The sequence below is a fragment of the Sulfuricella denitrificans skB26 genome (assembly GCF_000297055.2).
Lineage (GTDB): Bacteria > Pseudomonadota > Gammaproteobacteria > Burkholderiales > Sulfuricellaceae > Sulfuricella > Sulfuricella denitrificans.
In genome coordinates this window covers 1546759-1603871 of sequence record NC_022357.1, presented here as the reverse complement: position 1 = coordinate 1603871, position 57113 = coordinate 1546759, and the positions used below count along the sequence as shown (strand labels likewise).

54 protein-coding genes, 1 tRNA gene and 1 pseudogene (2 of these 56 only partly in view) are annotated in these 57113 nt (G+C 54.2%); 32 read left to right on the top strand and 24 right to left on the bottom strand.

Going from position 1 to position 57113, the window contains the following annotated elements:
• On the bottom strand, nucleotides 1-1112 hold the 5' portion of the coding sequence (gene lplT, locus SCD_RS07870; RefSeq protein WP_023506893.1) for a lysophospholipid transporter LplT. 151 nt of this gene lie to the left of the window's left edge; the window shows 1112 of its 1263 coding nt (coding positions 1-1112); it begins with the start codon at nucleotides 1110-1112; the stop codon falls past the left edge of the window.
• 171 nt (nucleotides 1113-1283) lie between these two features.
• Here lplT and SCD_RS07865 point away from each other — a divergent pair, with 171 nt between their 5' ends.
• Both SCD_RS07865 and SCD_RS07860 read left to right on the top strand, forming a co-directional pair.
• Nucleotides 1284-2174, top strand: coding sequence for a LysR family transcriptional regulator (locus tag SCD_RS07865; protein ID WP_009205633.1), 891 nt, complete (start codon nucleotides 1284-1286; stop codon nucleotides 2172-2174).
• A gap of 7 nt (nucleotides 2175-2181) precedes the next feature.
• Nucleotides 2182-2526: a hypothetical protein gene (locus SCD_RS07860; protein WP_009205634.1), complete on the top strand. Its 345-nt coding sequence runs from the start codon at nucleotides 2182-2184 to the stop codon at nucleotides 2524-2526.
• A 57-nt stretch (nucleotides 2527-2583) separates the two neighbouring features.
• Here the strand turns inward: SCD_RS07860 and SCD_RS07855 are convergent, their stop codons facing one another.
• The 3 genes from SCD_RS07855 to SCD_RS07845 all read right to left on the bottom strand — a co-directional run bounded on the left by SCD_RS07855 (nucleotide 2584) and on the right by SCD_RS07845 (nucleotide 6127).
• A complete protein-coding gene (locus tag SCD_RS07855) occupies nucleotides 2584-3981 on the bottom strand; it encodes a PhoH family protein (RefSeq protein ID WP_009205635.1) in 1398 nt (465 codons plus the stop codon).
• A gap of 10 nt (nucleotides 3982-3991) precedes the next feature.
• Nucleotides 3992-4450, bottom strand: a complete 459-nt coding sequence (locus SCD_RS07850) for a peroxiredoxin (RefSeq protein ID WP_023506892.1) — start codon at nucleotides 4448-4450, stop codon at nucleotides 3992-3994.
• 99 nt (nucleotides 4451-4549) lie between these two features.
• Nucleotides 4550-6127 carry a B12-binding domain-containing radical SAM protein gene (locus SCD_RS07845; RefSeq protein ID WP_009205637.1) on the bottom strand — a complete coding sequence of 526 codons (1578 nt, stop codon included), beginning with the start codon at nucleotides 6125-6127 and terminating at the stop codon, nucleotides 4550-4552.
• A 403-nt stretch (nucleotides 6128-6530) separates the two neighbouring features.
• On the opposite strand from SCD_RS07845, the gene thpR reads away from it, so the two are divergent.
• Together thpR and SCD_RS07835 are read left to right on the top strand one after the other, a co-directional pair.
• Nucleotides 6531-7151 (top strand): RNA 2',3'-cyclic phosphodiesterase, encoded by a 621-nt coding sequence (gene thpR, locus SCD_RS07840; protein ID WP_084607477.1) that lies wholly within the window; start codon nucleotides 6531-6533, stop codon nucleotides 7149-7151.
• A gap of 159 nt (nucleotides 7152-7310) precedes the next feature.
• Complete coding sequence (locus SCD_RS07835) at nucleotides 7311-7925, top strand: outer membrane beta-barrel protein (RefSeq protein ID WP_009205639.1); 615 nt, start codon at nucleotides 7311-7313, stop codon at nucleotides 7923-7925.
• A gap of 132 nt (nucleotides 7926-8057) precedes the next feature.
• Here the strand turns inward: SCD_RS07835 and SCD_RS07830 are convergent, their stop codons facing one another.
• Nucleotides 8058-8498, bottom strand: a complete 441-nt coding sequence (locus tag SCD_RS07830; RefSeq protein ID WP_009205640.1) for a host attachment protein — start codon at nucleotides 8496-8498, stop codon at nucleotides 8058-8060.
• A gap of 81 nt (nucleotides 8499-8579) precedes the next feature.
• Nucleotides 8580-9662: a tRNA 2-selenouridine(34) synthase MnmH gene (mnmH, locus tag SCD_RS07825; RefSeq protein WP_009205641.1), complete on the bottom strand. Its 1083-nt coding sequence runs from the start codon at nucleotides 9660-9662 to the stop codon at nucleotides 8580-8582.
• Between the two features lie 39 nt (nucleotides 9663-9701).
• On the opposite strand from mnmH, the gene selD reads away from it, so the two are divergent.
• From selD to SCD_RS07810, 3 genes are all read left to right on the top strand, one after another.
• Complete coding sequence (gene selD, locus SCD_RS07820; RefSeq protein WP_009205642.1) at nucleotides 9702-10739, top strand: selenide, water dikinase SelD; 1038 nt, start codon at nucleotides 9702-9704, stop codon at nucleotides 10737-10739.
• A 63-nt stretch (nucleotides 10740-10802) separates the two neighbouring features.
• Complete coding sequence (locus tag SCD_RS07815) at nucleotides 10803-11489, top strand: response regulator transcription factor (RefSeq protein ID WP_009205643.1); 687 nt, start codon at nucleotides 10803-10805, stop codon at nucleotides 11487-11489.
• Nucleotides 11490-12317, top strand: coding sequence for a sensor histidine kinase (locus SCD_RS07810; RefSeq protein ID WP_084607475.1), 828 nt, complete (start codon nucleotides 11490-11492; stop codon nucleotides 12315-12317).
• On the opposite strand, the gene SCD_RS07805 is transcribed toward SCD_RS07810, so the two are convergent.
• The gene (locus SCD_RS07805; protein ID WP_009205645.1) at nucleotides 12265-12891 is read right to left on the bottom strand and encodes an arylesterase; all 627 of its coding nucleotides are present in this window, start codon (nucleotides 12889-12891) and stop codon (nucleotides 12265-12267) included. The genes SCD_RS07810 and SCD_RS07805 overlap by 53 nt on opposite strands.
• Between SCD_RS07805 and SCD_RS07800 the strand changes: the two genes are divergently transcribed.
• The 5 genes from SCD_RS07800 (at nucleotide 12890) to SCD_RS07780 (ending at nucleotide 18112) form a co-directional block, all read left to right on the top strand.
• Entirely contained in the window at nucleotides 12890-13582 is a 693-nt protein-coding gene (locus SCD_RS07800) for an ABC transporter ATP-binding protein (RefSeq protein WP_009205646.1), read from the top strand. The genes SCD_RS07805 and SCD_RS07800 overlap by 2 nt on opposite strands.
• Entirely contained in the window at nucleotides 13579-16071 is a 2493-nt protein-coding gene (locus tag SCD_RS07795) for an ABC transporter permease (RefSeq protein WP_009205647.1), read from the top strand. The genes SCD_RS07800 and SCD_RS07795 overlap by 4 nt, the downstream gene beginning before the upstream one ends.
• Before the next feature lie 42 nt (nucleotides 16072-16113).
• Entirely contained in the window at nucleotides 16114-17313 is a 1200-nt protein-coding gene (gene purT, locus SCD_RS07790; RefSeq protein ID WP_009205648.1) for a formate-dependent phosphoribosylglycinamide formyltransferase, read from the top strand.
• A 2-nt stretch (nucleotides 17314-17315) separates the two neighbouring features.
• Nucleotides 17316-17696, top strand: coding sequence for a group II truncated hemoglobin (locus SCD_RS07785; RefSeq protein WP_009205649.1), 381 nt, complete (start codon nucleotides 17316-17318; stop codon nucleotides 17694-17696).
• 86 nt (nucleotides 17697-17782) lie between these two features.
• Nucleotides 17783-18112 carry a hypothetical protein gene (locus SCD_RS07780; protein WP_070099570.1) on the top strand — a complete coding sequence of 110 codons (330 nt, stop codon included), beginning with the start codon at nucleotides 17783-17785 and terminating at the stop codon, nucleotides 18110-18112.
• Nucleotides 18113-18181: 69 nt separating this feature from the next.
• Here SCD_RS07780 and SCD_RS07775 read toward each other — a convergent pair.
• Nucleotides 18182-19491, bottom strand: a pseudogene (locus SCD_RS07775) (DEAD/DEAH box helicase).
• 285 nt (nucleotides 19492-19776) lie between these two features.
• Here SCD_RS07775 and typA point away from each other — a divergent pair.
• From typA to SCD_RS07760, 3 genes are all read left to right on the top strand, one after another.
• Entirely contained in the window at nucleotides 19777-21585 is a 1809-nt protein-coding gene (gene typA, locus SCD_RS07770; RefSeq protein WP_009205653.1) for a translational GTPase TypA, read from the top strand.
• Between the two features lie 152 nt (nucleotides 21586-21737).
• The gene (locus SCD_RS07765) at nucleotides 21738-23078 is read left to right on the top strand and encodes a DNA recombination protein RmuC (RefSeq protein WP_009205654.1); all 1341 of its coding nucleotides are present in this window, start codon (nucleotides 21738-21740) and stop codon (nucleotides 23076-23078) included.
• Between the two features lie 2 nt (nucleotides 23079-23080).
• Nucleotides 23081-25417: an EAL domain-containing protein gene (locus SCD_RS07760; RefSeq protein WP_009205655.1), complete on the top strand. Its 2337-nt coding sequence runs from the start codon at nucleotides 23081-23083 to the stop codon at nucleotides 25415-25417.
• A gap of 61 nt (nucleotides 25418-25478) precedes the next feature.
• On the opposite strand, the gene SCD_RS07755 is transcribed toward SCD_RS07760, so the two are convergent.
• Entirely contained in the window at nucleotides 25479-25949 is a 471-nt protein-coding gene (locus tag SCD_RS07755) for an ankyrin repeat domain-containing protein (protein ID WP_009205656.1), read from the bottom strand.
• Between the two features lie 91 nt (nucleotides 25950-26040).
• Between SCD_RS07755 and SCD_RS07750 the strand changes: the two genes are divergently transcribed.
• Both SCD_RS07750 and SCD_RS07745 read left to right on the top strand, forming a co-directional pair.
• Nucleotides 26041-26442, top strand: coding sequence for a surface-adhesin E family protein (locus SCD_RS07750; protein WP_009205657.1), 402 nt, complete (start codon nucleotides 26041-26043; stop codon nucleotides 26440-26442).
• Between the two features lie 132 nt (nucleotides 26443-26574).
• On the top strand, nucleotides 26575-28017 hold the full coding sequence (locus SCD_RS07745; protein WP_009205658.1) for an EAL and HDOD domain-containing protein: 1443 nt from the start codon (nucleotides 26575-26577) through the stop codon (nucleotides 28015-28017).
• A 58-nt stretch (nucleotides 28018-28075) separates the two neighbouring features.
• Here SCD_RS07745 and SCD_RS07740 read toward each other — a convergent pair whose 3' ends face one another.
• From SCD_RS07740 to SCD_RS07730, 3 genes are all read right to left on the bottom strand, one after another.
• Complete coding sequence (locus SCD_RS07740; RefSeq protein WP_009205659.1) at nucleotides 28076-28738, bottom strand: thiol:disulfide interchange protein DsbA/DsbL; 663 nt, start codon at nucleotides 28736-28738, stop codon at nucleotides 28076-28078.
• A gap of 96 nt (nucleotides 28739-28834) precedes the next feature.
• Nucleotides 28835-29227 carry a hypothetical protein gene (locus tag SCD_RS07735; protein ID WP_009205660.1) on the bottom strand — a complete coding sequence of 131 codons (393 nt, stop codon included), beginning with the start codon at nucleotides 29225-29227 and terminating at the stop codon, nucleotides 28835-28837.
• A 225-nt stretch (nucleotides 29228-29452) separates the two neighbouring features.
• Complete coding sequence (locus tag SCD_RS07730; protein WP_009205661.1) at nucleotides 29453-32917, bottom strand: hypothetical protein; 3465 nt, start codon at nucleotides 32915-32917, stop codon at nucleotides 29453-29455.
• Between the two features lie 381 nt (nucleotides 32918-33298).
• On the opposite strand from SCD_RS07730, the gene SCD_RS07725 reads away from it, so the two are divergent.
• The gene (locus tag SCD_RS07725; protein ID WP_009205662.1) at nucleotides 33299-33901 is read left to right on the top strand and encodes a YecA/YgfB family protein; all 603 of its coding nucleotides are present in this window, start codon (nucleotides 33299-33301) and stop codon (nucleotides 33899-33901) included.
• Nucleotides 33902-34492: 591 nt separating this feature from the next.
• On the opposite strand, the gene SCD_RS07720 is transcribed toward SCD_RS07725, so the two are convergent.
• Nucleotides 34493-34942 carry a hypothetical protein gene (locus SCD_RS07720; RefSeq protein ID WP_009205663.1) on the bottom strand — a complete coding sequence of 150 codons (450 nt, stop codon included), beginning with the start codon at nucleotides 34940-34942 and terminating at the stop codon, nucleotides 34493-34495.
• Between the two features lie 127 nt (nucleotides 34943-35069).
• Here SCD_RS07720 and SCD_RS07715 point away from each other — a divergent pair, with 127 nt between their 5' ends.
• Together SCD_RS07715 and SCD_RS07710 are read left to right on the top strand one after the other, a co-directional pair.
• Nucleotides 35070-35309 carry a winged helix-turn-helix transcriptional regulator gene (locus tag SCD_RS07715; protein ID WP_009205664.1) on the top strand — a complete coding sequence of 80 codons (240 nt, stop codon included), beginning with the start codon at nucleotides 35070-35072 and terminating at the stop codon, nucleotides 35307-35309.
• 58 nt (nucleotides 35310-35367) lie between these two features.
• Nucleotides 35368-35655, top strand: coding sequence for a VanZ family protein (locus SCD_RS07710; RefSeq protein WP_009205665.1), 288 nt, complete (start codon nucleotides 35368-35370; stop codon nucleotides 35653-35655).
• Nucleotides 35656-35759: 104 nt separating this feature from the next.
• On the opposite strand, the gene SCD_RS07705 is transcribed toward SCD_RS07710, so the two are convergent.
• From SCD_RS07705 to SCD_RS07690, 4 genes are all read right to left on the bottom strand, one after another.
• Nucleotides 35760-36098, bottom strand: coding sequence for a zinc ribbon domain-containing protein YjdM (locus SCD_RS07705; protein ID WP_023506887.1), 339 nt, complete (start codon nucleotides 36096-36098; stop codon nucleotides 35760-35762).
• A 65-nt stretch (nucleotides 36099-36163) separates the two neighbouring features.
• Nucleotides 36164-36391: a hypothetical protein gene (locus SCD_RS07700; protein ID WP_009205667.1), complete on the bottom strand. Its 228-nt coding sequence runs from the start codon at nucleotides 36389-36391 to the stop codon at nucleotides 36164-36166.
• Between the two features lie 90 nt (nucleotides 36392-36481).
• Nucleotides 36482-36871 (bottom strand): flagellar basal body-associated FliL family protein, encoded by a 390-nt coding sequence (locus tag SCD_RS07695; protein ID WP_009205668.1) that lies wholly within the window; start codon nucleotides 36869-36871, stop codon nucleotides 36482-36484.
• A gap of 131 nt (nucleotides 36872-37002) precedes the next feature.
• Nucleotides 37003-37078, bottom strand: a tRNA-Asn gene (locus SCD_RS07690).
• Nucleotides 37079-37172: 94 nt separating this feature from the next.
• On the opposite strand from SCD_RS07690, the gene SCD_RS07685 reads away from it, so the two are divergent.
• Nucleotides 37173-38498, top strand: a complete 1326-nt coding sequence (locus SCD_RS07685) for an AsmA family protein (protein WP_009205669.1) — start codon at nucleotides 37173-37175, stop codon at nucleotides 38496-38498.
• A 53-nt stretch (nucleotides 38499-38551) separates the two neighbouring features.
• Here SCD_RS07685 and SCD_RS07680 read toward each other — a convergent pair whose 3' ends face one another.
• Nucleotides 38552-39745, bottom strand: coding sequence for a pyridoxal phosphate-dependent aminotransferase (locus SCD_RS07680; RefSeq protein ID WP_009205670.1), 1194 nt, complete (start codon nucleotides 39743-39745; stop codon nucleotides 38552-38554).
• Nucleotides 39746-39826: 81 nt separating this feature from the next.
• Between SCD_RS07680 and uvrB the strand changes: the two genes are divergently transcribed.
• Nucleotides 39827-41842, top strand: a complete 2016-nt coding sequence (gene uvrB, locus SCD_RS07675) for an excinuclease ABC subunit UvrB (RefSeq protein WP_009205671.1) — start codon at nucleotides 39827-39829, stop codon at nucleotides 41840-41842.
• 33 nt (nucleotides 41843-41875) lie between these two features.
• Here the strand turns inward: uvrB and SCD_RS07670 are convergent, their stop codons facing one another.
• Nucleotides 41876-42445: an ankyrin repeat domain-containing protein gene (locus SCD_RS07670; protein WP_023506886.1), complete on the bottom strand. Its 570-nt coding sequence runs from the start codon at nucleotides 42443-42445 to the stop codon at nucleotides 41876-41878.
• A gap of 189 nt (nucleotides 42446-42634) precedes the next feature.
• Between SCD_RS07670 and SCD_RS07665 the strand changes: the two genes are divergently transcribed.
• A complete protein-coding gene (locus SCD_RS07665) occupies nucleotides 42635-43123 on the top strand; it encodes a low molecular weight protein-tyrosine-phosphatase (protein WP_009205673.1) in 489 nt (162 codons plus the stop codon).
• A gap of 63 nt (nucleotides 43124-43186) precedes the next feature.
• Here SCD_RS07665 and SCD_RS07660 read toward each other — a convergent pair whose 3' ends face one another.
• Nucleotides 43187-45763, bottom strand: a complete 2577-nt coding sequence (locus SCD_RS07660) for an Rne/Rng family ribonuclease (protein WP_009205674.1) — start codon at nucleotides 45761-45763, stop codon at nucleotides 43187-43189.
• A gap of 366 nt (nucleotides 45764-46129) precedes the next feature.
• Between SCD_RS07660 and SCD_RS07655 the strand changes: the two genes are divergently transcribed.
• The 4 genes from SCD_RS07655 to SCD_RS16655 all read left to right on the top strand — a co-directional run bounded on the left by SCD_RS07655 (nucleotide 46130) and on the right by SCD_RS16655 (nucleotide 48977).
• Nucleotides 46130-47083, top strand: a complete 954-nt coding sequence (locus SCD_RS07655) for an RluA family pseudouridine synthase (RefSeq protein ID WP_009205675.1) — start codon at nucleotides 46130-46132, stop codon at nucleotides 47081-47083.
• Nucleotides 47084-47091: 8 nt separating this feature from the next.
• Entirely contained in the window at nucleotides 47092-47748 is a 657-nt protein-coding gene (locus SCD_RS07650; RefSeq protein ID WP_009205676.1) for an HAD-IA family hydrolase, read from the top strand.
• A 43-nt stretch (nucleotides 47749-47791) separates the two neighbouring features.
• Entirely contained in the window at nucleotides 47792-48733 is a 942-nt protein-coding gene (locus SCD_RS07645) for a S49 family peptidase (RefSeq protein ID WP_009205677.1), read from the top strand.
• Nucleotides 48734-48812: 79 nt separating this feature from the next.
• Nucleotides 48813-48977: a hypothetical protein gene (locus SCD_RS16655; protein WP_189799628.1), complete on the top strand. Its 165-nt coding sequence runs from the start codon at nucleotides 48813-48815 to the stop codon at nucleotides 48975-48977.
• Here SCD_RS16655 and SCD_RS07635 read toward each other — a convergent pair.
• The 4 genes from SCD_RS07635 to SCD_RS07620 form a co-directional block, all read right to left on the bottom strand.
• A complete protein-coding gene (locus tag SCD_RS07635) occupies nucleotides 48969-49688 on the bottom strand; it encodes an SAM-dependent methyltransferase (RefSeq protein WP_009205679.1) in 720 nt (239 codons plus the stop codon). The genes SCD_RS16655 and SCD_RS07635 overlap by 9 nt on opposite strands.
• A complete protein-coding gene (locus tag SCD_RS07630) occupies nucleotides 49689-50264 on the bottom strand; it encodes a Maf family nucleotide pyrophosphatase (RefSeq protein ID WP_009205680.1) in 576 nt (191 codons plus the stop codon).
• A 74-nt stretch (nucleotides 50265-50338) separates the two neighbouring features.
• Nucleotides 50339-52201: a sodium-extruding oxaloacetate decarboxylase subunit alpha gene (gene oadA, locus SCD_RS07625; protein WP_009205681.1), complete on the bottom strand. Its 1863-nt coding sequence runs from the start codon at nucleotides 52199-52201 to the stop codon at nucleotides 50339-50341.
• Between the two features lie 34 nt (nucleotides 52202-52235).
• On the bottom strand, nucleotides 52236-53654 hold the full coding sequence (locus SCD_RS07620; RefSeq protein ID WP_009205682.1) for an acetyl-CoA carboxylase biotin carboxylase subunit: 1419 nt from the start codon (nucleotides 53652-53654) through the stop codon (nucleotides 52236-52238).
• A gap of 112 nt (nucleotides 53655-53766) precedes the next feature.
• Here SCD_RS07620 and SCD_RS07615 point away from each other — a divergent pair, with 112 nt between their 5' ends.
• The 5 genes in view from SCD_RS07615 to fabD are tightly spaced (at most 33 nt apart) and all read left to right on the top strand, a layout consistent with a single transcriptional unit that may run on beyond the window.
• Nucleotides 53767-54282, top strand: a complete 516-nt coding sequence (locus tag SCD_RS07615; protein WP_009205683.1) for a YceD family protein — start codon at nucleotides 53767-53769, stop codon at nucleotides 54280-54282.
• Nucleotides 54283-54290: 8 nt separating this feature from the next.
• Nucleotides 54291-54470 (top strand): 50S ribosomal protein L32, encoded by a 180-nt coding sequence (gene rpmF / locus SCD_RS07610; protein ID WP_009205684.1) that lies wholly within the window; start codon nucleotides 54291-54293, stop codon nucleotides 54468-54470.
• Between the two features lie 33 nt (nucleotides 54471-54503).
• Nucleotides 54504-55520, top strand: a complete 1017-nt coding sequence (gene plsX / locus SCD_RS07605) for a phosphate acyltransferase PlsX (protein ID WP_009205685.1) — start codon at nucleotides 54504-54506, stop codon at nucleotides 55518-55520.
• On the top strand, nucleotides 55520-56479 hold the full coding sequence (locus SCD_RS07600; protein WP_009205686.1) for a beta-ketoacyl-ACP synthase III: 960 nt from the start codon (nucleotides 55520-55522) through the stop codon (nucleotides 56477-56479). Before plsX ends, SCD_RS07600 begins: the two co-directional genes overlap by 1 nt.
• 13 nt (nucleotides 56480-56492) lie before the next feature.
• Nucleotides 56493-57113, top strand: the 5' portion of a protein-coding gene (fabD, locus tag SCD_RS07595) for an ACP S-malonyltransferase (RefSeq protein WP_009205687.1). 309 nt of this gene lie beyond the right edge of the window; the window shows 621 of its 930 coding nt (coding positions 1-621); its start codon is at nucleotides 56493-56495; its stop codon lies beyond the right edge, outside the window.

Below are 57113 nucleotides of genomic sequence, written 5' to 3'. Positions count from 1 at the left end.
GCATAGAGGCCGGTCATGGCGAGGATCGACAGGTTTTCGTTGAAATTCTGCACCGCAATCGAATGGCCTGCGCCCATCAGGATGTGGCCGCGATGTTGCAACAGTGCATTCATCGGCACCACGAAAAAACCCGACAGAGCGCCGATGAGAACCAGGAGCGGCACGGCAATCCACAGGTCGTGTACGAAATTCATGCCGAGAACGATCAGTCCCATGGCGATTCCAAGCGGAATGACTTTCACCGATTTGCGCATCGTAACCATTTTTGCTGCCAACACCGCACCAATTGCGACACCTACCGCCACCACCCCCTGCAGCATACTGGCTTTGGACAGGTCCATATTCAGCGCCACCTCTGCCCACTTCAGGACGATGAATTGCAGGGTAGCGCCTGCTCCCCAGAACAGGGTGGTGACACCAAGCGACACCTGGCCCAGCTTGTCGCGCCACAGCAACTTTAGGCAGTGGTTGAAATCGTGTAACAGAAAGAGCGGGTTTTTTTTCAGGATCCGGTGGTCCACTCCGGTATCTGGGATGTACAGGTTGAAAGCTGCGGCAATCAGGTAAATGCATCCGATGATGCCTATGCTCATTTCCGGGATCGTGTCGATGCCGGTGTCGATCATCGGGAAATCGAAGTTCAACAGGGTTAGAGCGATGTCAGTTTTGACCAGCAGACCCCCTACCACGGTGCCGAGTATGATAGCCATCACTGTCAGCCCTTCGATCCAGCCGTTGGCGACCACCAGCAGGCGATGCGGCAGCAGTTCAGTGAGGATGCCGTACTTGGCGGGGGAGTAAGCGGCGGCGCCCAAGCCGACGACCGCGTAGGCGGCCAGCGGGTGCACGCCGGAGAACATCATCAGGCAGCCAATGATTTTGACGCCGTTGCTGATCAGCATCACCCGGCCTTTGGGCATCGAGTCGGCGAAAGCGCCGACAAACGCAGCGAGCAAGACGTAGGAAACGGTAAAAAACAGCTTGAGCAGGGGTTCGTATTCCTGCGGGGCATGCATGTCGCGCAGGGCGAAGATGGCGACAATCAGCAGAGCGTTATCGGCCAATGCGGAAAAAAACTGTGCCGACAGAATAGTATAAAAGCCGCGCTTCATCTGTTTTTTGGTGAGTTTCCGTTCATTTTTCAGGTACAGAAAGTAAGCCCCAGCTTTATACCATGAAACCATGCGGGGTGCCATGTGGCCAATCAAAGTTAGGGTTTGCCCTATCTTTGCGATTCAATTTGTGCTTGAATATGCGTCCATTAAATTCCTTTATGAGCACCTATGGCAGACCGACGACTTCAGGTGTTTTACACCGTTGCTAAACAACTGAGTTTCACCAAAGCGGCCGAGATATTGTTCATGACTCAGCCTGCGGTTACGTTTCAGGTCAAACAGTTGGAAGAGCATTTCAATACCCGTTTGTTCGAGCGTAGTCACAGCAAGATTACTCTGACGCCGGCAGGGCGACTGGCGATGGAATACGCCGAGCGCATCCTGAACCTGACTGCGGAAATGGAAACCCGTTTGACGGAAATGACGGGGGAGGTCGGTGGCACGCTGATGATCGGTGCCAGCACGACCATCGCGGAATATATGCTGCCGCGCATGCTGGGGGATTTCAAGGCGCGTTACCCACAAGTCCAGGCACGGCTCACGGTCGCAAACTCGGAAACAGTCGAATCAAAGGTCGCAGACCACACGCTCGACATTGGCCTGATTGAGGCACCTTCCCATCATCCCAGCCTGAAATCGGAAGTGTGCTGTGAAGATGAGCTGGTGATGATCTGTTCGGCGCAACATGAGTTGTCAAAGCTTTCCTTTGCATCGGCCGAGAAACTTGCCGTTCAGCCTTACATCAGCCGCGAAGCCGGTTCAGGCACACGCGAAGTGGTGGACGATTTCTTCAGGCGAGCCGGCTTCTCACCGGAGGACTTGAATATTGCAATGGAGCTAGGGAGTCCGGAAGCGATCAAAGGGGCGGTTGAGGCGGGGCTGGGTATTGCCATCGTTTCGCGAGCTACCATTCTCAAGGAAGTCAAACTTGGTGATCTGGTCGCCGTTCCATTGGAGCCGCGCTTGATCAGGCCGTTGTCGGTAGTTTATGCTACGGAAAAATTCCGCTCCAAATTGTTGCAGTCTTTCCTGGATTTTACGACCGACGCGCTGAAGTAAATTATCCATGAAACCCGAAGAAAAGAAACTGCTGCGCCTGTTAGAAACGCTTCCAGCAGAGCAGCAGAATACCGTATTTGCCTTTGTCGAATTTCTTGCCGCCCGTAATCCGGCTGTAGACATTTCTGTTTCTCAGGAACCCCTGGCTATTCCCCGTCCTGCTGAAGAGTCTGTGGTCAAGGCGATCAAGCGGCTAAGGGAAACCTATCCGATGCTGAATACTGATAAGTTGCTGCACGAAGCTTCAGGTTTCATGATGAAGCATGTCATGCACGGCAAGCCAGCCGTCGAGGCGATCGACGAGCTGGAAGCCTTGTTTGCCCGGTATTATGAAATGCACAAAGACAGCTAGACTGGATTGAAGCAGGGTGCATATGGCGCACCCTGTTCAACCCCTGAAATCTCCGGGTTAAAGTACCTCTGCCGCATAATCCGCCAGTCTTGAACGCTCGCCGCGCATCAGCGTGACGTGGCCGGAGTGTTCCCACCCCTTGAAGCGGTCTACTACGTAAGTCAGGCCCGAGCTGCCTTCGGTCAGGTAGGGGGTGTCGATCTGCGCGATATTGCCTAGACAGACCACCTTGGTGCCGGGGCCAGCGCGGGTAACCAAGGTTTTCATCTGCTTCGGTGTCAGGTTCTGTGCCTCGTCGATGATCAGGAATTTATTCAGGAAGGTACGGCCACGCATGAAGTTGAGCGACTTGATTTTGACCCGCGAGCGAATCAGGTCCTGGGTCGCGGCACGTCCCCAGTCGCCGGCATTCTCGTCGGTCTTGTTGAGCACGTCCAGGTCGTCTTCCAGCGCACCCATCCACGGCGCCATTTTTTCTTCCTCGGTGCCGGGCAGAAAACCGATATCCTCCCCGACCGGAACGGTGACACGGGTCATGATGATTTCGCTGTAAAGCTTGTGGTCCAGCGTCTGCGTCAGGGCGGAGGCCAGGGTGAGCAGTGTCTTGCCGGTACCGGCCTGGCCGAGCAGGGTGATAAAATCCACCTCCGGGTTCATCAGCAGGTTGAGGGCGAAATTCTGTTCACGGTTGCGCGCGGTGATGCCCCAGACGCTGTGTTTGAGATGAGTAAAATCCTTGACAGTTTCCAGCACGGCAGTGTTGCCGTTTAATTCCCTGACGATGGCGTGGAACGGGTTGTCGTATTCGAAATAGACAAATTCGTTGATCATCAGGCTGGAACAAAGCGGCCCCTTGATGCGGTAAAAGGTATGCCCGGCTTCCTGCCAGGATTCCATGCCCTTGCCGTGATGTTCCCAGAAATCCTGCGGCAGCGCCTTGAGTCCGGTATAAAGCAGATCGGTGTCTTCCAGCACCTTGTCGTTGAAGTAATCCTCCGCGGCATAGCCCAGGGCGCGGGCTTTGATGCGCATGTTGATGTCCTTCGACACCAGGATAACCTCACGCTTGGGATATTGCTGCTGCAGGTGCATCACCACGCTGATGATCTGGTTGTCAGCTTTGCTGGTCGGCATGCCAGCGGGTAGTTCGCCGTTCATCTGTTTGGTTTGCAGGAACAGGCGCCCGCTACAATTGCGATCGTTGATGGAGAGAGGAAAGCCATCTTCCATCGCGGTCTGGGCGCCGGTGACGATTTCGTCCAGGAAGCGGCTGGCCTGGCGCGCATTGCGCGCGACCTCGGTCATGCCTTTCTTGTTGTTATCCAGCTCTTCCAGGGTGATCATCGGCAGGAAAATGTCGTGTTCATCGAAATGGAACAGGCTAGACGGATCGTGCATCAGCACGTTGGTATCGAGAACAAATATCTTGGAATGGATGTGTGACTTTCGTGCCATTGGGAACCCCTTATTTAAGCGCCTCGATGAAATCAATCACTTCCTGGGCATGGCCGGCGACCTTTACGCCGCGCCACTCGCGCCGCAACACGCCTTCGCCATCGATGACGAAGGTGCTGCGTTCGATGCCCCTGACCTGTTTACCATACATACTTTTCATTTTGATGACGCCGAACAGATTGCAGGCGGCTTCTTCCTTGTCGCTGAGCAGTTCGAACGGCAGATTCTGTTTCGACTTGAAATTTTCGTGGGACTTCAGACTGTCGCGCGAGATGCCATAAATTTGACAGCCGAGGGCTTGGAGTTCCGAATAAAGATCGCGGAACTGTTGCGCTTCGGTAGTGCAGCCGGGAGTGGCGTCTTTGGGATAGAAGTACAGTACTACGGGGTTTCCTTTGACCGTGGATAAGCGGAATGGCTTGTCTCCGGTCGAGGGAAGTTCAAAATCTGAAACGGGTCGGTCGAGCATGGAAGTTACCGTGTTGAGCATGGCACTATTGTTGACAAAAATCGGCACCAGCGCAACAGGCAACACAGCGTTTTTTTCAGAGGCGATATGCGCGCATATTTATGCCTTGCATGAACATGAAGCAAGCTCATCGGCGGGTTGGCGCGAAGAATCACCCCCGCAAGCGGCCACCACCTCCGGCTTGGACAACTCCCGTTCGATGATATCCATCGTGGCACGGCCAATATACTCGCTGTTCGGATCGGATGTTTCGATTGCTTCGAGGTAGGCGCGACCTATCAGGCGGCCGAGCGGTTGCGGATTGTATAGCAGCTTTTTGATGAGAAATGGATTGAAAGTGAGCGGGTTGTAGCCCGGCTTGAGATAGCCCTCGCTGATCAGCAGACGTTCCACCGGTGTACCGGGTTGAACGCCGATGAAAAAAATGAATGGCAGCACGTTGTCGCGACCGAACATCTCATACAGTTCCTTGATCTTCTCGACGGTCTTCAGCAGGGTTTGGACGGTTTCCCCGGGGGCGTTCAAGGGCATGTAAAGTTTGATCTTTTGATCGGTGTGCCCGTTCGACTGGAACATGCGGAAGGCCTCCATCTGTTGCTCCAGCGAATAGCCCAGGGTCAGTTTGTCGATGATCTCCTGGGATCCGGCGAAAGACAGGTCAACGCTGCTCATTCCCGTTGCCAGCATTTTCCGCGCGATTTCGGGCGTCAGATGGTTCAGCCGCAGATACCCCGACCAGTTGATATCGATTTTTCTTGCCAGCAATTCGTCCAGGATAAGTTCGACATGCTGGGTGCTCCTTTTCGTCGAACAGAACTGCGCATCAGTGAACCAGATTCGCTTGACGCCGTATCGCCTGTGCAGTGCTTCCACCTCATTGGCGATCTCGGCCGGCTCGCGGTAGCGTTGCATGGCGCCCTCGATTTTGTTGTACAGGCAGAAGTGACATTGAAGAGGGCATCCCCGCTTGGTATGCACGCCGATGTCATCGCCGATATAACGGTGGAAGTCAGGAAAAATCGATTCGACGTAAGCGAAATCGACTGCCGTAAGCTTGCGCAAATCGAAGGTTTCCGTGCGGGCGCGATGATCGACCTGGCCTGAGCGGTTCTTGTAGAAGTACTCGCCGACCGGCTGGGTGAAACCATCGACAATCGATAGCATGGTGTCCTCGCCTTCACCGATGACGATCACCGTATCGGGCGGGCATTTCTCGGCGACATATTTACCGAATATCGACACTGCCGTCCCTCCGACCACGACACGTGTGTCAGGCAGCATCTGCTTGACCAGCTTCATGTAGCCGAAGTTGCGCAGCCGGCTGGCCACATAGTCATAGATGATGGTCAGCGAATCTTTGGCCGCTTTCAGTCTTCGATACAACTTCGGCGAATGGTCGAAGTTCATGACGACGCCGAGTGCATCGTCTTCAGGGTGGGGACCGAAGGACTGCATATTGCGCCATGAAAAAGCCACAACGTCCGGGCGCAGTGTGCGCAGATGTTCCTTTAAAACGCGCTTGCGGTCGGATGGCTCAATCAAAGCCAGGTCAAGAAGGTGTTGGTGGATGTCCGGGCGCTGCTTGTGAATATAATCGGCGACATAAATGACGCCACCAGGATAGATTTTCCAGCAGGGCAGGCGGATATAAAGAACGGATTTGACTTTAGGCGACATTGTGCCTCCATAATATTTTGAGTGGTTATTGGCTATTCAAGGAGGCCTTCGCACGCGGCAGAGTCCAAGTGCCTGACACTTGGACTGATGGGTGGAGTCTACTATCCAATCATTGTTGCTGAGGTCTATTTTTACATGCTTGGATCTGTGAAAGCCAGTGCATTTTAAAAGCATTATTTAATATAATATTAGCATCTTTTAATATGCCTAATGATATTGTTTTCAGTGGTGATGTTGTGGGAGATCGGCTACGATATCCGTACAATGTAGGACTGAATGTAAGCACGATCCACTCGCTCTCAAATGGTGGCGTAAGGAATGATGCCCATTGATAGCCTTAATTAAAGAATCATGAAGATAAAACAATATAAGTTTATACAGCCATGCCGAGCCGCCGTCCCTGATGATGAATCATCAATTCACCGCGATTGTTTGTGCCCCTCCTGACTCTATTTCGAAGGGAAAGCGGGACGAGCCCTCGACTCGCAAGTCTCATATAAAGCCCACTTCGGCGCGTTTGTTTTTCGCCCTCTGGCCCAGTGCGGCAGCCTCTGCAGAGTTGGTCATGGCAGGGCAGTGTTTGTACGGAATTTGTGGCGGACGGCTTACACGTATGGAAACGATCCACCTTACCTTGGCGTTTCTTGGCGAGGTCGGGCCTGAGCGGATTGGCGATCTGCTCGAATTGGCCGGGGAGATCAGGGTCCCCGAGTTCAATATCGGCTTAACACGCTTTGGCTGGTGGCCTCATAATCGGATCGTCTGGGCCGCACCCGGTGAGACACCTGTGGAATTGGTGCGGCTGATCGACTCTTTGCGGGAAAAGTTACTTGGCGCGGGGTTCCGTTTCGACACCAAGTCCTTTGTGCCACACATCACTCTGCTGCGTAAGGCCGATTGCAGGAAAAATCCGCTCCTGGCCGGGGCAATTGAATGGCGCGCTAGGGATTTTGTCCTCGTCAGATCAGTGTCGGGCGAGAGCGGGTCATCTTACGAAGTGGTGGGCCGCTGGAAGTTGTTATAGGTGGATAATTATTCCAGGATTGGGACTGGGATTAATTCTTCTTGACAGGCAGGCTTTTTCCGATAGCATTACTCATTCTGCGCTCAGGTTTCATCGCAAATCGATCGTAGCAAAAAAATTAATAAAATTGCTTTAAATTTAAACCACTTGGAGGATGTTATGAAGATCAAGGGCCTAGCCATCGCAGCGCTTGCTACCAGTCTGACTGCCGGAGCAGTCACTACCGCAGTAGCCCAGGATACACCTAACTGGATTGGTGTTTCTGTTGGCAATACCCAGTTCAGCAACGATAACAATCTGAGCGGAATTACGCCCACTTCAACGGACAAATCCGACAATGCCTGGAAAATCTTTCTGGGTATTCCATTCAACAAAAACCTTGGTCTGGAACTTGGTTATGCAAAGCTAGGCGATCAAACTATCAGCGGAACATTTAATGCCGCTAACGCATCCTCCAGGGCGACCAGCACGGCTTACCTGATTGATCTGGTTGGCAACTACGATTTCAATGAAAGTTTTTCTCTGCTAGGCAAGTTGGGTATGCATCGTTGGGGCGTGAATGACGATACGACCAAAAATGGTGTAAATGCTAGCAATGGCGCTGATGGCTTTAATTCTACTTATGGTCTGGGCGTACAGTACAACGTGAACAAAGATGTTGGCCTGCGCATGGAGTGGGAACGTATTAATAACATGGGTCACGAAACTACCACCGGGAAAATCGATGCCAACCTCATCACTATCGGTGTCGTGTACAGGTTCAAGATTCTGTAGGACTATGAAGCAGTTTCAAAAAAAGTGGGCGGATATTTCGCCCACTTTTTTTTGGTTGGCGCTTCCTTGCGCTGGCAAGCCTGTGTGGTAACGGGGCGCGGGGCAGTCTACTAGTTAGCGGGCCGCTGGCACTTATAGGTAGATGAGTTTTTCCAGGTGGACTGCCAGTTCTTTTTGGGTGGCCTTGGTGTAGTCCTTGTCCAGGCTTTCACTGATCAGGCTGTGTACCTGGGTGCTGAACGTGTTGTTGAGCAGACCGCGGAAGTGGGGCTCTGCGGCCACGATGAGGCGCTGATACTGGTTGCCGGTGCGGCCTTGCTCGATATGGTGCGCGATTTCACGGGCGAAAATTTCGTGCTCGTGCTGCTTCGGGTAGGTGGTTGGCTGGTGGGCACCATGGCCGTTTCCTGCGCTTTGCATGTGTCCGGATCGGTCGGTTACCAGGTCCGAGTTCTTTTTTCTGCTATCGGGATGGTCGAAGGCGGCGACCTTCTCCAGCCCCTTGCTGATTCCCGTGTTGGCGTAGAGTTGTGCTTCACTGGCATTTGCGACAAGAATCCAAGTGGTAGTCATATTGCCCTCTTTTAGAGTGGATGAACAAGACCAGTTTTAAGCGTACCACCTTATCCCATTGAGTCAAGGTATGGCTTGATCTTACTCAAGCATTGCTTTCTTGGCAGCTTCGAGGAAGGCTTCCATGCTGATGTCTGCAGGGCGGAGAATGAGGGCCTCGTCGAACTGAGTATAATGTTTTGCAGTGGATTTATTGTAGGCGGGGTCGTAGTGTTTTCCCAGTAGTTCCCCGACCAGTTCATCCCAGGCCAGTCCGGTGGAAAGCGCCTGCCATTTTTGTATTACACCCTTGCCGTGTATTCCGGTCAGGTGGTCCAGTTTGTTGCAAAGCGCTTCCGGATCCTCGAGGAAATGAACGTATTCCTCCTTGAGCAGTGCGATGCGTTGTTCCTGTGCCATTTCGACACGGACGCACTGACCACGTTGCCACATTTCTTCCAGCAAGGCGTCTGGCACCCGAATATTGCCGATTTTTTTGCTTTCTGCTTCCACATAAACTGGATGGTCAGGGGCGAATTTCTGTAGCGCTTCCCAGAGTCGGCTTTCAAACAGCTTTTGCGGCGGTTGATCAGCATTTGGCAGGTTACCCAGGATCGAGCCGCGGTGGGCGGCGAGTCCTTCCAGATCCAGTACCTGTGCACCCAATTCATCCAGCGCGGCCAGCAGGCGGCTTTTTCCGGAACCGGTAGGCCCGCAGATGACCCGGTAGCTGTAACGGCCGGGCAGGGTTTGCAATGTTGCCAGCACCATGGTGCGGTAGGCTTTGTAACCGCCTTTCAACTGCTGGGCGCGCCAGCCGATCTGGTTCAGAATATGCGTCATCGCACCACTACGGCTACCACCGCGCCAGCAATAGACTAGAGGCTGCCAGTTTTTTGGCTTGTCGGAAAATTGCCGTTCCACATGGTCGGCGATGTTGCGCGCAACCAGCGCCGCGCCGATTTTTTTGGCATCGAAGGCTGAAGTCTGTTTGTAAATGGTGCCGACCCGTGCGCGCTCCTCGTCATTCAGCACCGGAAAATTTACGGCTCCCGGGATATGGTCCTCTCGGAATTCGGAAGGTGAACGTACATCGATGATGTCGTCAAACTGGGCCAACTGTGCTAGGGTTAAGCCCTCGGCTGCAAGGATGTTATGCCCGCGATCATTGCTTGTGAAATTCATTAGGTTTCAAGAGAAATTTAAAGGTCTAAAAATTATAATATGGATATCAAGTTAACAGAGTTCTCGTCTGGTGGGGGCTGCGGCTGCAAAATTTCTCCGGCGGTTTTGAGCGAAATCCTTTCCACTATGCCAGCGCGCGCGATTTTCCCAGACTTGCTGGTCGGGATCGAATCCAGCGACGATGCTGCAGTTTACCGCTTGAATGCGGCGCAGGCGATTGTTGCGACAACCGATTTTTTTATGCCGATCGTGGACGATCCGTTCGATTTTGGACGCATTGCTGCCACTAATGCGATTTCCGATATCTACGCCATGGGAGCCCAGCCGATCATGGCGCTCGCCATCGTCGGCATGCCGGTCGGCAAACTGCCGGTCGAGGTAATCCGTGAAATCCTCAAAGGCGGTGAATCGGTGTGCGCGGAGGCGGGCATTCCGATCGGCGGCGGCCATTCGATCGATTCTACTGAGCCAATATATGGGCTGGTAGCGCTGGGTATTGTCCATCCCGACCGGGTCAAGCGCAACGACAGGGGCCAGGCGGGCGATGCGCTGATTCTTGGGAAAGGCCTCGGCATCGGCATTATGAGCGCGGCACTGAAGAAAAACGAGCTGTCTGAGGAGGGTTATCAGCAGATGATAGCCAGCGCCACTCAGCTCAACACGCCAGGGTCGGTGCTGGCTGCCATGCCGGGCGTGCATGGGTTGACCGACGTTACCGGTTTTGGATTACTGGGTCACCTGCTGGAAATCTGCCACGGTTCCAAACTGGCTGCCGAGGTCGAATTCGATCGTTTGCCCTTGCTCCCTGTAGCGCTGAACTTGGCAAAACAGGGTTATGCGCCGGGTGCGGCTGCACGCAACTGGGCGAGTTATGGGCACGAGGTGACTTTGCCCGCAACCATGCTGGAATGGCAGAAAAATATGCTGTGCGATCCACAAACCAGCGGTGGGTTGCTGGTGGCTTGCGCCCAGGAAGAGGTTGAAAGCGTGCTGGAGATATTCAACCAGCAGGGTTTCGACTATGCAGGTGTGATCGGTTCGCTGTGTGCCGGAAAGCCTGGAATATCTGTAAAGTGATTATTAAACAAAATAATACAAACAAATATTAATGTTGATTATAGATAATCAAACGGGTGGATCATGGTTAAGTTGCTGATTATTGAGGACGATGAGGCTGCTGCGGGTTCTTTGAAACGTGGGCTGGTGGAAGCTGGCTACGCCGTCGAGCTGGCCCATGACGGCGAGCGTGGCTTGCAGCAGGCTCAGGCCGGGGATCACGACCTGTGGGTGATTGATATCATGTTGCCCGGACGCGATGGGCTATCGGTTCTGAAGACGCTGCGGGATCAGGGTAGACGTACCCCAGCTCTGATCCTGAGCGCACTCGGCAAGGTGGACGACCGGGTGGAAGGCTTGCGTGTCGGTGGCGATGATTATGTGGTCAAGCCTTACTCTTTTGACGAATTGCTGGCGCGGATCGAGGCGCTGCTGCGACGTGTGCGGAGCTTTGGCAGCGGTCCGGAAACCATGCTGGAACTTGCTGATCTTAAAATGGACTTGCTCAGTCGCAATGTGACCCGAGGCGGCCAGGAAATCGATCTCCAGCCGCGCGAATTTCGCCTGCTGGAATACCTGATGCGTCACGCCGGTCAGGTGGTGACGCGCACCATGCTGCTGGAAAATGTCTGGGAATATTTCTTCGACCCTCAGACCAATGTCGTGGATGTCCACATCAGCCGACTACGTCAGAAAATCGACAAATCCTTTGCCACTCCCCTGCTGCACACAGTGCGGGGACGCGGCTATATCTTGCGTCCGGAAGCGTAAGTGTTCGGGGTGTGGCTTTCATTGGTTCTTCTGCTGTGCCTGCTTGGTGGGGTTGCCGGCTTTTGGTGGCTACAACGACGGCGGCAGCAACAGAAAGAGGCATTGTTGCGTCGCCAACTGGTTTCGGTGACTCAAAGCTCCCGACAGACCGGTGACAATATCGCTCACGATTTAAGAACGCCGTTGACGCGCTTGCGAGCTGATGTTGAAGATGCATTGCGACATGACGATAGTGAGATGCATCGTGCCACTCTTGAAAGAGTGCTCGACGAAATCCAGAACATGCAGAATATTGTCAATGCCTTGCTTGCTCTCAGCCAAGCCGAGGCGGGTGTCATGCGGGTGAGAAAAAAGACCGTGGACCTGTCCGGGCTGCTGGAAGAACTCATTGAACTATACATACCCTCTGCCGAAGAACGGCAGCTCACCCTTCAAGGCAGGATTGCCCCAAATCTTAACATCGAAGCCGATCGCCAGTTATTGGCACGGATTTTCGCCAACCTTTTCGACAATGAACTCAAGTACGTGCCAGCCGGCGGTACCATTCTGCTAACAGCCCTCACCAGTGGACCCCATGTGGAAATCCGAGTGGAGGATGATGGCCCGGGTATTCCGGTAGAAATGCGTGACAAGATCTTCGAGCGCTTTGCCCGTCTTGATCCAAGTCGAACACTGTCTGGTGGGTCCGGGCTGGGACTCTCCCTGGTCAAGGCTTTCGCGCAGCTGCTTCAAGGCGAAGTGCGCGTAGTGGAAAGCAGTTTGGGTGGGGCGGCATTTATCCTGACTTTGCCAGCATCGGCAGCAGATGTTTCCAAACTCTCTCCATGATCAGCGGTTGCGCAGCTGTAGTGGGATGCAGTCCATCAGCCTGAAATAGTTCCGGATTGTCGGCAAAACCTTCAAGCAGGAAGGGAAGCAGTGGGATCTTGTGACGCTGCGCTGCCTGTTGGTAGATAGACTGGAACTTGGCGGAATAGGTGCTGCCATAATTGGGAGGAAGGCGCATCCCGATCAGTAACACACGGGTTTTATAGTTGCGGCAGGCAGCAATGATGGCATTAAGGTTGGATGCGGCGGCATCAAGCGGCTGTCCGCGTAATCCGTCGTTCGCTCCCAGTTCCAGGATTACCAACGCTGGCCGGTGCTCGGCCAAAACCTGTTCGATTCTGTAACGGCCGCCGCTCGTGGTTTCACCGCTGATGCTGGCGTTGATCACCCGGTAGCCGGGCCGTTTCTGGTGTATCCGCTGCTCGAGGAGGGACACCCAGCCGCTGTCGGCAGGAATGCCGTGGGAAGCTGAAAGACTGTCCCCGAACACCAGGATGATTGGCGCGGATTGGGTGGCTTGGGCCGCGACGCCCCAGAGCAGGAAACAGACGATCAAAAGCAGGCGCATAACCATGAATGCATCCCATCAAAATTTTATTGTGCAGGCAATTGCGCTAACCAAGCAAGTGACCAGCGAGGGCGCGCCGTTAATTATCCTCGATCAGCTTGATTTCTCGGCATCGCCGGGCGAATCGGTTGCTGTGCTGGGTGCTTCCGGTTCGGGAAAATCCACCCTGCTCGGCTTGCTGGCGGGCCTGGATATGCCCACCGGCGGCAAGGTTTTGCTTGAGGGCACCGATCTGTTTGCACTCGATGAGGATGGACGGGCAGCCTTGCGCGGACGCCTCGTTGGATTTGTATTCCAGTCGTTTCAACTCCTGCCGGCGCTGACTGCGCTGGAAAACGTGATGCTGCCACTGGAACTTGCCGGGGTGAATGGCGCTCGCATTGAGGCGGGTGCTGCGCTGAAGCGGGTAGGGCTGGCGCAGAGGGCTTCCCATTATCCGCGCCAGCTCTCTGGCGGCGAGCAGCAGCGCGTGGCAATTGCCCGTGCTTTTTCTGTCAACCCGCGCCTGTTGCTGGCCGATGAGCCGACAGGCAACCTCGACAGTGCGACTGGCGAACGCATCATTGACCTGCTATTTCAGCTGAACGAGGAACACGGCACCACGCTAATCCTGGTGACCCACGACGATAGTCTGGCGCAACGCTGTAAGCGACGTCTGCACCTTGATAGAGGTGTTCTAGTTCAGGAACTTGCATGAACAGCTTTGCCCTTTCTCTGCGTATGCTGCGTCGCGAGTGGCGTGCCGGGGAACTGCGCGTGCTGGCCGTTGCATTGGTGATTGCAGTGGCCAGCGTCACATCGGTCGGTTTCTTTACCGACCGAGTCGGGCGGGCATTGGCGCAACAGGCGAATATGCTGTTGGGTGCAGATCTGGCGCTGATCTCGGACCATCCGCTGGATAGAGATTTTGAGCGCGAGGCGTTGCAGCGTGGTCTGCAGACGGCTCACACACTGAGTTTCCCCAGCATGGTACTGCATGGGGAACGCGCCCAGCTGGCGGAAATCAAGGCGGTGAGCCGCAACTATCCGCTACGTGGGCAGCTGCGAGTGACGCAGCTGCCCTACGCCCCGGATCGCGTTAGTAGCGAGATTCCGGAAACCGGCTCGGTATGGCCTGACCAGCGCCTGTTTAATCAGATGGATGCGGGTGCCGGCGCAGAACTGGAAGTAGGGACAAGTCATCTGGCCGTGTCTGCCATTCTGACCCGGGAGCCGGATCGTGCCGGTGTTCTTTTTAATATAGCGCCGCGCCTGCTGATGAATATTCAGGATATCCCGGCGACCGGGTTGATTCAGGAAGGCAGCCGCGTCAGCTATCGTCTGCTGGTTGCAGGAGAAGCCGTCACTGTTGAATCCTTCCGCGCCTGGGCTGCAACGCGGCTGAAGCGCGGCGAGAGTCTGGAAGGGGTGTCGGACGCTCGCCCGGAAATCCGCGCTGCGCTGTCGCGGGCGGAGCGTTTTCTCGGTCTGGCTGCGCTTACCAGTATTATTCTGGCGGCAGTAGCGGTGGTCATGGCGACACGCAGATTCATGGCTCGACATCTCGACAACTGCGCCGTGATGCGATGCCTTGGTGCCCAGCAGCGGCTTATTTTCCGGCTTTACCTGATCCAGTTTCTCCTGCTTGGCATGCTGGCCAGCCTGATCGGCTGTCTGCTTGGTTATTTCGGGCAGATGGTGCTGGCGCATCAGTTGGGCAACATGATTTCCGCCGATCTGCCCCTGCCGTCGATGCTGCCGGCCGTACAGGGAATTCTGACCGGCATGGTGACGCTATTGGGGTTTTCGCTGCCTTTTCTGCAGCAGCTGAAGCATGTCCCTGCCCTGCGCGTGTTGCGCCGCGAGATCGGCCCCCCCGGACGCTTCGGTTTGTTCGGTTTTGCTTTGGGGCTTGCCGGTATTTCCGGGCTGGTGCTGTGGCAGGCCGGGGATGTCAGGCTGGGCGGTTATGCGCTGGCGGGCTTGTTTGCGGCCACCCTGGTCGCTGCACTGCTGGCACTGTTGCTGATCAGGGCATTGTCCGGGATGCGTCGCCAGGCCGCCGCATCGTGGCGCTATGGGCTGGCCAACATTGCACGGCGGGCGGGTGGCAGCGTGGCGCAGGTGAGTGCTTTCAGCCTGGGAATGCTGATGTTGCTTCTGTTGACCGTAGTGCGTGGCGATTTGATGCAAAGCTGGCAATCCACGCTGCCGGCCGATGCGCCCAACCGTTTCGTGATCAACATTCAGCCCGATCAGGTTAAGTTACTGAGAGAATTTTTCCATGCGCGCCACTTGCCTCCGCCGCTGCTCTACCCGATGGTGCGCGGCCGGTTGCTGGCAGTCAACGGCAAGCCGGTAGCTACCGTGGAATATCCCGATCAGCGCGCGCAACGGTTGCTTGAGCGGGAATTCAACCTTTCCTGGTCGGGTCTCCTGCCTGATGAAAATCAGCTTGTCGCCGGAAAATGGTGGCCTCAGAGTGGGCATGGCAGTGCTCAACTGTCGGTCGAGGAGGGTATCGCCCAGACGCTCGGCATAAAGTTGGGTGATGAACTGAGTTACAGTGTCGGCGGTACGAATTTCAGCGCGCGGGTAGTGAATCTGCGCAAGGTCAACTGGGATTCCTTTCGCGTCAATTTCTTCGTGATCGCCTCGCCCGGTGTGCTGGAAAAATTTCCCGCCAGCTATATCACCAGTTTCCATTTGCCTGAAGCGCAGGGAGTGCTGCTCGACGAAATGGTCAAGGCGTTTCCGAATCTGACGGTGATCGACGTGGCCGCCGTAATGAACGAAGTACGCACCATCATGGATCGGGTTGCCGGCGCGGTCGAATTCGTTTTCCTGTTCACCTGGGTGATGGGCTTCACTGTATTGTATGCCGCAATTGCTGCCACCCGTGATGAGCGGGTATACGAGACGGCGATATTGCGCACTCTGGGAGCAAGCAGGCGGCAACTGATGGCTGGACTGTTCGCCGAGTTTTCCGGGATAGGTATGCTGGCCGGGCTGGTCGCCGCGCTTGGCGCGAGCGGAACGAGTTATATCCTGAGCACCCGAATCCTGTCGTTGCCCTATGTGTTCAACTTCTGGCTGTTGCCGGTGGGGATGCTGGCCGGTGCAGCGGCTATCGGTGTTGCCGGAATCGCAGGTTGCTACAGCGTGCTGAATCAGCCCCCTTTGCAGACAATCAGGGATAGCAGCTAGAATTCGTCTTTTGCTTGTTTACTTTAATCTGTAGGAAACCCCATGAAATTAGGCACCCCGTTAAGCCCGAGCGCAACCCGCGTCATGCTGCTCGGCAGCGGCGAACTCGGCAAGGAAGTGATCATCGCCTTGCAGCGCCTTGGCGTGGAAGTGATTGCGGTGGACCGTTACGCGAATGCGCCCGGCCATCAGGTGGCGCATCGAGCGCACGTCATCAATATGGCCGATGGCGCCGCGCTGCGTGCCCTGGTCGAGCAGGAAAAGCCGCACCTGATCGTGCCAGAGATCGAAGCCATCGCCACCGACATGCTGGTCGAAATCGAGCGTGATGGACTGGCCGAGGTGATACCCACGGCGCGCGCCGCGCAGTTGACCATGAATCGCGAAGGTATACGCCGACTGGCGGCAGAAACGCTGCAATTACCTGTTTCGCCCTATGCTTTCGCAGACAGTCTGGAAGATCTTCAGGCGGCGATCGACGGTGGAATTGGTTATCCCTGCATCGTCAAACCGGTGATGTCTTCCTCCGGCAAAGGCCAGTCTCGGCTGGACAGTCCTGCCGATGTAAAAACGGCATGGGATTATGCCGCCAGCGGCGGTCGGGTGAATCAGGGGCGGGTGATCGTCGAAGGTTTTATTGATTTCGAGTACGAAATCACGCTGCTCACCGTGCGCGCGGTGGGCGCTTCGGGCCAAGTGGAAACTTTTTTCTGCGAGCCGATCGGCCACGTCCAGGTCAAAGGCGACTACGTCGAAAGCTGGCAACCGCAGACTATGAGCGACGCGGCGCTGTCCCGTTCGCGCGATATTGCCGGGGCGGTGACGGATAACCTGGGTGGCCGTGGCATTTTTGGGGTTGAACTGTTCATAAAGGGCGACCGGGTGTGGTTTTCAGAAGTTAGCCCGCGCCCGCACGATACCGGCATGGTAACGATGTGCAGCCAGATCCAGAGCGAATTCGATCTTCATGCTCGCGCCATTCTCGGCTTGCCGGTGGATGTTTCGCTGCGCTCACCCGGGGCCAGCGCGGTGATTTATGGCGGTATGGAAGCTACCGGCATTGTCTTCGAAGGTGTGGCAGAAGCCTTGGCTGTGCCGCAGAGCGACCTGCGTTTGTTCGGCAAGCCGGAAAGTTTCACCCGCCGCCGCATGGGTGTGGCACTCGCCAACGGTAAGGATATAGAAGAGGCGCGCGGTCGAGCCAAACTCGTGGCGAGCAAAGTCAGGCCGGTGCGAGGCTAGGCATGCAGACACATTACGAAAGAATTGGCGGCGAGGAAGTGGTGCACAAACTGGTTGACCGCTTTTACGACCTGATGGACCTGCAGCAGGATTTCCAGGGTATCCGCGAACTGCATGCAAAGAGCCTGAAGGCTTCGCGCGAGAAGTTATTCATGTTTCTGTCTGGCTGGCTTGGCGGGCCGCAACTGTATGTAGAGAAATACGGCCATCCGCGCTTGCGCCAGCGCCACCTGCCATTTGCAATCGGCGATACGGAGCGCGACCAGTGGATGAACTGCATGATTCAGGCTATGCAGGATCTGGGTCTTGAAGAGGGGTTGCGTGAAGAATTAAAAGGCGCCTTCTGGAAAACGGCTGATTTCATGCGCAACAAGGAGGTTTGATCCCCCTGAAAATGACAAAACCGTAACCCTTCGTGCTCTGGCAAATCTCTATAATTCGAATCGCAATATTTGCCGGAGAGAAAAAAATGAAAGTCTTGATGTTGTTGGTGATGGGTGTGTTGGTTGTTGCTGCAAGTACAGCGAAAGCCATGGATAGTGATGCGGTTCTGGGTGGGGCATTGGGCGGTGGAGCGGGTGCCGCAATTGGTTCCGCCATGGGTGGGCGCGATGGCGCAATTATCGGTGGCGCAGTGGGCGGTGCGGCTGGTGTCGCGGTGGCAACGTCCGACCGCAGACGTGAAACCGTGAGAGTGAGAAAGGAAGTCGTCTATGTTGATGACCATGATCATCACGATAATGGTCGGCATCTGGGGCAGTACAAAAACAAATACAAGCACGGTCGCCACGACGATTGAGTCGGCGCAAAGCGGTGACAAAAAAGGCGCTCGAAAGAGCGCCTTTTTTTATGGTGTTACCAGCCAGAATTACCGACCGCGGCTGACGGGACGTCCGGTTCCGGTAGCACTCTTGTTCGGGCCACCGCGACCCGCATAACCTTCGCGGTTGCCGTTGGGGCGACCTTCGTAGCCGGGGCGACGGTCATTGTTGCCGAATCCAGGACGCTTGCCGGAAGGGCTGGGCGCACCGGAACGCATTGGGCGTTTCGCTTCGAAGCCGGGAACGATATGCGGGGTGATGGCGTGACCGGTAAAGCGCTCGATCTTCTTCAGGTTCATCACGTCCTTGCCGGAGGCGAAGGATACCGCAATCCCGAACTGCCAGCGCGGCCGGTACGGCCGATGCGGTGAACGTAGTCCTCGGCGAACTTGGGCAGATCGAAGTTGATCACGTGGCTGATGCCGGCCACGTCAAGTCCGCGCGCTGCCACGTCGGTGGCGACCAGGACTTTGATGGCGCCGCTGCGCATACGGGTGAGGGTGCGGTTACGCGCGCCCTGGTTCATGTCGCCGTGCAGAGCAGCAGCCTGATGGCCCAGTGCAAACAGGTCTTCTGCCAGCATGTCGGCATCGCGCTTGGTGGAGGTGAAGACGATGGCCTGTTTGACATTGATGTCGGTCAACAGATGCTGCAACAAGCGATTTTTGTGCGACATGTCGTCAACGATATGCAGACGCTGTTCGATGTTCTCATGCTTGGCCTGTTGCGCGGTCATCTGAATGCGCTTGGGATCTTTCAGCAGACGCTTCGCCAGGGTGGCGATGGTGCCTTCCAGAGTGGCCGAGAAGAGCAGGGTCTGGCGGCTGGCAGGGGTGGCGGCGGCGATCTTCTCGACGTCGTCGATGAAACCCATGTCCAGCATGCGGTCGGCTTCGTCCAGTACCAGCATTTCCAGGCGCGAGAAGTCGATGCGGCCACGATCGAGATGGTCGATCAGGCGGCCAGGCGTGGCGACGAGGATGTCCACAGGCTGCGACAGTAGCTTGTTTTGCAGAGGATAAGGCATGCCGCCGAGAATGCTGACGGTTTTGACGCGCATATGTTTGCTGTACTTGCGTGCGGCATCGTTAACCTGGTTTGCCAGTTCGCGTGTCGGGGTCAATACCAGAATGCGCGGGCCTTTGCTTTTGCTCTGTGAAGGTTCGGTCAGGTATTGCAGCGCGGGCAGGATGAAGGCGGCGGTTTTGCCGGTTCCGGTTTGCGCCGAAGCCATCAGGTCGTGACCTGCGAGTACTTCGGGGATGGCCGCAGCCTGGATCGGTGATGGTTCAGTGTAACCGCTATCGGCGATTGCTTGCAGGATGGCGGGATTCAGATTCAGTTTTTCAAAAGACACGTAGTTTTCCTTAAAGTTAAGGTAAAAATAACGCGCAGCAGGCAATAAGCAGGGGTGACCCGATTGAAAAATGGGTCAAGTACCAAACACCACGCGGCGCTAAAACATCGTCGCTAACCGGGGTGTATCGTACTCAGGAAATTCTGAGAAGGAAGGGTCAGGAGCGATGAACAAAGGCTGAGAACACATTACTTCAGCCAAGCGGCGCATTATACGGATATTTTCCAGAAAAGCCAGTTATTTATGCTACAATCGCTGACTTTTTTACCTAGCAGGAATCAATACATGTCACGCGCCCAACGCAATATTGCAATCATCGCCCACGTCGACCACGGCAAGACCACGCTGGTGGACAAGCTGCTGCATCAGGCTGGCACCTTCGCCTCGCACCAGCATATCGCCGAACGGGTGATGGACAGCAACGATCAGGAAAAGGAGCGTGGCATCACCATTCTCGCCAAGAACACGTCTGTCGAATATGAAGGCGTTCACATCAATATCGTGGATACCCCAGGGCATGCCGACTTCGGCGGTGAGGTGGAACGCGTGCTGGGTATGGTCGACGGCGTGCTGCTGCTGGTGGACGCAGTGGAAGGCCCGATGCCGCAAACCCGGTTCGTGACCAAAAAGGCGCTTGCGCTGGGTCTCAAGCCGATTGTGGTGGTGAACAAGATCGATCGCCCTGGCGCGCGCCCGGACTGGGTCGTCAACCAGACCTTCGAACTGTTCGATAAGCTGGGTGCAACCGATGACCAGCTCGATTTCCCAGTGGTCTACGCTTCCGCAATCAACGGCTACGCCATGTTGGAGTTGGACAAGCCTTGCGATCACATGCGCGCCCTGTTCGATACCGTACTCAAGCACGTAGAACCGCCTAAGGGTGATCCGGATGCTCCGTTGCAGCTACAAATTGCTGCACTGGACTATTCCAGTTTCGTCGGTCGTATCGGTATCGGCCGCGTTGCCAACGGTCGTATCAAGCCGGGCCAACAAGTTGTCGTGATGAACGGACCGGATGGCACCCCGAAAAACGCCAAGATTAACCAGGTGATGGGATTCCATGGTCTGGAGCGTGTGCAGTTGGATGAAGCGCAGGCCGGGGATATTATTCTGATTACCGGAATTGAAGAAGTGGGCATCGGCGTTACCATCTGCGACAAGGAAAATCCTCAGGGGCTGCCACTGTTGCTGGTGGATGAGCCAACGCTGAACATGAACTTCCGCGTCAATACTTCGCCGCTGGCAGGCACCGAGGGCAAGTTCGTCACCAGCCGCCAACTGCGCGACCGGTTGCAGAAGGAACTGTTGATCAACGTGGCATTGAAAGTTGAAGAGACCGAGGATGCCGACTCCTTTGTCGTTTCCGGGCGCGGCGAATTGCATTTGACGGTGCTGCTGGAAAACATGCGTCGCGAAGGTTATGAACTGGCTGTGGGCAAGCCGCGCGTGGTGATGAAGGAAATCAACGGCGTCAAGTGCGAGCCTTACGAGGCGCTCACGCTCGACGTGGAAGAAGCCAACCAGGGCGCGGCGATGGAAGAATTGGGGCGCCGCCGCGGCGACCTGCAGGACATGCAACCCGATGGCCATGGCCGGGTGCGTCTGGAGTACCGTATTCCCGCGCGTGGACTGATCGGCTTCCAGGGCGAATTCATGACCCTGACCCGTGGTACCGGCGTGATGTCGCACGTGTTCGACGAGTATGCCGAAGTCCGGGCCGATATTCCCGGCCGCCGCAACGGCGTGCTGATCAGCCAGGACAACGGCGAGGCCGTGGCTTACGCCCTGTGGAAGCTGGAAGATCGCGGCAAGATGTTCGTGAGCCCCGGCGACAAACTGTACGAGGGTATGATCATCGGCATACACAGTCGCGACAATGATCTGGTGGTGAACCCGATTAAGGGCAAGCAACTGACCAACGTGCGTTCCTCCGGGACTGACGAAGCGGTTCGTTTGACCACGCCGATCAAGATGACGCTGGAATCTGCTGTTGAATTTATTGATGATGACGAACTGGTTGAAATCACACCTAAGTCGATTCGTATTCGCAAACGTTTTTTGACGGAGAACGAGCGCAAGAGGTCAGGTCGGTAACGGCATAACCTGTCAAGAATCCCCCGCTTTTCCGATCTACAAATCGGGTAGCGGGGGATTTTTATTTGGAGGTTAGCCACCCGGTTATCGGCTTGATAACGGCGCCATCGGTGATGCGTTATAATCTCCCTTCCATTTAATTTGAGAAAGCCATGCCCGAAATCCTGATCGGCATTCTGCTGTTGTTTATCCTGGCCGCCACCTTGTGGCTGGGGTTCAGATTCGGCGGATTGGTCCGCCGGCAGAATGAGCTTCCGTCACTGGTGGCGCAAATCATGGAGGATAAGCACCGTGCCATGCTGTCCGACCTGCACGAGGGCCTGACCAGGCAGGGCGACCGTATGAATTCGGCCGCAGCGGAAAACGCCGAGCGTCTGCGTGGATCGATCTCTCAGGAACTCCAGTTAAACCGGGATGCGCTGGAGAAATTGCAGCTGTCTCAGAGTACCGGTCTTGCCCAGACTCGTGAAGCGATGCTGGCGCAATCTGCCGAGCAGGTGCGTGCCAACCAGGAACTGATTCAGTCCACCTTGCGCAACACCACCCAGCAGCTGACTACCGCCATTGAATCGTTGACCAAATCGGTGGATGGCCGTCTCGAACAGATCAGCGGCAAAGTGACGGAGCGGCTGGACGAGGGTTTCAAGAAAACCAACGAGACTTTCGCCAACGTCATGGCACGGCTGGCGACTATCGACGAGGCGCAGAAGAAGATCGACGGATTGACCACCAACATGGTGAGTCTGCAGGAACTGCTCGGCGACAAGCGTTCGCGCGGTGCCTTCGGTGAGGTTCAACTGGAGGCGCTGGTGCGCAATATCCTGCCGCCTTCGGCTTACGCCTTCCAGCAAACCCTGAGCAATGGCAACCGTGTGGACTGTCTGTTGACGCTGCCTGAGCCGACAGGCAATGTTGCTGTCGATTCCAAGTTTCCTCTGGAAAACTATCACCGCATGTTTGCTGCCGAGTTGTCCGAGGGAGACCGCGCCCAAGCGCTTAAGCAGTTCAAGTCGGACGTAAAAAAACATGTGGACGCAATCAGCGAGAAATACATCATTCCTGGTGAAACCAGCGATGGTGCGGTGATGTTCGTGCCCGCCGAGGCCGTATTTGCAGAGATACACGGCCATCATCAGGATGACGTGGTGGATTACGCGATGCAGAAGCGCGTATGGATCGTTTCGCCGACCACCATGATGGCGATTCTGAACACCGCCCGGGCCGTGATCAAGGACGTTGAAACCCGCAAGCAAGTGCATATCATCAAGGATGCGCTGAGCAAGCTGGGTAAGGAGTTTTCCCGCTTCGACACACGCATGAAAAAGTTGGCGGATCATATTCGCCTGGCCCATGAGGATGCCGAGGAAGTGCATGTCACCAGCCAGAAGATCAGCCGCCGTTTTTCCCAGATCGAGCATGTGCAACTGGATGAATCAGGCGTGCCGGTTTTGGAAGTTCTTGGCGACGTTCCCATCGCCGGCGAGGATTCCTGAGCGTGCTGAAGAATTCAAAAACTCTCATTCTTGCCGGTTTCAGTCTGGTGTTGCTGTTGATGGTTGGACTGACCGTAATTGGTCTGGTGCGCATCATGGCGGTGAACGAGAGAACTGAGGGTATCAGAGCAGTTAATTACGCCAAAACTGCGCTGGTTTCAGATATGAGGGCTGCGGCCCGCGACCGTGCAATCAGTTTGCACCGGCTGGCGCTGTTGACCGATCCATTCGAATGGGACGAGGAGTTGCTTGAATTTGGTCGAATTGCCGCCAGATTCATTCAGGCGCGCGAAAAAATGGTGGCGCTTGGGCTAAACCCTGAAGAAAAAGACTCGTTAGCGCAATCGCTGGAACTCGCAAAAAGTGGCGAGCAACTGCAGGCCAGGGTAGTGCGGTCTTTCCAGCAAGGGAAACTTGCAGAAGCCCGCCGGTCCTTGCTGAAAGAAGTAATTCCCGCACAGAAACGGGTAATAGGGCAGCTCACTCTGCTCAAGGATTTGCAGCAGGAGAATGAACATAAAGTTGCGGCCGAAGCGGCTTCTTCTTTTCGCAGAGTGTTGTTATTGATGGGCATGCTTGGTGTGCTGGCCGTTTTGCTGGGTACCTTGATTGCCTTGTATGTGATGAGACGAACCGCTTTGACTGAACGTGCCCTGTTTCAGGAAAAGGAGCGTGCCCAAGTCACGCTGGACTCCATCGGAGAAGGCGTAATCACTACCGATGTCCATGGCAACGTAACCTATTTCAACCCGGTTGCTGAACAGCTAACCGGTTGGAAGCTGGAGGAAATCCAGGGGTTGACCCTGCGCTGGGCATTTAATGCCGTTGATGCTTTCACTCGCAAGCAAATCCAGCACCCCGCTTTTGACGGCCCCATCGATGGCGTGATGGTGAGTCAGTATGAAAATATCCTGCTGATTGGTGTCGATAATCGCGAGTTCGACATCGAAAGTTCAGCTGCACCGATACGCAACCCAGAAGGCGAAGCGATCGGATCGGTGCTCGTGTTCCGTGATGTTACGCAGGCGCGCGAGTTGGCCAAGCAACTGGCTTGGCAGGCCTCTCACGATCAACTGACCAATTTGATCAACCGGCGCGAATTCGACCTCAGGCTAACCCGGTTGCTGGACAGCACCACTTCTGACCATGAACAACATGCCTTGCTGTACATGGATCTCGACCAGTTCAAGCTGGTCAATGATACCGCCGGTCATGCGGCTGGGGATGAATTGCTGCGGCAATTGACTGACAGTCTTCGGGCGCAAATTCAGGGCAACGATACGCTGGCCCGGCTGGGTGGAGATGAGTTCGGTGTTTTGCTGGAACATCGCCCCCTTGATGAAGCAATACGAATTGCCAATGTGTTACGGAAAATTGTGCAGGATTTCCGCTTTCAATGGGAAGGCAAGACCTTTGAAGTGGGTGTCAGTATTGGTCTGGTGCCGATCACCGCACATTGTGGCAGCGCGATTAATCTGATGAGTTGCGCCGATGCGGCCTGTTATGCCGCCAAAGACAGGGGCCGAAACCGCGTCAATGTTTACAGTCCGGAGGATCTTGATCTGATCCAGCGCCATAGTGAGATGAGTTGGGTTGCAGATATTTCAAAGGCATTCGAGGAGAAGCGTTTCCTTCTCTATTATCAGCCGATTGTCTCGCTTCATGGTGAGGTGCCGGGGGATGATTATCGCGGTGAGATACTATTGCGCATGATGGATATGGGTGGGGAGTTGGTGCCGCTGAAAAATTTTCTGCCAGCCGCTGAACGCTACGGCCTGATGCCGGTAATCGACCGCTGGGTGGTGCGAACCCTGTTCGCCATGGTGCAGCAGAAATTGAGTTGTGCCGATACAGTGGGCCTGCCCCGTCTCTGCTCGATCAACCTTTCCGGCGCCAGTTTGAATGACGAGTTTTTCCTCGATTTTCTGCAAGAACAAATCGCCTGTTATGGTATTTCACCCGCGTCATTGTGCTTCGAAATTACCGAGACCGTGGCGATCTCGAATATTGAGCGTGTGCGCCATTTCATGCAGGAATTGAAGCTGTCAGGCTGCCGTTTTTCCCTGGACGATTTCGGTAGCGGAATGTCGTCGTTTTCCTATCTCAAGGAATTGCCGGTGGATTATCTGAAAATCGACGGGATTTTCGTCCAGAACATGGCGAATAATCCCATTGATTTCGCCATGGTTGAAGCGATCAACCGCATTGGCCATGTGATGGGGATCAAAACGATCGCCGAGTTTGTCGAGGACAAAACGACCCTGGAAATGCTGCGCTCGCTTGGAGTGGATTATGCGCAAGGCAACGTGATCGGCGAACCTCGACAGCTCGAATACTAGGCTATAAGCTGTTAGCCTGCTTAGTTGATAATTGCTGTACTGGCTTGGATCGGGTGGCAGCCTATTTATTTTTTGCCGGCTGAGGGTTTTTCAGCATCCACACTGCCAGAATTCCCTCGACTTCATGGCTCAGGGAATGGTAGGCCTTGTCGTGAGGAGTTTCGTTCTTGAAGTCCTTGGCATAGGGGTCGGCACCCTTGCTCAGGAAAAATTCGACTAATTCCTTCTTCCCGGTAAAAGCGGCAATGTGCAGCGGTGTCAAGCCGTTGTTGTCTCTGGCGTTGATATTAGCACCCTTGGCTACGAGCAGTTTGGCGATTCCCGGGTTGGAATTGGAGGCCGCGATATGAAGCGGCGTAGAGCCGAGCTCAGTGTGCGCGTTGATGAGATTTTTGTTGCTGGCTAGAATTTTTTCCACCTCTTGCGGTGTGCCATCCCGTGCGGCTTCAAAAATCGTACCGGCTGCGTGGGAATTTCCAATTACGCTCAGCAGAAAAATGGCGATACCGATGATTTTAGAGCTTCTGTTCATTGCTGGATTCCTTTTGATTCGTTATCTGGATGGCGTTTGATATGATGGTAGTGGCGGCAAGTTTAATGTGAATCCAATGAGGAGTAAATTGATGCAGAACGTTTTTAGATTTCATTTCGGCGTAGCCGTTCTCGGCATGGCTGCCGCTTTCTCCGCACAGGCAGTTGACTGGGCACCGGTCACTCAGGTCGGCGACAGCGTGCGTGAGATAGATCCATCCAGTATCGTGGGCACAGCGCCGGTTTTTACTTATACAACTCGCCACGTTTTTGGGGATTTGGAATACCGCGTCGGCAGGCGTGGCATAAAATACCTGGTGATATCGAGCAAGTCTGATTGCCGTCGGCAGACCACCTCGAGGCTGACGGTAGATGCTTACGATGAAAACATGTCGCTGGTCAGCAAGCAGACCATTCAAAATCCAGAAGAAACCCTTGTTTCTCCAGACAGCATCGAGGAAGCGGTGCTTAAGTTTGTGTGTCAACCCAAATAGCCTGGTCTCATTCCTATATTAGAATTTAGGGAAATCCCCTAACTACAAGTCAGGGCGTTTGTTATATCCTTGTTTGATCATTGGACATAACCAGATGGAATATTATAGATGTTAGGCAGGTTCTTGAAATGGATGTTCGGTCAACAGGATTCACATACCCACGCATCTGGCAAGCAGGTTCAGCGAGTCTCCTACACGAGCTTGGACGAGAGCAAGCTCGATGGTCTTGCGCCACTAAAGGAAATTGATCATTCTGATTTATTAGGACAAGGTCTCGCATCCCCCTCTCCCACTGTCTCACCGGTTAAACCCTCTGTGGAAGGGGGTGCAGTCCCGGCGGAAACAGTTCAGTCGTTTATTTGCCGTGAACCCATGCTTGACAGCAGCGGGCGCATGGCGGGCTATGAATTTATGCTGCGCAAATCTCCCGGACACAAGGTTCGCCTTGAAACTCGTGCGGTTTTGCGCCTGTATGATGAAGTTTTGCTCCGCAATGTGATGGACATGGATATTGGCCGATTACTGGGTAGCCGGTTAGCCTTTATCGGCATTTCCCCGGCTTCCCTTGGTTGTCGCTTATTTGAAGACCTGCCGAAAAAAGGCGTGGTGCTGGTTATCCGCTCTGCCTCGGAATTGATCGACAATCCTGAAGAAACATTGGCAAATCTGATTGCACTTAAAGAAAAAGGTTTCCTGATTGCACTGGAGGATTTTTCGGATGTGCCGGAGATGAGCCAGTTTCTTCAGGTCGTCGATTTGGCGATCATCGACGTGTCCTCGGAAGATTCGCAGAGACTGCGCCATATGGTGGACTCTCTATGCAGCCAGTATCTATGGATAAGGTTGATCGCAAAAAACGTCGAATCCACGGAGGCCTATGATGCTTGCCGGAAATTGCGGTTCGATTATTTTCAGGGGCCTTTCCTGACGCGGTTGGAGGAACTGGAACAGCCTAGGGTAGGAGCCAATCACATCAGGCTGTTCGAACTGCTGAACCTGATTCAGAAGGATGCAGATATCACTGAACTGGTTAACGTGTTCAAGCTTGATCCGATGCTGACCTATAAATTTCTGCGCTACATCAACTCTGTGGGGGGCGGGTTGGTGATGAAAGTGGTCGCGATCGAACATGCTATTGCCGTGTTGGGCCAGAAAAAACTCTATCGGTGGCTGACCTTGCTTTTGTACAGTGGTGGAACAGCCCATCCGCAGGATAGGGCGCTGATGGAAAATGCGATGGTTCGTGGGCGGATGACGGAAACGCTGGGACGGGAAGCTTTCTCGCCTGGAGAGTTGGATAACCTGTTTATCGTTGGTTTCTTTTCTCTATTGGACGTGTTGCTCAGGGTGCCGATGGGAAAGGCGCTGGCCTACCTTAATCTGTCTGAGGAATTGATTCAGGCTCTGGTGCACCAAGAAGGAAGATATGCGCCTTATCTGAAGCTTGCCATTGCCTGCGAACAATTCGAACCTGAAAGAATTGCTGAGCTTGCAGCTGATTGCGGGCTGGATGTACAGAAAGTGAATATCGCCCATATAGATGCCATGTTGTGGGCACTGGAAGTCGAGCAATAACCCCGCTTAACTCTTGATACGATACTGTGGTTTAAAGTCTGAAGTAGTGCTCTGCTTTTCAGGGTAAACGTCGTTTTGATTTGGCGACAAGATAGTCGACAACCGGCAGCACATCCGCTTGGTTGCCGCCTATCATGCTGGCAGAAGTCACGTATTGTCCATTTACCACGATTGTCGGTACCGAATCTACTCTATAGGCTGCAGTGAGTTGTTGTGCGCGCTGGACTTTCTTCATTACGGCGGCAGAGTTGATGGCTTTGAGAAAATTATTTCTTCCGACGCCCTGTTTTTCTAGGAAATCTGCCATCTGTTCCATTGTCTTCAAGGGTATCCATTCATCATGAATGGCGTTGAATATCTGGATGTGTAACTCCTCCACTTTGCCTAAACTCTCCAGCGCGTAATAAAGCTGTTGTTGCAGAATTGCCCCTTCATTCCGCGCCACCGGAATGCGTTTGAAATCGATACTGTTCCGATGGCGTTTAGCCCATGGCTCGATCAGTGGCGCCATGGCATTGCAGTGCGAGCAGTCGTACCAGAAAAATTCGATAACCTCTATTTTACCGTCAGCCTTCGTTGGTTGAGGAGAACTCAGTATCTGGTAATCAAATCCTTCTTCCGGCTTTACAGGTGAAGCCGCAACTACTGTCGACAAAACGATGAACGTTCCCAGCAAGATGGCGATAGAGGATGTGACAAAGTTTTGGATAGGTAATCGCATTTTCAGATCCGCCTTGTTGGGAGGTATCGATAGTGCCAAGTCCAAGGCCGCATTGGCTAGTCAGTCAATGCGGCTTTTTTCTGATGTTCGACTAGGCTAGTAGCCGGTTTGGGTGTGTTCAGGCAAATCGATGTTATCACCGAAAAAGTTCCAGAGTAGTTGCGCAAAAACCTCTGGGGCGATGACGGTATGGCGGTTTTCAGTTTCCTGAAGCCTGAGCCGTAAGGCCTTGCGCAGTTCAGCATTGCCGGTAAGATCAAATATGATATCGACCTGTTCGCCAAGATCGACCACCTCAAGGGCATCCTTGAAAACGGGTACGTTGCTGTGAGCAAAGCCCAGAGCGACAGGAGAGTCCAGATGGCGATCTGCCACCGCCACGATTTCTACATCGACATGTTGCTCCTGAATTTTCTCCAGAAAATGTTCGGCGAAAAGCTCGCCAACGCTACCCAAACCTAGCAATGCAACTTTGACTTTATTGCTCATGATTGTTGTTCCTCCTGATTTTTTGATTAAATATGCGGCTAAGTCTTACGATTCGAGAATAGCTGAATGGCTGGGTCGTGGCAAGCTCATGGCTTGCAGGCCGGACAGGGGAAATGAATCGTGTTTTCCAAAAATGAAATGGCTAGTGCCAGGCACTAGCCATTTCATTGTCAGCATCGTCAATTTTGGAGTGGTCAGCAGTACACTGCGGCCGCAATGGCGAATCTATGTTCTTGACTGCATCGGCCGTAACGGGTCGGCGCCGATAGTACCACTCAGGCTTTGCAAGTATGCCGTGCTCTTGACCAACTTCAGCTTGGTCTTGGCACTTTCTAGCCGTTCATGGATGTCAAGCCGTTCTGCCAGGTCCTGATGACTTGTACGGCAGGCGAAGGTATCCAGATAAGCAATGTGGCGCTCCCAAAGATGGATGTCCCGCGCCTGCTTCGTCATTAGTCGTTCCTGGTACCAATCCGAAGCGAGCAAGGCTTCACGGGTAAACAAGGCCCGGATGGCAGGGTCATGCACATCTTTGCCCTCATAACGGCCATTAGCCATGATGTGAAGCAGGGCTTTGAGCGGTGGGCAGGCATCTTCCACACTACCATCTTCCAGATAGCAGGCTGCCACCTTCTGCTGCGCTTCGACGATATTTTCCACGCCATCCACGAACACCGCCATGTCCTGGGTTTCCGGACGCAGGATATGCTCGCCAAATACTGCGCGGGGTGCATCGAACATCTTGCCCATGAAACCGTGTACAAAGCGTTCCGTGATGCGGTAGCCAAGGCGGCTTGCCTGAATCAGGCGGCCTTGATACTGGAAATCGGCAATCTTTTCCATGTAACCGTTTTCGATCAGGAAGCGCGGATCCCGTTCCTGTGGCTTCAGGCGTGACCAGATTTCCGGCACGAGCAGGCTGATGTCGTGATCAACGCGGAGATTCGGGCCGATATAACCGGCAGCGGTGGAATAGCCGGCGTAACCTGTAAGGATAAAAGACACCAGCGTATTGTTCATATCTACAGTGGGCCGGAGGGCGTTGAACGGCCCTTTGGTGAGCGCGCCTTCGCTGCCAGCCCCTGTCGTGGAGGGCGATTTGCCGGTGAGGCTGCAGATGAAGTCCATGAACAGCTCGGGCAGTTCCTGATAGTGAATCGGATTATAGACTGCCAAAGGGCGTATGCCGGGTTCCGGCGGATTGTTGCGACGGCCCACCAGCACTGCGTTGACAGGTTCGATGACGGGTGTGCCCAAAGGAACCCGTCGATTGAATCTGGCACCAATTTCCGCCACATAGCGCCTTACCGGGTTGGCGAGGTCGAGCCGCAGTTGCAGGTAACGGGGGTTCTTGCTCGGCTTGCCGTCCACCATGCGTGGATGTGCGGAGGACACCACATATTGGTTTGCTTCATGGGCTTCGCGAAGAATCTTGCGCATGGGGTCGGTGTACTGGTCGAACCCCACCACGTCATCGATGATTTTCGACAATGACTCGCCATTAATCGGTTCGAAATTTGCAATAAAGTTGTCGCGCAGGGCCATATCCTGTTCGGCCTGGAGATCGAATCCGCGATGAATCGCCTCGTCCGGGCGCTGGAACAGGCGGTACTCGCAGTTACGCACGAGCTTGACGGAAGGGTTGTCGCTTTTCGGTGACATATTGGGCAGGGATGCAGCGGGAACGACAACTGAGGCGCTGATGTCGTCCTCCATCTGTACTTTGTCGGCAGCGATGAAATCCTGGCGTAACTTGAACACGCGCCATGCCCCGTTCTCAGCAAAACCTATCCGTAAATAGGAACCGACAAGCTTCCTTTCACCGAGCTTGAGTTCATGGCCGGGATGACCGTTAACGAAATCCGTCGACAGATAGTTGCGCCAGTTGTCGCCCCATTCCGGGCGATACATGCGTTTGATGATGAACACCAGCGCTAAAATGCGGTCAGGAATTTCTTCCAGCCAGGCATTGTATTCCTCGGTGTGGGAGGGGGAGGGGGTGAGTACCTTGATCACCGAACCCAGGCTGCGTTCGGCGCTGAGTAGCGTGCGGGCTGCATCCCGGTCCTCATGTTCGAATCCCGGTTTGAAGCGGCCCGAGTAATTTTTCTTGACGATCTTTTCAACCTGAGTGAGGTCCTTCTCCAGATCGGCAACGAAAAGCGGGCCGTAGATCACCGCGTCATTCAGCGACTTGGAAATCTCCGATTTTCCTCCACCTGACACGGTGCAGGGCTTGTGGCAGAAAGTACCTTCCGGATCCGTGCCCACCAAACGCCATGATGGCGCGCCCGGATGCTTGCACATCTCGACCTTGTAGCCGTTGGGCTGCACGTAGATATGGTCCGGACGAAGCTTGATGGTCTGAGGTACGCCATCCTTCATCCAGTTGATGGTTTGAGCGTGAAGGTCCATGCGCAGGTCCTGCGGCACATAAATGACTTCCGGATGCAACTTGTCGATGCCGTAGCCTTCCGGTTGTACAATCATTAAATCGCCATATTGGGTCGCGATCTCTTCAAAGCTGTACCCTGGTACTCGGGTGATGCTGTCCACCCCGAATTCCTCGCCGTGGTTGTGCCGCGGGAACGCCAGTGCGCCGCCCGCATGCTCCTCTTCAGCCAGCCCGAAAAGGTTGGTGGCATAGCTGATCTGGGTCTTGACCTCTTTCTTGCAGTATCCGAAGTAATTGTCGGCCAGTATGGTGACGATCACCCCGCGCTCGTCGCGAGCGGTAATTTTGAAGGCGGAACCATCGTTATACAGTTCGTTTTCATCGACCCAGCACATACCATCCGCCTGTTGGCGAGGTGAAGCAGCATCCCGGTGGGGAAGCCCAAGTTCTTTCTTGGTGAGTCGGGTCAGGTGAGGAGCCAGAATCACACAACCGGTGTGACCGGACCAATGATCCACGTCCAGTCCGACATCGTTCGACGCCAGTACAGGGTTGCCACCATTGCCGAAGATGCTTTCTACAAAATCCAGATTGCTCACCAGACCGCCTGGCGCGAAAAAGCGAATTTCCATAATCTTTTCCGGTTCGCGCCCGGGGATTTCGGGGCAGATTACCGGGCGAAGAAGCAGCGAAACGAACATCGCCGCTTCCTGCGGCTGTCCAGCGGCGAACGGCAGGCGCATCAGATGTTCCGGGGGGTTGATTGCTTCACGCAACAGACGTGCAAAAGCGACCTTGGGAACCGCTTTCTTGTCGCCGGGTATCGGTAGTCCGCCCTCGGTTACGTGGAATAATCCCTTGGTCGTGCGACGGTCGCTAACCGGGTTGTGTAGTACGCCGTTACGAATTCGATAACTGCTGACATAATCGCCCTTGAACTCATTCTTGTTCACCGGCAGGGAAAGCTCTCGGGCCACGCCATGGCGATCGAGGATCAGCGTGTTTTCCGGCAACCGGGGTACGGAACCATCTGCTGCATCGGCAAGATAATCATCCAGGAACGCCTGGATACGTTGATCGGGTGGGCAGAGGTAGCCGCTCAACAAGCGGGATTTTTCCCGGTAGCTTTGCAGAAGATTTTGCGCAACGGCCAGGAAATCGCTACTTTCGCCCTCCAGGCAGGGCGGTTGGCCCGACGAGGACAGCTTCAGGTTGATGTATAGCTGAAGGCGTTTGCGGGTTTCTTGAGGGTCTTCAGAATCGTCCCCCAGCCCCAGAAATTGATTCAGATCCATAATGCGATTTACCTTGTACGTGCGTCTGCACTTGAGAAAAACGAGTATTTTACTCTGAAACGAGTAATTTTGAGATGGTTGACCGGTGTAAACCTGCAAGTTGCGACCGTAACGATCTGGTGGCCGAGGTTGAAGTTATTGCCTGAAATCCATATGCATATTCTTCAGATAGTGGATTTTGTCTGATATACAAAGGGTTTTTCAGTATAACATTGCACCACACACCGGAAATCGGCGCTGCACTTGATACAATCAAATCGAATAGAAATAAGCTTAGCCAATAGAACATATAGGTCATTCATGCCAACAAACGCACTATCGAAGCAGGAACTCACGAGATTGGAGGAATTGCTGGCCTCATCCATTTTCAATGGAAAGGGCATGAGCCTGGACAAATTGCAGGGATTCCTGTGCGCCGTTATCAGCGCGCCGGACACCATCGCGCCAGGCCAATGGATGCATGAAGTTTTCAAGATCGGGCCGGAACACGAATCGATGGAACTGGCTCAGGAGTTCATGACATTGATGATGCGTTTCTATAAAAGCGTGGCCGCAACACTTGGCGAAAATCAGCCAATCAAATTTATCCTGAAACCTCTCACTGACCATCAGCCTGATTATCAAACATGGTGCGAGGGCTACATCCTGGGGTGGGGGCTTTCTGCGGAGGAATGGCTGAGTCCGGGAAACGAACCTTTGAAGAAGCTGACTTTCCCGATTTTGCTTTTGTCCGGCGCTTTTAAAGAAGAATCTGAAAGAAGGGGAAAGAAATACCTGCCTGATGATGAATATACGAAATTGCTGCAGGAATGTGCCGACATGCTTCCCAAGGCGGTTGTGGAGATATTTCACTATTGGCATTCCCGAGCGAAGCCTGTTTCAACCAAGCGGGAAACGCCTAAAGTCGGGCGCAATGAGACTTGTCCATGTGGGAGTGGTCTGAAATTCAAGCAATGCTGCGGCAAGGAAAGAACGCTGCACTAACATGTCGTCGTTGCGATCTGATCTGGCAGACGTTGTCAGAATGTGATCTTTCATTTGTCCCTGAACGGTGATATGGCTCCCGCAGGCCATTTATCCAGTTTCTTGCATCTCGTGGAGGGTGACTCCGCCGCACAGTTTGTTTTTCTTGTAGAATGATGATGCCGGGCTGATTCGTCACACTACCCTGTGACTTTGCGGCCAAGCCCAAATTAGCCCGGACCTGAAGTCAATGCGTCTCGCCTACCGTCAGGGAACGTCCATTGTCCCGCGGGCCGAGGCCGAGCAACCAGGGCCACGGCAGTCTGCGCTTATTCGACTGCTGTGAGATAATTTCCCGCATCCGCGCCCATAAATGGTCCTTAGAACCAGCCGGCAGTAGACCATGGAAAAAATAAGCAGTCGGCGAAGGACTGCTTTGCGACGCCAGACCCCACAGACACCATCAGGCACTTGATACGCCAACCGGAGGTCAAACTGTCGCTGACAACATTCGTGCTCCAAACTGGATTGGCCACTTGGGTAATTTGTAGAGGAGCCTGCTTGCTCTAGGGTCAATTGGCTAGATTGCGGAGCGCACGAACACCCAGTGCGCTATCGCTGCGCACCCTCAAGTTTTGAGTCCACTGGCTCCATTTGGCTAGGAATACGCGATGGCGTTGAACTGACCGGTTGTGCCATTACCGACACGCGCTCATCATGCGCAATCCGTGATACATAGCCCGACCAGCTAATCAGCGCTAGCGCAAACGCCAGCAACACTTGGACCTGTACCCCTGCAGAGTAATGACGCGCTACCCATAGCCGTGCAATAAACGCAAGCAGCGTCACCGCGGCCAGCTGACCGGTAAACTCTCTTGCGCTTTCGAGCGCGACATTGTCGCTCCAGGCAAACAAGGACGGCATCGCCAACGTGAGCAGGATTAACGCGATTGCAATTCTGCTCGTGCGTGTCGTTTGATTGATGAGCTTGATGCTGCTACGGTCATGCATGACGCCAATTTCCCCTGTTGATTGAGTAAGGTCGCCGGGCGAATGCACCATTATGCACATGCTCACCGCCTGCGGATGCCTTCATTTTATTAGTAAATCGAAAAAATCTGTAGTCCGTTCCATACCCATTTTGGCATATACTTTACCCCATCATTCGTGCTGTTTCTGGTAAATATCCATGAAAGAGATTCTGCAATACCTGAAAAAGCATGGCGAACAGCTTGACGCAGAGATCGCTGAAGCTATAGGGATATCATTAACTGATGTGCGCCTCCATATATCAGAACTTGCTGCCAAAGGAGAGGTTATGGCGTGCAACTCGATTCGGTTCGAGAAGGGGGAGAAAGTCGAAGGAATACGTTGCCGAATATCTGGATATATTCCTCCTGCAGCACCGGGCAGAAAACCTAAGGTTTAGTTGAAATCATCGTACTTCATTGGCACATCTCAAGCATAACCCCGCATGAAGAACGGTGATGATCGAATCCATCCTCAAGTTTCTCAGCGCCTACGTCGAAAAGTTGCCACAAATCGGCGTACCCAAAGACAAACAGGCGCATTTTATCGTAGGTGCGGTTCTGTTCTTTTTACTGGCTGCTTGCGGTGCGCCCACATTATTTGCTGTAGGCATAGTGTCTCTTGTCGGCGCAGTGAAAGAAATCTACGATTACTTCCATCCCGATTTACAGACCTGTGACTTTTTTGACTGGCTTGCCACGACACTGGGTGGATTGTTTGCACTTGCTGTCTGGAGCGTGTTGTGATCGACCTGTTCAATCCCCCGCTCTAGAGCGAAAGTCCGCCCAGAAAGACGGCTGTAGCCATAGTGCTTGAAAAGTTTTCGGCGCCCTGATGTAAAGCCAGCCACCTACACTTTCTTCACGAATTCGGACTTCAGCTGCATTGCGCCAATTCCGTCGATCTTGCAGTCGATGTCGTGATCGCCTTCCACCAGACGGATATTCTTTACCTTCGTCCCAACCTTGACCACCAAGGACGACCCTTTGACCTTCAGATCCTTGACCACCGCCACGGTGTCTCCATCCATCAGCACGTTCCCATTGGCATCGCACACGACGCGCCGGTCATCAGTGCTCTCCGCTACCACCCTCGGCCACTCGTGCGCACATTCTGGGCAGATAAACATGGCGCCGTCTTCATAGGTAAATTCCGAATTGCATTGCGGGCATTTTGGTAAAGTGTTCATTGTGGGAGGCTCATTGGGTAAAGTACTCATGGGATATCCAGAAACAGCGCATAGTCAGTAGGTCGTCAGTAGCGTTTAAGCGCCATCCGAATTCGGTCAATAGTGTCCTCCATCCGAGCCTTTTTTGATACCTCCAACCCGAGATCTTCTGCAATTCTGGAAATTCTGGCTGAATCAAGAGGAGTACCGCCAGCGTCAATGGCAGCGATTAATTGTTTGGCACGTCGAATTTCGACCGGCGCGTTGTCAAGTGGCTTGAGCCAATTCAATACAAGTGAGATGAAAGCATTCATGCTTGGCTAAGGGGTAGAGTTAAAGATAGACAAAGTACTTTATTTGTAGCCTCAGTGCCTGATATCGAGCCCTGAAAAAAGGGGCGGTATTTACTGAATGACGAAAGACTCGAACAGAACGTCCGTTACACCTTCTTTGTCATCAAGTTTCAGAATCTTGTTGATGACAGTCTTGATGGCTGCCATTACTTTTTTCTTGCCTTCGGTCGTGGCAAGTTCTTCACTATTTTGACTGCTGAGTAGCAGGATCAATTCATGACGAATTACGGGATTCCAAACTTTGACTTCTTCACCAACTTCGGATTTTGAGACCTTAAGGGCTATGCCAACCTGTAAGTAATGCGTTAAACCCTGAAGGTTGACTGTGAAAACTTCTAACTTGGCATAGGGAGATGAGCCCCCTTCCTTGGATTCGTTTGCTTGTGCCGAAGCGCTAAAAATGAGCAGAGCTACTGTAAAGATGGTCCAAAAATTACGCATTAATTTTCCTGATTTAACTGCCAAAAGTGAACAAAACTACTTCGATGCGGAGCCCCGAAGAGGTCTATATAGAGGCGGAATAGAAAAAGGGCTACCGCCTAAACGGTAACCCTCTAACTGTACTGCAAATTTGGCTCCCCGACCTGGACTCGAACCAGGGACCTGCGGATTAACAGTCCGTCGCTCTACCAACTGAGCTATCAGGGAATTAACAAGCTGCGGATTTTACTTTGCTGTGGTAAAAAGGTCAATTCCTATCTGTGATGTTGCCGTAAATGGCGTAATTTTTAAGGTAGATACTGTGAAGTGGACTAAGCGCCTGTTTATTATTCTAGTTGTTTTTCTGGCTGTAATCGGTCTGCCTTTTCTCATCCCGTTGAACACATATATTCCTGAAATCGAGAAGCAGGCGGGTGAAAAGCTGAATGAACCTGTCAAGATTGGCTCGTTGCGTTTTTCGCTGGTTCCCATGCCTCATGTGGCGCTAGAAAGAATTACCATCGGCGCCCAGCAAGAAGTCAGGATAGCTTCGGTCAAGGTCAGTCCGAATTTAAGTTCGTTGTTTAGCACAGTCAAGATTTTACGCAATATTGACCTGGACACGATTTCCATCCGTACGGACATGCTGGGAAAGATGCCAGCCTGGTTCAAATCGGATGGAGGTCCCCAAACAGTAAGAATCGAAAAAATCGGTTTGAATCACGTCACGCTGGATTCACCAGGCATGGCGTTGCCCCTGTTCAGCGTGGTAGTAAACATGAACTCGGACGGGGGTTTGAAGAATGCGCTACTTGCGAGCGATGACGGCAAGCTCAAGCTGGATGCTACGCCCATATCGGACAGTGACTTCGATTTAAAGCTCTCTGCTCAGCAATGGCGCTTTCCTGTGGGGCCGGCGTTTCAGTTCGACGTGCTGAACATTGCCGGAGTCGTCGATAGTGAAGCGTTACGGCTCAAGGATATCGATGGCAAGCTCTATGGAGGGACACTCAAGGGGGCGGCCGAGCTCAACTGGAAATCAGGGTGGCGGCTTAAAGGCGACCTTAAGAGCCAGCGCGTGGCGCTGGAGTCTCTGTTGCCACTGTTCAATTCCAAAGCCCGTGTAAATGGCCGGCTCAATGCCAAAGCCAGGTTCGCAATGAATGGCAGAACGGCATCTCAGCTTGCGGATAGTCCGAATGTTGATGGCGATTTTTCTATCCACAATGGGGTGTTGCACGGTTTCGATCTGGCAAGAGCGGCTCAACCGATCAAGATCAAGGAAGTGCGCGGTGGACAGACAGCGTTCGAGGAATTCAGCGGGATATTTAACGTTGCAGGGAAAGACATCCGTTTGAGCAAGCTGAACATTTCTTCCGGAGTACTCAATGCCAACGGGGATGTGGATATTTCGTCTTCAAAACAACTGGGTGGCAAGGTTTATGTCGAGGTGAAGCAAGGTGTTTCACTGGTAAGTGTCCCGCTCAGGGTTTCCGGCACGCTGCAGGACCCGGTCATGTTCCCCACCGGAGCAGCGGTCACCGGGGCTGTGGTGGGGACGGCGATCCTTGGCCCCGGAGTGGGAACGTCCCTGGGGGTGCAGGCGGCCGACAAACTGGAAAGCTGGTTCGGCGGCAAGAAAAAATAAAGGGCGCCGTTCCTGGCGCCCTTCAATAACTCAGTAACGGGTTTAATTCAAAGCTACTCAAGTGCTTTCTGGATACGATCCAGGGCCATCTCCAGATTTTTCATCGAGGTGGCGAAGGAGATGCGGAAGTAGCCCTCCGCGCCGAAGGCCGAACCCGGGACGATGGCCACTCCCGCTTTTTCCAGCAGGTATTCTGAAAGAGCCATGTCAGTCGCTTCTGCGATAGTGCCGCGACGATGCAGTTCAGCAATGGCTTCTCGTGCGTCTGGGAAGGCGTAGAAGGCGCCGCCGGCATGGATGCACTTCACCCCCTTCATTTCATTGAAGCGACGCACTACGAACTCATGGCGTTCGCGGAAGGCTTTCACCATCGGCTCGATGCATGACTGATCGCCATCCAGGGCGGCTTGGGCCGCCACCTGTGAGATCGAGGTGGGGTTGGAGGTGGATTGGGACTGAAGAATTTCCATCGCCTTGATGATATTTTCCGGGCCGGCAGCGTAGCCAATACGCCAGCCTGTCATTGAATAGGCCTTCGACACGCCGTTCAGCACGACGCATCGGTCTTTCAGCTCAGGGGTGGCGTTGAGGATGTTGAAGAACTTCGCGCCGGACAGGTTGACATGCTCGTACATGTCGTCAGTGGCCACCAGTACGTGAGAGTGACGTTTCAGCACTTCACCCAGGGCCTTCAGTTCGTCCAGTGTGTAGACCGCCCCGGTCGGGTTGGACGGGCTGTTGATCATGAATATTTTTGTCTTGGGCGTGATGGCCTCATCCAGCTGTGTCGGGGTGATCTTGAAGCCCTGTTCGATGCCGCATTCGACGATCACCGGCTTGGCTTCGGCCACTATGGCGATATCAGCATAGGAAACCCAGTATGGGGCCGGGATGACTACTTCGTCGCCCGGATTCAGGACGGCCAAAGCCAGATTGAAGATGCACTGCTTGCCGCCGACGCCGACAATAACTTCTTTTGCGGTGTAATCCAGGTCGTTGTCACGCTTGAGTTTGGCGACGATGGCATTTTTCAGGCTGGGTATGCCGCTGACCGGGGTGTATTTGGTAAACCCGTCGTCAATGGCCTTTTTGGCGGCGTCCTTGATGTGCTGCGGAGTGTCAAAATCTGGTTCGCCGACGCCGAGGCCGATGATGTCCTTACCTTCAGCCTTGAGCCGGGCAGCGCGTGCGCTTACGGCGAGGGTAGGGGATTCCTTGATGGCCTGAACGCGCTGAGACAGTTCCAAGATTCTATCCTTAAGTGAGAGCAATGCGGGCCAGTGCCTGCATGATACAATTTAAAGTTATCAAACCGCACAATTTTACCCGTGATCGTCACATTTCCCAATAGCCCCTACAAACTTCACCAGCCGTTTGAGCCCGCCGGGGATCAGCCCAATGCCATCGCACAGTTGGTCGAAGGCCTGAACGACGGGCTGGCGTTCCAGACCTTGCTCGGTGTGACCGGCTCCGGCAAGACCTTCACCATGGCCAATGTCATCGCCCAACTTGGCCGACCAGCCATTGTCATGGCGCACAATAAGACTCTGGCGGCGCAATTGTATTCCGAGATGCGCGAGTTCTTTCCGGAAAACGCGGTGGAATATTTTGTTTCCTATTACGATTATTACCAGCCGGAAGCCTATGTTCCGTCGCGTGATATGTTCATCGAAAAAGACTCCAGCATCAACGAGCACATCGAACAGATGCGGTTATCCGCCACCAAATCTTTGCTGGAGCGTGAGGATTGCGTGATCGTCGCCTCGGTTTCGTGCATTTACGGTATCGGCGATCCGGTGGATTACCACGGCATGATTCTGCATCTGCGCCAGGGCGAGACGATGTCTCAGCGCGATGCCATCAAGCGCCTCACCGAGATGCAGTACGACCGCAACGAGATCGATTTTCGACGCGGCACCTTTCGTGTGCGCGGTGATGTGCTCGACATCTATCCGGCAGAAAGCGCGGAAACAGCGGTGCGGGTCAGTTTGTTCGATGACGAAGTCGAGAGTATTTCTTTGTTCGACCCGCTGACCGGCCATATTCAGCGCAAGGTTCCGCGCTATACAGTTTACCCGTCAAGCCATTACGTCACGCCACGCAGTACCACGCTGCGGGCGATCGAGGCGATCAAGCTGGAATTGCGCGAGCGCATCGAGTTTTTCCAGAAAGAGCATAAATTAGTGGAAGCGCAGCGGATCGAGCAGCGCACCCGCTTCGACCTGGAAATGCTCAACGAGTTGGGGTTCTGCAAGGGCATCGAAAACTACTCGCGCCATCTGTCCGGCAGGAATCCGGGCGATCCGCCGCCCACACTGATCGACTATCTGCCACCTAACGCACTGATGTTCCTAGACGAAAGCCATGTCACCATCCCGCAAATCGGCGGCATGTACAAGGGTGATCGGGCGCGCAAGGAAAATCTGGTGGGATATGGTTTCCGTCTGCCCTCTGCACTCGATAACCGGCCCCTGCGCTTCGACGAGTTCGAAAAGGTGATGCGGCAGTCCATTTTCGTTTCCGCTACGCCTGCTGATTACGAGGCGCAGCATGCGGGCCAAGTGGTCGAACAAGTGGTGAGGCCAACCGGGTTAGTCGATCCGAAGATCGAAGTCCGCCCGGCAACCAACCAGGTGGACGATCTGCTCTCCGAACTCAACGCCCGAATTGCGCTAGGCGAGCGCGTGCTGGTCACTACTCTGACCAAGCGCATGGCCGAGGATTTGACCGACTATCTGTCTGATCATGGAATCAAGGTTCGCTACGTGCACTCGGACATCGACACGGTTGAAAGGGTCGAGATCATCCGCGACCTGCGACTGGGGGTGTTCGATGTGCTAATTGGAATTAACTTGTTGCGAGAAGGCCTTGATATTCCAGAGGTATCGTTGGTTGCAATTCTGGACGCCGACAAGGAGGGCTTCTTGCGTTCCGAACGTGCGCTGATCCAGACCATAGGAAGGGCGGCACGTCACATTAATGGCACCGCGATTCTCTATGGCGACAAAATCACTAATTCCATGCGCCGGGCGATGGACGAAACAGAGCGACGCCGGGCTAAGCAGGTTGCCCATAACACCGCTCACGGCATCACGCCGAGAGGGGTCACCAAGCGTATCAAGGACATCATCGATGGCGTGTTCGATATCGACACCGCCCAGAAGGAACTGAAAGTCGCTCAGGAGCTTGCTGCCTACAAGCACCTGGACGAGAAGAAGCTGACCAAGGAAATCAAGCAACTGGAAAAAGAAATGCTGGCTTGCGCCCGGAATCTTGAGTTCGAACGTGCCACGCAGCTACGCGACAAATTGAATCAGATTAAGGCGCTGATGTTTAAAACGTAAGCATTACCACAACTATTGGCTGTGGATGGAAGATCAATGCTCCGAATTTTTCATAAAAGTGACTACGTTGACGCCTGGCGGCGTACGTGAACCACAGGACAGATCATCGCTGAGTTCCAGTTCGGCCTCATGCAACTGGTTGATAACTTCAACGTAGTCCTTGTCCTTCGCCATCATCAGCGCCGTGCGGCCACCTTCGTTTTTGGCACGGACATCCACTCCAGCCTTTAACAGGGCATCAATAACGCCCGCTTCACCGTAGCCCGCGGCAAGCATCAACGGACGAGTGCCGTAGCCAATCTGGGTCTCGATATCGGCTCCGGCGTCAATCAAAGTGCTAACGATTTCAGGAAAACCACGATTAAGCTCATGGTTGTACAGTGCTTTCATCAGTGCGGTCCAGCCTAGTTGGTCAGTCGCATTGACGTCAACACCAAGTTCGATCAATGCCTTCACCACTTCGAGGTGACCGGCTCCGGCTGCTAACATCAGTAATGTGCCGCCATCGGTGTTGCGGCTGTTGCAGTCCGCGCCACCTTGCAGCAGGGCACGGATTTGAGTGGTGTCGCCAGTAGCGGCGGCATTGAACAGGTTGGCGGACATAGTATTCTCCACGGCGATTTCAAAAAAGTGCATGTATTGTAATAATAGTTTAGTTATTTAGTCAACTATTATTTGTGGTTCCATGTTAGTACCATTCAGCATAAATTCCATATAATTCTAGTCCATTGAGTATTTTTGTTAAATTTTTCTGTGATGATTTGATTTGATGTTTCTATGGAGTAGCTGGAATTGGAAAAAATTAAAATACTATTTGTCTGTATGGGCAATATTTGCCGATCTCCAACCGCGGAAGGGGTATTTCGTCACCAGGTCTCAAAAGCGGTTCAACCCGAGACTATCATCATCGATTCGGCAGGTACTCATGCTTACCATGTCGGTTCGTCGCCCGACAGAAGAGCCCAGCAGGCTGCGCTGAGACGGGGTTATGATTTGAGCGGCCTGCGCGGGCGGCAGGTTGACGCCAGAGATTTTTACGAATTTGATTATATTCTGGCGATGGATGAGGATAATCTGGCCAATCTGATCAAGATCTGCCCGCCGCCGGAGCGGCACAAACTCAAGTTATTTATGGAATTCAGCAGGGGATTCAGCCAGCGCGATGTACCCGATCCTTACTATGGAGGGATTCAGGGATTTGAGAACGTTCTGAATATGGTTGAGGATGCGGGGTTGGGCTTGCTGGACGAAATCCTGGCAAGAAGTATCGCAAAGGAGTGAGGGGATTGCACGATCCACCGGGAAGCTGCGTAAAGGCAGCTTCCCGGTGGCTGCGAGAGGAGTTTACTTGGACTGTGTTTCGACCTGGACCAGCGGAGCGCTTTCTTCAACGATTTTAGGGCGTGGCGCACGGCGTGGCCGCACCCGTTCCGGTTTGTCGGCTACGGCTTCTTCTACAACAGCTTTGATTTTATCAGGGCTGGTTTCTACCATGACCAGTCCGCTGGAAGCGATTTGATCATCCTGCACAGTTTGTGGGGCACGGCGACGTGGAGCTCGCGGCTTACTTTCGGTCGGGGCTACTTCTGGCACAATGTCGACCGGAACGGCGGCAACTGCGATGTCGACCGGGGTGGCGGTAGGTACGACTTCAGCTGTGGCAACGACTGGAGCGATATCGGCTGACGCAGTTACGACAGGTTCTGTTTCAACTGGTCTGGATGGCTCGGGCACCACTAAAACTGCAGTAGACTCCTGAACGACTATGGGCAGCGAAGCTTCGGAGATCATCTCAGGAGCAGCTTCTACTTTTTCGACTCTCGTGCTCGCCACCTCTAGAGCGATAACTGCCGGTACTGTCTCGCTTGAAACTTCGGTGCTTTCAGGAAGATTACGTGGCGCTTCAGGACGCTCCGTGCGTTCCCCGCGCTCACGCCGCCCACCGCGGCGACCTCGCCGACTCCTGGGCTCCTGCGCTTCGGTTTCGCCTGTTTTAACATCTGCTACCGGGGCAGATGCCTGAGGGGCGACAGCCTCTTTTTCCCTCTTTACTTGCGGCTGAGCAGGCGCACGTGGCTTTTGACCGCCACGACCTTCTCCGCGTTCTGTCCGGCGGGGTTCACCTCGCTCCGCATCACGCTTTCCTTCGCGACCTTCACCACGCGGTTCACGGCGCGGCCTGTCGGTTCTTGCTGGACGCGCTTTGGGCTTGATCTCTTCTTCCGGCTGAGTGCTGCCTAAGCCTTGCAGCCATATCTTGACCTTGCCAAACCAGGTTTGCTTGGTTTTTTCCGCGGCCGCAATCGGTGCTGGCTGTCCAGTTGTGATACCACGCACCGCAGCGATCTGGCGTTGCGGCTTGTCTTCCGCAGACAAGGATTTTTCTGCGGCGGTTTCAGCCGGCATTTCAACCATGCGGTAGCTTGGCGTTTCCTCGCTACTAACTTCATCGCTTCGCAGCCTGACTATGGAATAATTCGGCGTTTCCATGTGGATGTTCGGGATCAGCATGATGCTGGTCTTGAATCGCGATTCGATTTCGTGAATTTCTGCACGTTTTTCATTCAGCAGGAAGGTCGCCACGTCCACTGGAACCTGGGCATGAACTGAAGTCGTGCTGTCCTTCATGGCTTCTTCCTGCAGTATCCTCAGGATATGCAAAGCGGAAGACTCAGTGCCACGAATGTGCCCAGTGCCGTTGCAGCGTGGGCAACCGATGTGGCTGGTTTCGCCGAGCGAGGGCTGTAGCCGCTGGCGAGACAGTTCGAGCAGGCCAAAGCGGGATATCTTGCCCATCTGGACACGAGCCCGATCGTAATGCAGGCCGTCACGCAAGCGATTTTCAACTTCACGCTGGTTGCGAGTGCTTTCCATGTCGATGAAATCGATCACTACCAAGCCGCCCAAGTCGCGCAAGCGCAATTGGCGTGCCACTTCTTCAGCGGCTTCAAGGTTGGTGTTGAACGCAGTCTGCTCAATGTCAGCACCACGGGTGGCGCGGGCCGAGTTGACGTCTACTGACACCAGCGCTTCGGTATGGTCGATAACGATGGCGCCACCTGAGGGCAGGGGGACTTCCCGTGCAAACGCGGTTTCGATCTGGTGTTCGATCTGGAAACGCGAGAACAGGGGTACGTCATCCCGGTACAGTTTGACCTTGTTTACATTGCCGGGCATGACGTGGCTCATGAACTGCACAGCCTGATCATAGATCGCTTCAGTGTCGATCAGAATTTCGCCGATGTCGGGCTGGAACAGGTCGCGGATGGCGCGTATGACCAGACTACCTTCCTGGTAGATAAGAAAGGCGCCGCTTTGCTGTTGGGAGGCGCTTTCAATTGCACGCCATAGCTGCATCAGATAGTTCAGGTCCCACTGCAGTTCTTCCTGCGTGCGTCCGATACCTGCGGTGCGCGCGATGATGCTCATGCCGGTGGGGACATCCAGCTGCGCCATGATGTCGCGCAACTCGTTGCGCTCTTCACCTTCGATACGGCGGGATACACCACCCCCGCGTGGGTTGTTTGGCATCAGGACCAGGTAACGGCCAGCGAGGCTAATGAAGGTGGTGAGCGCAGCGCCTTTGTTGCCGCGTTCGTCCTTCTCCACCTGAACGATGAGCTCCTGGCCTTCTTTCAGTACATCCTGGATGCGGGCGCGGGAAATGTCCGTGCCTTCCGGCAGCAGGAAATTAACACGGGAAACTTCCTTGAAAGGCAGGAAGCCATGACGTTCGGTTCCGTAATCAACGAAGGCGGCCTCGAGACTGGGCTCGATGCGGGTAATGACACCTTTGTAGATGTTGCTTTTACGTTGCTCTTTTCCTGCGGATTCAATGTCCAGGTCAACGAGCTTTTGACCGTCCACAATAGCAACGCGTAACTCTTCGGCTTGCGTTGCATTAAACAACATGCGTTTCATTTGTTATATTCTCCCGCGCTCTTTTCACACGGGGAGACAAACCGCTGCGCTAACTGGCTTGCGTAAAATTGAACGGACTATCTTGTTATTCTAGTCATTAACTTATTTACGATTAAAATTAAGCCTTAAGGTGCGAGTTTGTCGTTCTTTAAGTCCCGTTATTGAAACGAGACTTGAAAATCTGCGAGTGCTTTGAGCGCGCAATTCGTTTACCATCGCTACTTTTTCTTGTGGTGAGCGAAATTAACCGACAGGACTTTCAGGCTGGTAGCGACCGATTCCGCATCCTATGCGTTCGTGAATCGGCTCGGTAACGGCGAATTTAACGTCCGTTTCCACCCAGCGCAATTTTCAAGTATAAGCAAATTGAATGATTTAAGCAAAGAATCTGTAACCTGGGTAACTATCGACGAAAGCAGCGAATCCCAGCGCATCGATAACTTCCTTTTCAAGCATCTTAAGGGTGTGCCGAAAAGCCATGTCTACCGCATTTTGCGTAGTGGTGAAGTGCGCGTCAACAGCAAGCGCGTCGATGCCACCTGTCGTCTGGTTTTGGGTGATGTTCTGCGTATTCCACCCGTTCGCTCATCTCGGCCAACCGATAACGGGGAGCCAAAAGCCGCTGCGCCACAGATGCTTTCCCGGCACATCCTGTATCAGGACGACGCCCTGATTGCACTCAACAAACCGTCCGGCATGGCGGTGCATGGGGGTAGTGGCATCAGCCGCGGCGTGATCGAGCAGATGCGCCTGGAGCATCCCGAATTCAAGTTTCTTGAATTGGTGCACCGACTGGACCGTGAAACCTCAGGAGTCCTTCTACTGGCTAAAAAACGTAGTGCTCTGGTCGAGTTGCATCGTGCAATGCGTGAAGGCGAGACGGAAAAACGCTATCTCACCCTGGTTAAGGGGCAATGGCTAAACGCCAAACAAAGCGTGAAGCTGCCGCTACACAAGTACGTGACCGGTTCTGGCGAGCGCCGGGTAAGCGTGAACGAGGAGGGGCAGACCGCGCACACTATTTTTACCTTGAAAAAATCCTGGCCTGAATTCTGTCTGCTCGAAGCGGAACTCAAAACAGGGCGTACCCATCAAATCCGTGTCCACCTGTCACATCTGGGATTCCCGATTGTTGGAGACGATAAATATGGCGATTTCCCCTTGAACAAGGCGCTCCAAAAGCGCGGTTTGAAGCGGATGTTTTTACACGCCTTCAAGATGGTGCTCAAACACCCGCTGACGGGAGAGATGCTGTCCCTGGAAGCACCTCTGCCGGATGATCTGAAACGGTTTCTCCGACTTTTGGATACGGAGGAGTAGATAAGGACATGCCGAAACAATTCGATTTACTGGTTTTCGACTGGGATGGCACGCTAATGGATTCAGCTGGAGCCATTGCCTTTTCTATTCAGGCTGCCAGTCGCGATGTTGGCTTGTTGGTTCCCAGTGAAAGCGAGGCCCGCCATATCATCGGTTTGGGCCTTAACGAGGCGATTGCGGCCCTGTTCCCAGAGTTACCCCGCTCCGGTTACGAGGCGCTGGTGGAGCGTTACCGCCACTATTACCTTGCACAGGACACGGAAATTCCTCTGTTTTCCGGCGCAGCCGAAACCATAGCGGCATTGCATGAAGAGGGATTTTTGCTTGCAGTGGCAACTGGCAAGGGGCGGGGCGGACTTGATCGCGTTCTTGAACAGACCGGTTTGGGTCAATATTTCCATTCTTCGCGCTGCGCCGATGAGTGCTTTTCCAAGCCTCATCCCTGTATGCTGCTGGAAATCATGGACGAACTCGGTGTGCCGCAAGCGAAAACCCTGATGATCGGTGACACCAGCCATGATCTGAAAATGGCCAGCAATGCTGGCGTGTCCGCAATCGGTGTGTGCTATGGTGCTCATCCGCGGGAAGGTCTGCTGGCTCTGTCTCCACTTGTTTGTGCCGATGATTTCGGTGAACTGAGCCGGTGGCTGAGCGATCATGCCTGATTAAAGACTAAAATCGTAACTACTCAAAATCGAAAGGACGACCATGGCTGACCCTGAAAGCTGGGAGAGAAAAACTCTGGAAAAGCTGGCATTTTCGGCCTTGCAGGAGCAACGCCGGGCGCGGCAGTGGTCGATCTTTTTTAGACTGTTGACCCTTGTGTTTTTAATTATTTTGACGTTCGCAATGATGGGTTGGTTCAACAAGGGGGAGACCCCTCTTTCCGGCAAACACACTGCATTGGTTGAATTGCGCGGCGTGATCGCTGCCGGAGGGGACACCCATGCTGATCGGGTGATCGGTGGTTTGCGAGAAGCCTTCAAGGACAAGGGAACCAAGGGTGTTATTCTGCTGATCAACAGCCCGGGCGGCAGCCCGGTTCAGGCTGGCTACATCAATGATGAAATCAGGCGTCTGCGCGCAAAATATCCGCAAATCCCTTTGTATGCCGTCGTGGAAGATATTTGCGCCTCGGGTGGGTATTATGCTGCTGCCGCCGCCGACAAGATATTTGTCGACAAAGCCAGCATCGTCGGTTCAATTGGCGTGCTGATGGATGGCTTCGGCTTCACCGGTACGATGGAAAAACTGGGAATCGAGCGCCGATTGTTGACTGCAGGTGAAAACAAGGGTTTCCTCGACCCTTTTTCACCGATGAGCGCCAGCCAGAAGGAATATGCCCAGACGATGTTGAATGAAATCCACCAGCAATTCATCACCGTGGTGCGCCAGGGGCGTGGAAAGCGTTTGAAGGAAACGCCAGAGATGTTCAGCGGTTTGTTCTGGAGTGGCGAAAGGAGCATCCAACTCGGTTTGGCCGATGCCTTTGGCAGTGCTGATTATGTGGCGCGCGATATCATCAAGGCCGAGGAAATCATCGATTTCACTCCGCAGGAAGGCATTGCGGAGCGCTTTGCCAAACGGTTCGGCGCAGCCACGGCGAGCGTCATTAATCCGCTTGCGAACGGTGGCATGGGCTTGCGCTAGGATGGAGCCGGACTACCTGCCTATCGCTTGCATGCAGCACGAGAGGCTGGAATTCAGCGTTTTGCGGCGGATACCGTTGATGCTGAAATACCGACAGGAGGGCCGGGACAGGGTTGAGACAATCATGCCGCTGGATGTGACCACCCGTGACGGTGCGGAATGGCTGAAATTCAGCCGTGAGGATAACAGTGAGGAAGAAATTCGTCTCGACTGGATTGAGTCGTTCGAGGAGATTCTAGTTTGAGCGTGGACGATAGAGCAGGAAAATCGTCGGCTTCTTGTTGATGTCCGGCAGGCCCTTGCGCCAAGCGCCGGCTGTGCGGGTATCGATTTTCTCGCTGGCAAGGGTCAGGTCGGTGGCAACGCACAGTTCGGTGCCGGATTCGCAAGTCTGGACCAGATCTTCCAGCAGCGCCTGATTGCGGTAAGGCGTTTCGATGAAAATCTGGGTCTGGTTTCTGATCGCCGACTCTTTTTCCAGTTCAGTTATCCTTTTGCAACGTTCCGCTTTCTGTATGGGCAGGTAGCCATGAAAGGCGAAAGCCTGTCCGTTCATGCCGGATGCCATCAGCGCCAGCAAAATGGATGAGGGTCCCACCAGCGGTACTACCTTGATCCCTTTCTTGTGCGCCAGTCGAACCAGCAGCGCACCGGGGTCGGCAACTGCCGGGCAGCCGGCTTCGGATACCAGTCCCAGATCTTTTCCTGCCAGCGCAGGTTGGAGAAACAACTCCAATTGCTCCGGCTTGGTGTGCTTGTCCAGGGTAAATATCTCGATATCCTGAAGTGGCGTGGCAAGTTCCAGCTGTTTCAGGTATTGCCGGGCGGTTTTGGGGTTTTCTGCGACAAAAACGGTCAGCGACGCCGCAATATTGCGAACCTGCTCCGGGATAATCGAAGAAAGAGGACTTTCTCCCAGCGTGGTAGGAATCAGGTAGAGGGTGCCAGTGGCCATTTAGATTACCGGCATGCCTTCGTTTTCAAGCATTTCAATCAAGGCAATCAGCGGCAAGCCGATCAAAGAGTTGGGATCGTCACCGCTCATTTTTTCGATCAGGGCAATGCCCAATCCTTCCGATTTAGCGCTGCCGGCACAGTTGTAAGGCTGCTCCTTGAACAAATAGTGTTCAATTTGTGCATCGGTCAGCTTGCGGAAATGCACCGTGAAAGGAATTTCCCTGGCCTGGGAGTTGCCGGTGCGACTGTTGTAAAGGCACAGCGCAGTATGGAACACCACGCTTCGCCCACGCATCATGGTGAGTTGCTTGACGGCGTTTTCGTGGGTATGCGGCTTGCCAAGCTGAAGGCCGTCCAGAGTAGCAACCTGGTCGGAACCGATGATCAGTGAATCGGGGAAGCTCTTGGCGGGTGCCTTGGCCTTGGCGATCGCCAGGCGGTAGGCGGTTTGCTCGGGTGTTTCACCGGTGAGGGGGGTTTCGTCCACTTCAGGCGAGCAGACCTCAAAGGGGATTTTCAGGCGCGTCAGCAGTTCACGTCGGTAGGGTGAGGTGGAGGCTAATATCAGTTTCAAGAGAAGAGTCCTGAGTCCTGGGTGCTGAGGCCAAGTAGTTTTACTCAGGACTCGAAACTCAGGACTGTTTTTAATTATTCCGGTTGTATTTCCATCAGCGCTTCGTCAGGCGTGACGGTGTCACCCTTGGCCACCCAGACACTGATGACCGTGCCGCTGATCGGTGCCTGGATTTCGTTTTCCATTTTCATCGCCTCGATTACCAGTACCGGGTCGCCGGCATTGACCTTTTTGCCGATCTCAACCAGCACGTCGACGATGGCACCTGGCATAGCAGTGGTGACGTGCCCTTGGCGCGTGGGGCGGGGGCGTTTTCCGCCGCTGCTCTTGCCGCTACTTTCCTTGGTCTTGGCGCTGCCGCCGGACACCACACCGCCGGTGCCACCGAATACCTCAATTTCGCTCAGAGCCTCGACGATCAGTTCTTCTGGCACACCATCGACGGAAACGAAGAAGGAGCGCTGTTCCTCGCCGGGATGGCCGGAGCCGCTAATGTGGATATGGTAGGTTTCGCCGTGCAGCGAAACATTGAATTCATTCGGCGCATAAAACGGACCGCAGGAAAGATTGCTGCCGGCAGGCAGGAGTTGCTCCGGTTTGAGCGTGCCGGCTGCGCGTTCCTGCAGGAAGGTGCGGGCCAGTTCCGGGAACATGGCATAGGTCAGCAAGTCCTCCTCACTCTTGGCGATGCCTTCGATCTCGCCAAGCAGCTTGTCCATCTCATCTTCCAGAAAATCGGCTGGACGGCAGGAGATGACTTCCGCGTCGCCGATGGCGATGCTGCGCACCTGTGCATTGACCTCTCCTGGAGCCTTGCCGTAGCGGCCTTGCAGATAGTTCTTTACTTCGGTAGTGACGGATTTGTATCGTTCGCCGGTTAGCACATTCAAGACTGCCTGGGTGCCGACGATCTGTGATGTCGGTGTGACTAGCGGAGGAAAGCCCAGATCTTCACGTACCCGAGGAATTTCCGCCAGCACTTCATCCATGCGGTTGAGAGCGCCCTGTTCCTTCAATTGGTTGGACAAGTTGGAAATCATGCCGCCGGGAACCTGATTCACCAGCACCCGGGTATCCACGCCCGTGAATTCGCTTTCGAACTGCCAGTATTTTTTGCGGGTCTCGCGAAAATAAGCGGTGATTTCCTGGAGCAGTGGCAGGCTCAAACCGGTGTCGTATTCGGTACCGGCCAGCGCTGCGACCATGCTTTCCGTGGAAGTATGGCTGGCACCTTCGCCAAAAGAGGAGTTACAGGTATCCAGGATAGTTGCGCCATTTTCTACCGCGCGCAGGAGGCACATCGCCGACAGGCCAGATGTTGCGTGGCTGTGCATGTGGATAGGCATCTTTACCACAGCGGCAATCGCTTTGACCAACTCTGCTGTGGTGGTGGGGGTAAGGAGGCCGGCCATGTCCTTGATAGCGAGGGTATCACAGCCCATCGCTTCAAATTCCTTGGCCAAATTGACGAAATAGGGGATGTTGTGCACTGGGCTCGTAGTGTAGCTGATCGCACCTTCGGCGATCTTGCCGCTGGCTTTTACCGCCTCGATGGAAACACGCAGGTTTCTCAGGTCGTTCATGGCGTCAAAAATACGGAACACATCCACACCGTTGTCGGCCGATTTTTTTACGAAGGCGCGCACCACGTCATCTGAATAATTGCGGTAGCCGAGCAGATTCTGGCCGCGAAGCAGCATCTGGATTCGGGTATTGGGTAGTGCCTTTCGCAGTTTCTTCAGGCGATCCCACGGATCTTCGCGCAGAAAACGTACGCAGGCGTCGAATGTCGCGCCACCCCAAGCTTCCAGTGACCAGAAACCCACACTGTCCAACCTGGCACAGATCGGCAGCATATCTTCAGTGCGCATGCGGGTCGCAATCAGGGATTGATGCCCGTCGCGCAGTACCAGATCGCTGATGAAAACTTTAGCCATGCTTTATCCTAGAGTTACAAATCAAAAGTTGAAATCAAAGTCCCACATGGGCCGCGATTGCTGCCGAAATGGCTGCCGCAAGCTGTTCCTTGGGCAGTCGCACCGTGTAATTGGTCAGTTCAGGGTGAGCTTCGACGAAGCTGGTGTCGAACTTGCCGCTACGAAAATCCGGATGCTGCAAAATCTGCTGGTAATAAGGAATGGTGGTTTTAACACCATAAACCACCATGTCGTTCAGGGCGCGTTTCCCACGTTCGACTACGCCTTCCCAAGTCAGCGCCCAGACCGTAAGCTTGGCGCACATCGAATCATAATAGGGCGGGATCACGTAGCCGGTATACATAGCTGCATCGGTGCGTACGCCGGGACCGCCGGGAGCATAGTAGCGGGTGATGCGGCCGAAGCTAGGGAGAAAATCGTTTTTCGGATCTTCCGCATTGATGCGGAATTCCATGGCGAAGCCACGATAATTCACGTCTTCCTGCTTGTACTGCAGAGGCAGACCACTGGCGATACGGATCTGCTCCTGGACAATGTCGATGCCGGTAATGGTTTCGGTTACAGTGTGTTCTACCTGCAGGCGGGTATTCATTTCCATAAAGTAGAACTGATTGTCCTGGTCGAGCAGAAACTCCACCGTACCCGCGTTTTCGTAGCCGACTGTTCTGGCTGCCTGCACAGCGATCTTGCCGATGTAGTCGCGTTGGGCGCGGGTCAGTTGCGGGGAAGGCGCGATTTCGATCAACTTCTGATTGCGGCGCTGGATCGAACAATCGCGTTCGAACAGATGGATCACGCTACCGAAGCTGTCTCCGATGACCTGGACTTCAATGTGGCGCGGGTTGACCACGCATTTTTCCATGAATAGCTCAGGCTTGCCGAATGCCTTGGTGGCTTCGGAAACAACGCGGTCATAATTCTTGACCAGTTCTTCTTCGCTGTTGCAGCGGCGGATACCACGCCCACCACCGCCGTTGGTGGCTTTCAGCATGACGGGGTAGCCAATTCCGGTGGCCAGTTCAATTGCTTGTTTGACGTTGGCCAAGTTGCCTTCGCTGCCTGGAATTACTGGTACGCCTGCATCGATCATTGCCTGCCGAGCCTGAATCTTGTCGCCCATGCGGTGGATTACTTTTGGAGATGGTCCGATGAACTTGATGCCTCTCTTGGCGCAGATTTCTGCCAAAACCGGATTTTCCGAAAGGAAGCCGTAGCCGGGATGAAGCGCATCGCAACCTGCCGCAACAGCGAGATTGACTATATTATGTGCATTCAGGTAGCCAATGACCGGGTCGGAGCCGATATTGTATGATTCATCGGCCTTCTTGACGTGCAGGGCATGTCGGTCGGCATCCGTATAGATGGCGACGGATTTAATCCCCATTTCGGAGCAAGCGCGTACAATACGGACCGCGATTTCACCACGATTGGCAATAAGAATTTTCTTGATCACGCGGGAACCCGTTAAATTATCAAAACATCAAGTTTCTAGGATCGCTATTTTGGATTGCTCTTGGAGCTTGTTTTTTGACAGCCAATCTTAAAAATTATATCATGCGCGCCTTATGCCTGAACAGGTCGTCATCAACAGCATCGAGTTTGCGCTCAACGGCGAATCGTTAAGCGGTAGCGTCGCGGTCGCAAATTTGAGTCGGCTGCAGGATTTACTGTTTTCCAGTAGCGGTACGCTGGAGTACACCCTGACCGGCAAGCGCGGCGAGAACGATAAGCTTTTTCTGGTTTGCGCCGTCAAGGGCATGCTGCAACTTAGGTGCCAGCGTTGCCTTGGAACTCTGGCTTTTCCTGTGGACCTCGATTCCGAACTGGAATTAATCGAGGATGAACAGGTTTTTCCAGCACTGGTGAACGAGGATGAATTAACTGATGCTATAAAGGTGGATCCGAATATGGATGTGCTGGCGTTGGTTGAAGATGAAGTGTTGCTGGGCTTGCCGATGGTGCCTACGCACGCGTCGGGAGACTGTAAGACGGGCGATGATTTTGGCCAGGCGAAAACCGATAAACAAAATGCTTTCAGTGCTCTGGCCGCGCTGAAAACGAAAGATTTGAGAAAAAATTAGGAGTTATCATGGCTGTACAACAGAACAAGAAATCCCCCTCTAAGCGTGGCATGCACCGCGCGCACGACTTCCTGACCAACCCACCGTTGGCTGTGGAGCCTACCACCGGAGAAATTCACCTGCGTCACCACGTCAGCCCTAGCGGTTTCTACCGTGGCAAAAAGGTTGCGCGTGCCAAGGGCGAGTAATCGGTACGGTAAAGGCGGTTTGCAACAAGCGTAATGGATATCACTGTTGCGATCGACGCCATGGGGGGCGATCATGGACCCCATGTCACGGTCCCTGCTGCTCTGGCGTACCTGAAACGGGACGCTGAAGTCAATATAGTATTAGTCGGCCTGGCCGAGGTGATTGAGGCCGAGCTTCGCTCCCTCAAGGTCTCTGTGACTTCTCGTCTACGCATTCATCATGCCAGCGAGGTGGTTACTATGGACGACCCCCCCGCGCTGTCCTTGCGCAACAAAAAAGACTCCTCCATGCGTGTCGCCATCAACCTGGTAAAAACGGGCGAGGCGAATGCTTGCGTTAGCGCCGGTAACACTGGTGCGTTAATGGCCATATCCCGCTTTGTCCTGAAAATGCTGCCCGGGATAGAACGACCGGCAATTGCCGGGATGATGCCCACGCTGAACGGCCATACCCACGTTCTCGACCTTGGAGCCAATGTGGATTGCACTGCCAACCACCTGCTCCAGTTCGCTGTAATGGGCGCGATGCTGGTTTCCGCTGTGGAGCACAAGGAAGCCCCCACAGTTGGTCTGCTCAATATTGGCGAAGAAGACATCAAGGGCAACGAAGTGGTCAAGCAGACCGCCGAATTATTGCGTCAGAGCCATCTGAATTTCCATGGCAATGTGGAAGGCAACGACATCTATAAAGGCACCACGGACGTGGTGGTATGCGATGGCTTTGTCGGCAATGTTGCGCTAAAGGCGTCGGAAGGACTGGTGCAGATGTTGGCGACTTTTTTACGCCAGGAATTCAAGCGCAACATCCTGACCCATTTGGCTGGCCTTATCGCCTACCCGGTTCTCAGCGCATTCAAGAAGCGCCTCGATCATCGGCGTTACAACGGCGCAAGCCTACTTGGATTGCGAGGGGTTGTGGTGAAAAGCCACGGCTCGGCAGATAGTTTCGCCTTTCAGTTCGCCATTGAACGAGCGGTCGAGGAAGTGCGCAACGGCGTCTTGCGCCGGATTAATGAACAAATGGCCATGTTGAACGAGGAAAAGGCCTGATGTATTCACGTATTATCGGTACCGGCGGCTACCTGCCGGAAAAAATCCTGACCAACCACGATCTGGCGAAGATGGTCGACACCTCGGACGAGTGGGTTTTTTCCCGCACGGGCATTCGTGAACGCCACATCGTCGCAGAAAATCAGACCACCAGCGATCTGGCTTTCCAAGCGGCGCAGAGGGCCATAGAAATGGCCGGCGTCGACCCCCAAAGCATCGACTTGATCATCGTTGCCACAACTACGCCTGATGTCGTGTTTCCTAGTACAGCCTGTATTCTCCAGGACAAACTGGGCATCAGGAGCGGTGGCCCGGCGTTCGACATCCAGGCGGTTTGCAGTGGTTTTGTCTACGCCCTGGCAACGGCCGATCAGTTCATTCGTGGCGGGCAAAGCAAGTGCGCCTTGGTTGTGGGTGCGGAAACTTTTTCCCGCATCATGGACTGGACCGACCGCAACACCTGCGTCCTGTTCGGCGATGGCGCTGGTGCGGTTGTCCTGAAAGCCAGTGAAGAACCTGGAATTATTTCCACCCATCTGCATGCTGATGGCAGTTATGGCCATCTATTGGCTGTGCCAGCGTGCCTCTCGGGCGGCAGGGCTGAAGGTAACCCCTTCGTGGAAATGGACGGCACCGGCGTGTTCAAGTTTGCAGTCGGGGTGCTGGACTCCATCGTTGAGGAGACCCTCGCAGCCAATGGCATGCAGAAGTCGGACATCACCTGGCTGGTACCGCATCAGGCCAATATTCGCATTATCCAGGCCACTGCCAAGAAATTGGGCATGAGCATGGATAATGTCGTGGTCACAGTCGACAAACATGGCAACACCTCGGCGGCTTCGATTCCCTTGGCGCTTGATGTCGCGGTTCGGGATGGCCGGATCAAGCTCGGCGACACCATACTGATGGAAGGCGTGGGTGGCGGTTTCACCTGGGGTTCTGCGCTAGTAACTTGGTAAGAAAGTTAAAAACATGAGTTTCGCATTCGTATTTCCAGGACAAGGTTCGCAGTCGGTCGGCATGATGAATGGCTTCGATGGGCTTCCCATCGTGCGGGAGACCTTTGAGGAAGCGGGGAGCATTCTCAAGCAGGATTTATGGGGCATGGTCACGGGCGGCAGCGCCGAAGAGCTCAACCTGACCGTGAATACCCAGCCGGTGATGCTGACTGCCGGCGTGGCGGTGTTCCGCGCCTGGAATGCCCTGCAAGGAGCGCAACCGACTGCACTGGCCGGCCACAGCTTGGGCGAATACACCGCACTGGTTGCATCCGGGGCGCTTTCATTTGCCGATGCATTGCCACTGGTACGGTTCCGCGCACAGGCCATGCAGGAAGCGGTGGCCGAAGGGGTGGGGGGCATGGCAGCGATCCTGGGGCTCGATGACGATGCCGTGCGAGCCGTTTGTGCCGAAGCAGCTCAAGGCGAGGTGCTGGAGCCGGTCAATTTCAATTCGCCGGGCCAAGTCGTGATCGCTGGTCACAAAACCGCGGTTGAGCGTGGCATGGTTCTGGCCAAGGAAAGGGGCGCAAAACGCGCGCTGCCGCTGCCGGTCAGCGTTCCATCCCATTGTGCCTTGATGCGCCCGGCGGCG

Bases quoted from the DNA above. Each gene is read 5' to 3' on its own strand.
- SCD_RS07780 (WP_070099570.1), top strand. From the start codon at position 17,783: ATGAAAGTCTTGATGTTGTTGGTGATGGGTGTGTTGGTTGTTGCTGCA.
- purT (WP_009205648.1), top strand. From the start codon at position 16,114: ATGAAATTAGGCACCCCGTTAAGCCCGAGCGCAACCCGCGTCATGCTG.
- SCD_RS07815 (WP_009205643.1), top strand. From the start codon at position 10,803: ATGGTTAAGTTGCTGATTATTGAGGACGATGAGGCTGCTGCGGGTTCT.
- mnmH (WP_009205641.1), bottom strand. From the start codon at position 9,662: ATGAATTTCACAAGCAATGATCGCGGGCATAACATCCTTGCAGCCGAG.
- SCD_RS07645 (WP_009205677.1), top strand. From the start codon at position 47,792: ATGGCTGACCCTGAAAGCTGGGAGAGAAAAACTCTGGAAAAGCTGGCA.
- SCD_RS07800 (WP_009205646.1), top strand. From the start codon at position 12,890: ATGAATGCATCCCATCAAAATTTTATTGTGCAGGCAATTGCGCTAACC.
- SCD_RS07700 (WP_009205667.1), bottom strand. From the start codon at position 36,391: ATGAATGCTTTCATCTCACTTGTATTGAATTGGCTCAAGCCACTTGAC.
- SCD_RS07600 (WP_009205686.1), top strand. From the start codon at position 55,520: ATGTATTCACGTATTATCGGTACCGGCGGCTACCTGCCGGAAAAAATC.
- SCD_RS07660 (WP_009205674.1), bottom strand. From the start codon at position 45,763: ATGAAACGCATGTTGTTTAATGCAACGCAAGCCGAAGAGTTACGCGTT.
- SCD_RS07715 (WP_009205664.1), top strand. From the start codon at position 35,070: ATGAAAGAGATTCTGCAATACCTGAAAAAGCATGGCGAACAGCTTGAC.
- SCD_RS07865 (WP_009205633.1), top strand. From the start codon at position 1,284: ATGGCAGACCGACGACTTCAGGTGTTTTACACCGTTGCTAAACAACTG.
- SCD_RS07710 (WP_009205665.1), top strand. From the start codon at position 35,368: ATGATCGAATCCATCCTCAAGTTTCTCAGCGCCTACGTCGAAAAGTTG.
- SCD_RS07795 (WP_009205647.1), top strand. From the start codon at position 13,579: ATGAACAGCTTTGCCCTTTCTCTGCGTATGCTGCGTCGCGAGTGGCGT.
- SCD_RS07830 (WP_009205640.1), bottom strand. From the start codon at position 8,498: ATGACTACCACTTGGATTCTTGTCGCAAATGCCAGTGAAGCACAACTC.
- SCD_RS07635 (WP_009205679.1), bottom strand. From the start codon at position 49,688: ATGGCCACTGGCACCCTCTACCTGATTCCTACCACGCTGGGAGAAAGT.
- thpR (WP_084607477.1), top strand. From the start codon at position 6,531: ATGATGAATCATCAATTCACCGCGATTGTTTGTGCCCCTCCTGACTCT.
- plsX (WP_009205685.1), top strand. From the start codon at position 54,504: ATGGATATCACTGTTGCGATCGACGCCATGGGGGGCGATCATGGACCC.
- SCD_RS07705 (WP_023506887.1), bottom strand. From the start codon at position 36,098: ATGAACACTTTACCAAAATGCCCGCAATGCAATTCGGAATTTACCTAT.
- SCD_RS07750 (WP_009205657.1), top strand. From the start codon at position 26,041: ATGCAGAACGTTTTTAGATTTCATTTCGGCGTAGCCGTTCTCGGCATG.
- SCD_RS07740 (WP_009205659.1), bottom strand. From the start codon at position 28,738: ATGCGATTACCTATCCAAAACTTTGTCACATCCTCTATCGCCATCTTG.
- rpmF (WP_009205684.1), top strand. From the start codon at position 54,291: ATGGCTGTACAACAGAACAAGAAATCCCCCTCTAAGCGTGGCATGCAC.
- SCD_RS07755 (WP_009205656.1), bottom strand. From the start codon at position 25,949: ATGAACAGAAGCTCTAAAATCATCGGTATCGCCATTTTTCTGCTGAGC.
- SCD_RS16655 (WP_189799628.1), top strand. From the start codon at position 48,813: ATGCTGAAATACCGACAGGAGGGCCGGGACAGGGTTGAGACAATCATG.
- typA (WP_009205653.1), top strand. From the start codon at position 19,777: ATGTCACGCGCCCAACGCAATATTGCAATCATCGCCCACGTCGACCAC.
- SCD_RS07670 (WP_023506886.1), bottom strand. From the start codon at position 42,445: ATGTCCGCCAACCTGTTCAATGCCGCCGCTACTGGCGACACCACTCAA.
- SCD_RS07805 (WP_009205645.1), bottom strand. From the start codon at position 12,891: ATGGTTATGCGCCTGCTTTTGATCGTCTGTTTCCTGCTCTGGGGCGTC.
- SCD_RS07860 (WP_009205634.1), top strand. From the start codon at position 2,182: ATGAAACCCGAAGAAAAGAAACTGCTGCGCCTGTTAGAAACGCTTCCA.
- oadA (WP_009205681.1), bottom strand. From the start codon at position 52,201: ATGGCTAAAGTTTTCATCAGCGATCTGGTACTGCGCGACGGGCATCAA.
- SCD_RS07845 (WP_009205637.1), bottom strand. From the start codon at position 6,127: ATGTCGCCTAAAGTCAAATCCGTTCTTTATATCCGCCTGCCCTGCTGG.
- SCD_RS07855 (WP_009205635.1), bottom strand. From the start codon at position 3,981: ATGGCACGAAAGTCACACATCCATTCCAAGATATTTGTTCTCGATACC.
- SCD_RS07765 (WP_009205654.1), top strand. From the start codon at position 21,738: ATGCCCGAAATCCTGATCGGCATTCTGCTGTTGTTTATCCTGGCCGCC.
- SCD_RS07695 (WP_009205668.1), bottom strand. From the start codon at position 36,871: ATGCGTAATTTTTGGACCATCTTTACAGTAGCTCTGCTCATTTTTAGC.
- SCD_RS07720 (WP_009205663.1), bottom strand. From the start codon at position 34,942: ATGGTGCATTCGCCCGGCGACCTTACTCAATCAACAGGGGAAATTGGC.
- SCD_RS07745 (WP_009205658.1), top strand. From the start codon at position 26,575: ATGTTCGGTCAACAGGATTCACATACCCACGCATCTGGCAAGCAGGTT.
- SCD_RS07730 (WP_009205661.1), bottom strand. From the start codon at position 32,917: ATGGATCTGAATCAATTTCTGGGGCTGGGGGACGATTCTGAAGACCCT.
- SCD_RS07650 (WP_009205676.1), top strand. From the start codon at position 47,092: ATGCCGAAACAATTCGATTTACTGGTTTTCGACTGGGATGGCACGCTA.
- SCD_RS07785 (WP_009205649.1), top strand. From the start codon at position 17,316: ATGCAGACACATTACGAAAGAATTGGCGGCGAGGAAGTGGTGCACAAA.
- SCD_RS07850 (WP_023506892.1), bottom strand. From the start codon at position 4,450: ATGCTCGACCGACCCGTTTCAGATTTTGAACTTCCCTCGACCGGAGAC.
- SCD_RS07835 (WP_009205639.1), top strand. From the start codon at position 7,311: ATGAAGATCAAGGGCCTAGCCATCGCAGCGCTTGCTACCAGTCTGACT.
- SCD_RS07725 (WP_009205662.1), top strand. From the start codon at position 33,299: ATGAGCCTGGACAAATTGCAGGGATTCCTGTGCGCCGTTATCAGCGCG.
- SCD_RS07735 (WP_009205660.1), bottom strand. From the start codon at position 29,227: ATGAGCAATAAAGTCAAAGTTGCATTGCTAGGTTTGGGTAGCGTTGGC.
- selD (WP_009205642.1), top strand. From the start codon at position 9,702: ATGGATATCAAGTTAACAGAGTTCTCGTCTGGTGGGGGCTGCGGCTGC.
- SCD_RS07615 (WP_009205683.1), top strand. From the start codon at position 53,767: ATGCCTGAACAGGTCGTCATCAACAGCATCGAGTTTGCGCTCAACGGC.